Annotated in this window: 51 protein-coding genes, 3 tRNA genes, 2 pseudogenes and 1 riboswitch (2 of these 57 cut by a window edge); of the genes and pseudogenes, 26 read left to right on the forward strand and 30 right to left on the reverse strand. The window is 61.7% G+C overall.

The genetic code is table 11. The features are described from left to right. Positions 1-487 carry the 3' portion of a universal stress protein gene (locus tag ACZ9IU_RS04280; protein WP_038540055.1) on the forward strand. The gene continues 344 nt to the left of window position 1, outside the view, so 487 of the gene's 831 nt are visible here — the last part of the coding sequence; its start codon lies beyond the left edge, outside the window; its stop codon occupies positions 485-487. Positions 488-830: 343 nt separating this feature from the next. On the opposite strand, the gene ACZ9IU_RS04285 is transcribed toward ACZ9IU_RS04280, so the two are convergent. The 4 genes from ACZ9IU_RS04285 to ACZ9IU_RS04300 form a co-directional block, all read right to left on the reverse strand. Beyond that, entirely contained in the window at positions 831-1,580 is a 750-nt protein-coding gene (locus ACZ9IU_RS04285; RefSeq protein WP_038540060.1) for a GntR family transcriptional regulator, read from the reverse strand. Between the two features lie 146 nt (positions 1,581-1,726). Beyond that, entirely contained in the window at positions 1,727-2,857 is a 1,131-nt protein-coding gene (locus ACZ9IU_RS04290; RefSeq protein ID WP_038540063.1) for a sugar phosphate isomerase/epimerase family protein, read from the reverse strand. Positions 2,858-2,939: 82 nt separating this feature from the next. Further along, entirely contained in the window at positions 2,940-3,812 is an 873-nt protein-coding gene (locus ACZ9IU_RS04295) for an amino acid ABC transporter permease (RefSeq protein ID WP_038540066.1), read from the reverse strand. 4 nt (positions 3,813-3,816) lie between these two features. After that, entirely contained in the window at positions 3,817-4,749 is a 933-nt protein-coding gene (locus tag ACZ9IU_RS04300; RefSeq protein ID WP_038540069.1) for an ABC transporter substrate-binding protein, read from the reverse strand. A gap of 628 nt (positions 4,750-5,377) precedes the next feature. Between ACZ9IU_RS04300 and ACZ9IU_RS04305 the strand changes: the two genes are divergently transcribed. From ACZ9IU_RS04305 to ACZ9IU_RS04330, 6 genes are read left to right on the forward strand one after another with little or no spacing between them, the layout of a single operon-like run. Further along, on the forward strand, positions 5,378-6,490 hold the full coding sequence (locus ACZ9IU_RS04305; protein ID WP_437179041.1) for an ABC transporter ATP-binding protein: 1,113 nt from the start codon (positions 5,378-5,380) through the stop codon (positions 6,488-6,490). Positions 6,491-6,541: 51 nt separating this feature from the next. Continuing rightward, on the forward strand, positions 6,542-7,582 hold the full coding sequence (locus tag ACZ9IU_RS04310; RefSeq protein ID WP_038540072.1) for an extracellular solute-binding protein: 1,041 nt from the start codon (positions 6,542-6,544) through the stop codon (positions 7,580-7,582). A 9-nt stretch (positions 7,583-7,591) separates the two neighbouring features. Continuing rightward, positions 7,592-8,419, forward strand: coding sequence for an ABC transporter permease (locus ACZ9IU_RS04315; RefSeq protein WP_038548749.1), 828 nt, complete (start codon positions 7,592-7,594; stop codon positions 8,417-8,419). Then, entirely contained in the window at positions 8,412-9,233 is an 822-nt protein-coding gene (locus ACZ9IU_RS04320) for an ABC transporter permease (RefSeq protein ID WP_038540075.1), read from the forward strand. Before ACZ9IU_RS04315 ends, ACZ9IU_RS04320 begins: the two co-directional genes overlap by 8 nt. A gap of 32 nt (positions 9,234-9,265) precedes the next feature. Beyond that, positions 9,266-10,690, forward strand: a complete 1,425-nt coding sequence (locus ACZ9IU_RS04325) for a M24 family metallopeptidase (protein ID WP_038540077.1) — start codon at positions 9,266-9,268, stop codon at positions 10,688-10,690. 3 nt (positions 10,691-10,693) lie between these two features. Beyond that, a complete protein-coding gene (locus ACZ9IU_RS04330) occupies positions 10,694-11,356 on the forward strand; it encodes a flavin reductase family protein (protein ID WP_038540079.1) in 663 nt (220 codons plus the stop codon). A gap of 216 nt (positions 11,357-11,572) precedes the next feature. Here the strand turns inward: ACZ9IU_RS04330 and ACZ9IU_RS04335 are convergent. Then, positions 11,573-11,646, reverse strand: a tRNA-Gln gene (locus tag ACZ9IU_RS04335). A 275-nt stretch (positions 11,647-11,921) separates the two neighbouring features. Between ACZ9IU_RS04335 and ACZ9IU_RS04340 the strand changes: the two genes are divergently transcribed. Beyond that, a complete protein-coding gene (locus tag ACZ9IU_RS04340; protein WP_051900030.1) occupies positions 11,922-13,517 on the forward strand; it encodes a Ppx/GppA phosphatase family protein in 1,596 nt (531 codons plus the stop codon). Then, positions 13,514-14,323, forward strand: a complete 810-nt coding sequence (locus ACZ9IU_RS04345; protein WP_038540082.1) for an RlmE family RNA methyltransferase — start codon at positions 13,514-13,516, stop codon at positions 14,321-14,323. The genes ACZ9IU_RS04340 and ACZ9IU_RS04345 overlap by 4 nt, the downstream gene beginning before the upstream one ends. Here the strand turns inward: ACZ9IU_RS04345 and ACZ9IU_RS04350 are convergent, their stop codons facing one another. Next, positions 14,324-15,727, reverse strand: a complete 1,404-nt coding sequence (locus tag ACZ9IU_RS04350; protein ID WP_038540084.1) for an MFS transporter — start codon at positions 15,725-15,727, stop codon at positions 14,324-14,326. Positions 15,728-15,922: 195 nt separating this feature from the next. Here ACZ9IU_RS04350 and ACZ9IU_RS04355 point away from each other — a divergent pair, with 195 nt between their 5' ends. From ACZ9IU_RS04355 to ACZ9IU_RS04375, 5 genes are all read left to right on the forward strand, one after another. Beyond that, positions 15,923-16,912, forward strand: coding sequence for an MBL fold metallo-hydrolase (locus tag ACZ9IU_RS04355; protein ID WP_038540087.1), 990 nt, complete (start codon positions 15,923-15,925; stop codon positions 16,910-16,912). 179 nt (positions 16,913-17,091) lie between these two features. Beyond that, complete coding sequence (guaB, locus tag ACZ9IU_RS04360) at positions 17,092-18,594, forward strand: IMP dehydrogenase (protein ID WP_038540090.1); 1,503 nt, start codon at positions 17,092-17,094, stop codon at positions 18,592-18,594. 175 nt (positions 18,595-18,769) lie between these two features. After that, a complete protein-coding gene (locus tag ACZ9IU_RS04365) occupies positions 18,770-19,132 on the forward strand; it encodes a hypothetical protein (protein ID WP_038540094.1) in 363 nt (120 codons plus the stop codon). 103 nt (positions 19,133-19,235) lie between these two features. Further along, positions 19,236-19,655 carry an MAPEG family protein gene (locus tag ACZ9IU_RS04370; protein ID WP_038540097.1) on the forward strand — a complete coding sequence of 140 codons (420 nt, stop codon included), beginning with the start codon at positions 19,236-19,238 and terminating at the stop codon, positions 19,653-19,655. A 251-nt stretch (positions 19,656-19,906) separates the two neighbouring features. Further along, positions 19,907-20,791 (forward strand): dienelactone hydrolase family protein, encoded by an 885-nt coding sequence (locus ACZ9IU_RS04375; protein ID WP_038540100.1) that lies wholly within the window; start codon positions 19,907-19,909, stop codon positions 20,789-20,791. A 113-nt stretch (positions 20,792-20,904) separates the two neighbouring features. On the opposite strand, the gene ACZ9IU_RS04380 is transcribed toward ACZ9IU_RS04375, so the two are convergent. Beyond that, positions 20,905-21,339, reverse strand: coding sequence for a 6,7-dimethyl-8-ribityllumazine synthase (locus ACZ9IU_RS04380; protein WP_038540104.1), 435 nt, complete (start codon positions 21,337-21,339; stop codon positions 20,905-20,907). A gap of 79 nt (positions 21,340-21,418) precedes the next feature. Continuing rightward, positions 21,419-21,562, reverse strand: a riboswitch (FMN riboswitch). Positions 21,563-21,610: 48 nt separating this feature from the next. After that, positions 21,611-22,561: a LysR substrate-binding domain-containing protein gene (locus tag ACZ9IU_RS04385; protein ID WP_038540107.1), complete on the reverse strand. Its 951-nt coding sequence runs from the start codon at positions 22,559-22,561 to the stop codon at positions 21,611-21,613. Positions 22,562-22,756: 195 nt separating this feature from the next. On the opposite strand from ACZ9IU_RS04385, the gene ACZ9IU_RS04390 reads away from it, so the two are divergent. After that, positions 22,757-23,056 carry a YjiS-like domain-containing protein gene (locus ACZ9IU_RS04390; RefSeq protein WP_038540110.1) on the forward strand — a complete coding sequence of 100 codons (300 nt, stop codon included), beginning with the start codon at positions 22,757-22,759 and terminating at the stop codon, positions 23,054-23,056. An 81-nt stretch (positions 23,057-23,137) separates the two neighbouring features. Here the strand turns inward: ACZ9IU_RS04390 and ACZ9IU_RS04395 are convergent, their stop codons facing one another. From ACZ9IU_RS04395 to ACZ9IU_RS04420, 6 genes are all read right to left on the reverse strand, one after another. Next, the gene (locus tag ACZ9IU_RS04395) at positions 23,138-24,043 is read right to left on the reverse strand and encodes a DUF937 domain-containing protein (RefSeq protein WP_038540113.1); all 906 of its coding nucleotides are present in this window, start codon (positions 24,041-24,043) and stop codon (positions 23,138-23,140) included. A gap of 91 nt (positions 24,044-24,134) precedes the next feature. Then, positions 24,135-25,508 (reverse strand): glutamate--cysteine ligase, encoded by a 1,374-nt coding sequence (locus ACZ9IU_RS04400; protein ID WP_038540118.1) that lies wholly within the window; start codon positions 25,506-25,508, stop codon positions 24,135-24,137. A 127-nt stretch (positions 25,509-25,635) separates the two neighbouring features. Then, a complete protein-coding gene (locus tag ACZ9IU_RS04405) occupies positions 25,636-26,373 on the reverse strand; it encodes a 16S rRNA (uracil(1498)-N(3))-methyltransferase (protein ID WP_038540121.1) in 738 nt (245 codons plus the stop codon). Between the two features lie 14 nt (positions 26,374-26,387). Continuing rightward, positions 26,388-27,893 carry an inorganic phosphate transporter gene (locus ACZ9IU_RS04410; protein WP_038540124.1) on the reverse strand — a complete coding sequence of 502 codons (1,506 nt, stop codon included), beginning with the start codon at positions 27,891-27,893 and terminating at the stop codon, positions 26,388-26,390. Between the two features lie 143 nt (positions 27,894-28,036). Then, a complete protein-coding gene (locus ACZ9IU_RS04415) occupies positions 28,037-28,543 on the reverse strand; it encodes an NUDIX hydrolase (RefSeq protein WP_157885071.1) in 507 nt (168 codons plus the stop codon). Between the two features lie 213 nt (positions 28,544-28,756). Next, positions 28,757-29,530 carry a FadR/GntR family transcriptional regulator gene (locus tag ACZ9IU_RS04420; RefSeq protein WP_051899648.1) on the reverse strand — a complete coding sequence of 258 codons (774 nt, stop codon included), beginning with the start codon at positions 29,528-29,530 and terminating at the stop codon, positions 28,757-28,759. Between the two features lie 99 nt (positions 29,531-29,629). Between ACZ9IU_RS04420 and ACZ9IU_RS04425 the strand changes: the two genes are divergently transcribed. The 3 genes from ACZ9IU_RS04425 to glcF all read left to right on the forward strand — a co-directional run bounded on the left by ACZ9IU_RS04425 (position 29,630) and on the right by glcF (position 33,797). Next, complete coding sequence (locus ACZ9IU_RS04425) at positions 29,630-31,069, forward strand: FAD-linked oxidase C-terminal domain-containing protein (RefSeq protein ID WP_038540133.1); 1,440 nt, start codon at positions 29,630-29,632, stop codon at positions 31,067-31,069. Further along, complete coding sequence (locus ACZ9IU_RS04430) at positions 31,066-32,262, forward strand: FAD-binding protein (RefSeq protein ID WP_038540135.1); 1,197 nt, start codon at positions 31,066-31,068, stop codon at positions 32,260-32,262. The genes ACZ9IU_RS04425 and ACZ9IU_RS04430 overlap by 4 nt, the downstream gene beginning before the upstream one ends. A 230-nt stretch (positions 32,263-32,492) precedes the next feature. Continuing rightward, positions 32,493-33,797 (forward strand): glycolate oxidase subunit GlcF, encoded by a 1,305-nt coding sequence (gene glcF, locus ACZ9IU_RS04435; protein WP_038540139.1) that lies wholly within the window; start codon positions 32,493-32,495, stop codon positions 33,795-33,797. A gap of 59 nt (positions 33,798-33,856) precedes the next feature. Here the strand turns inward: glcF and ACZ9IU_RS04440 are convergent, their stop codons facing one another. From ACZ9IU_RS04440 to ACZ9IU_RS04450, 3 genes are all read right to left on the reverse strand, one after another. Continuing rightward, positions 33,857-34,576 (reverse strand): outer membrane protein, encoded by a 720-nt coding sequence (locus ACZ9IU_RS04440; RefSeq protein ID WP_038540142.1) that lies wholly within the window; start codon positions 34,574-34,576, stop codon positions 33,857-33,859. Between the two features lie 181 nt (positions 34,577-34,757). Further along, positions 34,758-35,450, reverse strand: coding sequence for a L,D-transpeptidase (locus ACZ9IU_RS04445; RefSeq protein WP_038540144.1), 693 nt, complete (start codon positions 35,448-35,450; stop codon positions 34,758-34,760). Between the two features lie 148 nt (positions 35,451-35,598). Then, the gene (locus ACZ9IU_RS04450; RefSeq protein WP_157885217.1) at positions 35,599-36,375 is read right to left on the reverse strand and encodes a L,D-transpeptidase; all 777 of its coding nucleotides are present in this window, start codon (positions 36,373-36,375) and stop codon (positions 35,599-35,601) included. Between the two features lie 240 nt (positions 36,376-36,615). Between ACZ9IU_RS04450 and ACZ9IU_RS04455 the strand changes: the two genes are divergently transcribed. Then, positions 36,616-37,245, forward strand: coding sequence for a DNA-3-methyladenine glycosylase I (locus ACZ9IU_RS04455; protein WP_038540148.1), 630 nt, complete (start codon positions 36,616-36,618; stop codon positions 37,243-37,245). On the opposite strand, the gene ACZ9IU_RS04460 is transcribed toward ACZ9IU_RS04455, so the two are convergent. From ACZ9IU_RS04460 to ACZ9IU_RS04480, 5 genes are all read right to left on the reverse strand, one after another. Then, the gene (locus ACZ9IU_RS04460) at positions 37,232-37,936 is read right to left on the reverse strand and encodes an HAD family hydrolase (RefSeq protein WP_038548757.1); all 705 of its coding nucleotides are present in this window, start codon (positions 37,934-37,936) and stop codon (positions 37,232-37,234) included. The two genes, ACZ9IU_RS04455 and ACZ9IU_RS04460, sit on opposite strands and share 14 nt — an antisense overlap. A gap of 87 nt (positions 37,937-38,023) precedes the next feature. Further along, positions 38,024-38,395: a CopM family metallochaperone gene (copM, locus tag ACZ9IU_RS04465; RefSeq protein ID WP_038540150.1), complete on the reverse strand. Its 372-nt coding sequence runs from the start codon at positions 38,393-38,395 to the stop codon at positions 38,024-38,026. Positions 38,396-38,452: 57 nt separating this feature from the next. Further along, positions 38,453-38,818, reverse strand: a complete 366-nt coding sequence (locus tag ACZ9IU_RS04470) for a hypothetical protein (protein WP_038540154.1) — start codon at positions 38,816-38,818, stop codon at positions 38,453-38,455. Positions 38,819-38,864: 46 nt separating this feature from the next. Continuing rightward, a complete protein-coding gene (locus ACZ9IU_RS04475; RefSeq protein ID WP_038540158.1) occupies positions 38,865-39,617 on the reverse strand; it encodes a hypothetical protein in 753 nt (250 codons plus the stop codon). Positions 39,618-39,694: 77 nt separating this feature from the next. Then, the gene (locus tag ACZ9IU_RS04480) at positions 39,695-39,886 is read right to left on the reverse strand and encodes a DNA-binding protein (RefSeq protein WP_157885072.1); all 192 of its coding nucleotides are present in this window, start codon (positions 39,884-39,886) and stop codon (positions 39,695-39,697) included. Positions 39,887-40,030: 144 nt separating this feature from the next. Between ACZ9IU_RS04480 and hisS the strand changes: the two genes are divergently transcribed. The 4 genes from hisS (at position 40,031) to ACZ9IU_RS04500 (ending at position 43,994) form a co-directional block, all read left to right on the forward strand. Next, positions 40,031-41,551, forward strand: coding sequence for a histidine--tRNA ligase (gene hisS / locus ACZ9IU_RS04485; protein ID WP_038540162.1), 1,521 nt, complete (start codon positions 40,031-40,033; stop codon positions 41,549-41,551). Positions 41,552-41,749: 198 nt separating this feature from the next. Beyond that, positions 41,750-42,871, forward strand: a complete 1,122-nt coding sequence (locus ACZ9IU_RS04490) for an ATP phosphoribosyltransferase regulatory subunit (protein WP_038540165.1) — start codon at positions 41,750-41,752, stop codon at positions 42,869-42,871. Beyond that, positions 42,868-43,566, forward strand: coding sequence for an ATP phosphoribosyltransferase (gene hisG, locus ACZ9IU_RS04495; protein ID WP_038540168.1), 699 nt, complete (start codon positions 42,868-42,870; stop codon positions 43,564-43,566). Before ACZ9IU_RS04490 ends, hisG begins: the two co-directional genes overlap by 4 nt. A 23-nt stretch (positions 43,567-43,589) precedes the next feature. Continuing rightward, positions 43,590-43,994 (forward strand): GFA family protein, encoded by a 405-nt coding sequence (locus tag ACZ9IU_RS04500; RefSeq protein ID WP_038540172.1) that lies wholly within the window; start codon positions 43,590-43,592, stop codon positions 43,992-43,994. A gap of 65 nt (positions 43,995-44,059) precedes the next feature. Here ACZ9IU_RS04500 and ACZ9IU_RS04505 read toward each other — a convergent pair. From ACZ9IU_RS04505 to ACZ9IU_RS04515, 3 genes and pseudogenes are all read right to left on the reverse strand, one after another. Continuing rightward, positions 44,060-44,510, reverse strand: a pseudogene (locus ACZ9IU_RS04505) (DoxX family protein). A 147-nt stretch (positions 44,511-44,657) separates the two neighbouring features. Further along, positions 44,658-46,199, reverse strand: coding sequence for a cation:proton antiporter (locus ACZ9IU_RS04510; protein ID WP_038540177.1), 1,542 nt, complete (start codon positions 46,197-46,199; stop codon positions 44,658-44,660). A 143-nt stretch (positions 46,200-46,342) separates the two neighbouring features. After that, positions 46,343-46,858, reverse strand: coding sequence for a disulfide bond formation protein B (locus tag ACZ9IU_RS04515; RefSeq protein ID WP_038540180.1), 516 nt, complete (start codon positions 46,856-46,858; stop codon positions 46,343-46,345). A gap of 289 nt (positions 46,859-47,147) precedes the next feature. On the opposite strand from ACZ9IU_RS04515, the gene ACZ9IU_RS04520 reads away from it, so the two are divergent. Next, positions 47,148-47,224 (forward strand) — tRNA-Arg (locus tag ACZ9IU_RS04520). A 416-nt stretch (positions 47,225-47,640) separates the two neighbouring features. Here the strand turns inward: ACZ9IU_RS04520 and ACZ9IU_RS04525 are convergent. Next, on the reverse strand, positions 47,641-48,468 hold the full coding sequence (locus ACZ9IU_RS04525) for a DUF3800 domain-containing protein (protein WP_244447470.1): 828 nt from the start codon (positions 48,466-48,468) through the stop codon (positions 47,641-47,643). 265 nt (positions 48,469-48,733) lie between these two features. After that, positions 48,734-48,818: transfer RNA gene (locus ACZ9IU_RS04530), tRNA-Leu, on the reverse strand. Positions 48,819-49,102: 284 nt separating this feature from the next. Here ACZ9IU_RS04530 and ACZ9IU_RS04535 point away from each other — a divergent pair. Continuing rightward, entirely contained in the window at positions 49,103-50,737 is a 1,635-nt protein-coding gene (locus tag ACZ9IU_RS04535; RefSeq protein WP_038540184.1) for an AMP-binding protein, read from the forward strand. 14 nt (positions 50,738-50,751) lie between these two features. Here ACZ9IU_RS04535 and ACZ9IU_RS04540 read toward each other — a convergent pair whose 3' ends face one another. The 3 genes and pseudogenes from ACZ9IU_RS04540 to secA all read right to left on the reverse strand — a co-directional run bounded on the left by ACZ9IU_RS04540 (position 50,752) and on the right by secA (position 56,337). Beyond that, positions 50,752-51,978, reverse strand: a complete 1,227-nt coding sequence (locus ACZ9IU_RS04540) for a GNAT family N-acetyltransferase (protein WP_244447508.1) — start codon at positions 51,976-51,978, stop codon at positions 50,752-50,754. Between the two features lie 53 nt (positions 51,979-52,031). Next, positions 52,032-53,453 carry a lipopolysaccharide biosynthesis protein gene (locus ACZ9IU_RS04545; protein ID WP_275452103.1) on the reverse strand — a complete coding sequence of 474 codons (1,422 nt, stop codon included), beginning with the start codon at positions 53,451-53,453 and terminating at the stop codon, positions 52,032-52,034. Positions 53,454-53,624: 171 nt separating this feature from the next. Next, positions 53,625-56,337, reverse strand: a pseudogene (gene secA, locus ACZ9IU_RS04550) (preprotein translocase subunit SecA). A gap of 255 nt (positions 56,338-56,592) precedes the next feature. Between secA and ACZ9IU_RS04555 the strand changes: the two are divergent. After that, a protein-coding gene (locus tag ACZ9IU_RS04555) for a peptidylprolyl isomerase (protein ID WP_051899649.1) crosses the window boundary here: on the forward strand, positions 56,593-56,702 show its 5' end (the start). The gene runs 760 nt beyond the window's last position; only the first 110 of its 870 coding nucleotides appear in the window; it begins with the start codon at positions 56,593-56,595; the stop codon falls past the right edge of the window.

A 56,702-nucleotide genomic window follows, 5' to 3' on the forward strand; every position in this document is an offset into this window, starting at 1 on the left:
CGTGCGCAGCGATAGCGTTCTCACCCGGAAAATCGTCGACGGCGGCGTGTTCGAAGCGGGCCGCCCCCTTCTTCTGGCGCCGAAGAACCTCAGGACGACCCTGAAGCCACGGCGGGTTCTGCTCGCCTGGAATTCCCGCACCGAGGCGGCTCGGGCCGCACGCGAGGCCCTGGAGATGATGACCTGGGCCGAGGAGGTGCATGTCGTGCTGGTCGATCCGGACAGCTCCTACTGGGTCAGCGGCGGCGAACCCGGCGCCGACGTCGCTGCCTATCTCGCCCGACACGGGATAAATGTCGTCGTCGAACAACTGGCAAGCGGCGGCCGGCCAGTGGAGGATGTGCTCGAACGGCACGCGCTGGAGATCAATGCAGACCTCATCGTCATGGGCGCCTACGGACATTCCCGCCTGCGGGAGCGGGTGTTCGGCGGTGTGACCGCTTCGATCCTGGAGAAAAGCAAGCTGCCGGTGCTGATTGCCCGGTAGGCCCGGGACGCGATTTGCCTGCCTCCCACCCATCGGCGGGGGCAGGATTATTTAGATCTGCATCTTGCGGGAAACGAGAAAGCGGACAGGCCCTGAGCGCGCCGACCGATACCAATCGCCGCCGGCGCCAGAAAAGCTATGGGAATTTTAAAGAGAAAATTGGTTGTATAGCCTGAATTCTCACATGATTTCAAATGATTAGTTGAAGAGCCGCGAAATTCCCTCTGTTTTCCTGTCGCGAGCGACCGTGGATACCACCTTTGCGCCCTGGCTATGGGCATCAGTCAACAGGACGGGAGAGCGGCAATAATTTCCGCTCGGACGGGTGTTGACGTCACCCGATTTAGGAAAAGTTCTCCAGCACAGCCATGAACGTATGCCGGTCACCCTGGCCCTCAGTGAGCCGCACACGGCCTTCGATGTCAGCAAGATGATGGTCCATCAACTGCTGCGCCTTCATTAGGTCCTTGGCTTTCAGCGCGGTCACGATCAGACGATGATGATCGGCGCCGCAGTCGTCCTGCTTCTCTTCCTCGTAGAGGGCCATAACGAGCGAGAGGCGGGCAACGATCTTCGACAGCATTTCGGTCATGACCGCGTTGCCGCCGAGTTCGGCAAGTACGATGTGAAACTTACCGGAAAGGACGGTCTTCGATTTCTCGTCGCCGTGATGATGGATCTGCTCTTCCTCGTCCGCCAGCTTTTCGAGAGCGTCCAGCTGCTCCGCTTCGGCGCGGTTCATGACCAGTTCGAGGATGACGTGCTCCAGCTTCCGGCGTGATTCGAAAAGAGCCCTGGCTTCTTCGATCCCAGGTTCTGCAACGAAAGTGCCGCGATTTTTCTTTCGCTCCAGAAGATGGTCGCTCTCCAGCACGCCGAGGGCTCCTCGGACGACCGTCCTGCTGACACCGAAATGTTCGGCGATCGCATCCTCCAGAATCTTGGTTCCCGGCTTCAGCGCGCCTTCACCGATTGCGGTGCCAAGCGTTGTCCGGATGCGCTCTGAAACATCGTCGTTGTTGGTCTCAGTGGTTTCCGCTGCGCTATGCGCTTTCGGTACTGCCTTGGCGCTTTGACGGCGCGTCCTTTTCATTTCCTGCTCCAAATGCCCTTACGGCCGCATTATTTTTTCCATGAGAATATTCCTGCGTATATGCCGATCTCGACAAAAAGCCAGACTTTCCCATGATTTTAAAGGGCATCGGCAGCGCATGCCGCCGATGCTGACGGACCGGTCGTTCAGGCCGCCTGGCGCTTTGTCGCCGGCGAAGAAAGGGAGATGCTGTTTTCGGTGCAAATCCTTTCGACATAGCGAGCCGAGTCCTTGATGAAGATCACAGCTTCCTTGTAGCCGTAGGACTGCTTCTCATAGGTGGGGTAGCCGTACTGGTTGGCTTCGTACGCTTCCCAATCGGGAATTTCACCAGAGGTGACGCACTTCTCATAGGCGTCCACCATGGCGATATAAGCATCCAGCTCTTCGGCGTTGAGATCCGGGTGGCCGGCGCGCCAGATCGGATCGTCGATCTGGATGCACTGGCGCGGATTGGCTTTCCGGGGCTTGTCTTCGACGGATGCGGCAACTTCCAGCGAAAAATTCAGATCTGGGTTCGCCTTCGAGAGGATGGGAAGGATCGAACCGAAATCGACGATGCCGCCGCCAACGGGCCGGGTCTGGAAATCGAAGCCACCGGGTGCCCGCCCGACATAGGCGTCCTTGATGTGGGTCTGGCGGACATAGGGCGCGACGCGTTTTGCGGCAAAGATCGGATATTCTGCGCGCTGCAGACCGTTGGCCGTGTCGAAGACCACGCCCATGCAATCCTCGCCGACCTTTTCGATCAGCCGAAGAATTTCGAAGGAGGTGATCTCGTCATGGGTCTCCATGTTGAGGTGAACGCCGTTGGCGCAGGCGACGGGCGCGAGCTTCAGCAGAACCTTTTCGATGGCGAGCAACTGCTCTTCCCAGGTGACGTCGGTGCGGAACCGGTCATTCGCCAACCTGCCACGATATTCGGATTTGAAATTGCCGGGCGATACCCAGAGTTCACGGCATCCGATAGCGGCGCCCGCTTCGATCATCCGGGTGAAGCCAAGAATGATGTCGCCGTCGCCGATTGCCCGGAACTCCGGCGCCTCGGCGCTGCAATAGGGATTGATCTTGCCGACGCCGCTTTCGAGATAAAGGCCGAGTTCATCGGCCTTCGCCCTGATGTCGCGCAGTTCGACTTTGTCCAGCGTCGGGCTCATATCGAGAACCGTGGTGAAGAAAAGACCGCCGAGACCGAGTTCCCTGACATGGTCGAGGCTTGCAAGCGGCCCGCGCTTTACAGCTTCGGGAAGTTTCTGTGCATCAATGCCGAGTTTCATGGTTTGCTCCTTGGGATTTCCTGATCGGATACGCTGCGCTGGCGATCCTTGCTTGGTTGGGTTGAACGATGCCGGCGACCTGTCAGGCCCGTTGCCGGGTCTCCTTTTGCGAGCCGCCAGACGGGCCTTTGGGCACGAGTTGCTGTTCCAGGAAATGCTGGCCGATCGAGGCGACTGTGGTGATCGCGAGATACCAGAGCGATGCAACGCACAGCAGTTCGATGACCAGAAAGTTGCGCGCATAGATCGCCTGCGCCTGGGTCAGCAGGTCCTGCATGCCGATGACGGAGACGATGGCACTGGCCTTCAGCATGCCGATGGCCTGGTTGCCGGTCGGTGGAACGACGAGGCGGACCGCCTGCGGCAGAACGACTGTCCGCAAGGTTTGCAGTGGCCTCAAGCCCAGAGACGATGCCGCTTCACGCTGTCCACGATCCACCGCCGTCAGGCCGCCGCGAATGATCTCGCTCATATTGGCGGCCTCGTGCAGACCGAGCGCCAGGAACCCGGCGACCGCGGGAGTGACCAGATCGTTGATCGATATCGTATAGGCGCCAAGACCAACCTCGGGGATAAAAAGTCCGATGTTGAACCAGAAGAAGATCTGGACGATCAGCGGCACGCCCCGAAACCACCAGACGAAGCCGACGGCCATCGTTTTCAGCACGATATTCTGGCTGGTGGCCATGATGGCCACGATGCAGCCGACGGCAATCCCGGCCACCATTGCTCCTGCCGTCAGTTGGAGCGTCAGGACGACGCCGCCCAGGATCATCGGATCGATCATGAAGCGAGGGATTTCGCTCCATTGAACGCTCTGGCTACGGCCGATGATCATCATAAGGAGGGCCAGCGCGAGGATCGCGCTGGTACCGGTTGTGATTTGCCCCCACCGTATCGGCTTGCCGACGGGAGGTGCCATGGCGATGCTGACGGCTTGAGCAAAAAGGGACATGGGCTCAATCCACCGGCATGCTGGCGGCGTCGTTGACCTTGACCGTCTTCACGGCGAGCGGACCAAGGCTCCATTTTTTCATGATGGCTTCATAGGCGCCGCTATCGACCATATGCTGAAGGCTTGCCACGACCGTGTTGCGAAGCTGTGGGTTGTCCTTCGATACCAGCATGCCGAGATATCCCACCGCGAGGCGGACATCCGGAAGAGCCTGCAGGCCGACGCCTCTGCCGGTCTGGTTTGTCGTGGTGTAGACGCTCGTGGCATAACCGTTGACGGTCGCATCGGCGCGGCCGGTGCGCACTGCCTGCAATACGTCAGGCATTTTCGGGATGGACATGATGTTGATCGGCGTGGCGCACTTGGCAGACGCGGCCTCCACCATGCGCCCCTGGAAAGTGCCGACCGGCACGGCGACCTTCTTGCCGCAGAGATCCGCCATGCTCTTGATGCCGAGCGGGTTGTCCTTGATGGTCATGATCGTGGTCGCGTCATACATGTAGTCGATGACATCGACCTGCTTTTCCAGTTCCGGATCATCGTTGATGCCGGAGACGGTCATGTCGAAACGCTTCGACAGGATAGCAGGAACGATCGCGGCCCCGGCACCAACGTCGGTCATCTGCACGTCGATGCCGAGAACAACGCCGAGGGCGGCGGCGATATCGGCATCGATGCCGATCAGCTTTCCATCCTCTGCGCGGAAGCTGATCGGCGGGGTGAGGTCGGTTGCGACCTTGAGGACCTTCGACGCCTTGATGGCAGGCGGCAGGCCGTCTGCCAGTTTTTGGTTGAAGGCCACGCCCGGCAACTTCGCCACGTCCGCCTCCGGCACCATCTTGACTGCCGGACCTTCGGCTGCCTGTGCCGACAGGGAGAGCAAGGCTGCGAATGTGCCGGCAAGTCCGCTTCTCAGAATTCCGTTGATGCTGTTCATGGGATCCCCTTTCGTTGTTTTGCCGTGTTTGAATTCTCGGGGATTTTGAAGCAATCGCCGTGCCAAGTTGACGGACCGATTCCTAAGTTATTGAGAATGAAGCCAGATATTTCTATCATCAATATTCGTATGTTTTTTCGAAACTAGCTTAGAAAGTTAATACGAATCTAAATGCATAAAATTTCATCGGCTCAACGTTGCTGTCATGGGAAAATGCCGCCTCAAGTCTAATTTAGCTCCAACTATAGGGATATTTTCCTAATATTGAAGACGAAAGCTCTGCGATGGGCGCGTTTCCGGTAAAAAGCGGCGTGAATTCTCCCCGTCGGCTACCAGGTCTCTGCTCAAGAACTAAACTATCGAGGCCAAATTATATGCAGCTGTACTGATTTATTCATATGCAAAAATCTGTGATAATAAACTTGCGAATTTAATCTCGTGAAAAATAACGTATTTAAAACATTACCTTGCTTCGATTCTTCAGGTGACAGTTTGGAACTGGCACGGTGCTTGCAATTCGATGGGCATGAACCAGACCCTGACCAGATTTTTTAGCCAACGACATATCCGCTTAGCTCCCGGTCGCTACTCGCGTCCCATCGTTGCGGCAGATCATGGGGGAATTTGCATGCCTCATATTGCGAACTCGATTGAAGGAAAGCAGCTCAGTGTCAAAGGCCTCACGCACAGTTATGGCGGACAGAATGCCGTCAGCGATGTGTCCTTTGAGGTCAACGCTGGAGAAATCGTCGCACTCCTCGGGCCAAGCGGCTGCGGCAAATCTACGGTGCTCCGGGCTATTGCAGGCTTGATCCACCCAAAGTCTGGCCGAATGGTGCTCGGTGGGGCGGACCTCGCCAACATATCTGCCCGAGCTCGCGGCATCGGCATGGTCTTCCAGAATTATGCGCTGTTCCCGCATCTGACCGTGGCCGAGAACATCGCCTATCCACTCGCCTGCCAGCAGGTTCCGCGCACCGAACGAAAGGCGCGCGTCGAGGAAATGTTGTCCCTCGTTCGTCTCAACGGTTACGGCAATCGGCTTCCACGCGAACTGTCGGGCGGCCAGCAGCAGCGTGTCGCGGTTGCCCGCGCCATAGCAGGACGCCCTTCGCTGCTTCTGCTCGACGAGCCGTTCGGCGCACTGGACCGGGCGCTTCGCTTCGACCTGCAGGTCGAACTTCTGCATCTTCAGAAAACGCTCGGGATCACAACGCTGATCGTCACCCACGACCAGGAAGAGGCCCAGAGCCTGGCAAACCGTCTTGTCTTGATGAGCAAGGGTAATGTCGAGCAGATCGATACGCCAATGGCCGTCTATGACCGGCCCAACACGCTGTTCGTCAACACCTTCATCGGGCAGGCCAATATTCTCCACGGAACGGTCGTGCGTCTGGATCCTGAAGCCACGTTGATCGGCTTGCCCGGCGACAAGGCTCTTCGCCTGCCGCGCCGCCTGAACTTTACCGTCGGATCGAAGGTCACCGTCACCTTCCGGCCCGAGGAGGTTCGGTTGATAGGCCAGCCCAGCGAAAATTCGCTTGCAGCACGCGTGACCGTATCCGTGCCGCTCGGTCCGACGCTGGTCCACGACCTCGTTCTCGACGACGGCACTAATCTGCGTGCGTCCGAGGTGCGCGGCCCTTCGACCTTCGTTCCCGAAACCGGGACGCAGATTTTTGCCGAGATCGACACCGCACGAGCCCATGTCTTTCCGGGCGAACCGGAAGTCTCCCAGTGAATGAAGCCAGTGAATGAAAGCCGTCAATCAACAACCAACAGAGGTGATAGCATGACCAACTTCAATATGACTCGTCGTAATTTTGGCCTGCTCGCTGCCGGTGCGACCGCAGCCGCAACCATGCCGTTTTCCGCCCGCGCCGCCGGCGGCAGTGTCGTCGCCGCAACCTTCCCCGGCAACTGGGAAGATGGCTACCGCACGGTCCTGACGCCGCTCGTCAGGCAAGCCGGTTTCGATCTGACGGTCGCCCCGGCACTGGCGCAGGACCAACTCGCCAAGGTGATGGCGAGCCCCGGCAACCCGCCTTACGACACGCTGCTGATGTCGCCCGGCCAGATGGCGACCGCCATCGACAACGACCTGATCCAGAAGATCGATCCGAGCAAGCTCAAGAACTGGAGCATGCTCGACCCGGCCTTCCAGGGCGAGTATGGCCCGACCGTGACAATCGAAGTCAACGGCATCGCCTACAATCCTGATCTCGTGCCTGCCCCTAAGGGCTATCGCGACCTGTTCGAAAACCCGGCCTACAAGGGCAAGGTATCCTGGACCGGCTTCGGCTCGAACACCGGCGTCATGGCCTACAGCCAGATCGCCAAGATCTTCGGGACCAGCACCACGGACATGGATGCCGTCTTCAAGCTGTTCAAGGACAATCCGGAGCAGATCAAGGGCGTCGTCGCCAGCACCAACCACCAGATGACGCTCTTCCAGCAGGGCGAGATCGCGGTCTTCATGTGCTCCACCGGCAATGTCGCCCGCCTGAAGAGCCTTGGCCTCAAGGCCGAGTTCGTCCAGCCGGAAACCGGCTCTCCCGCAGCCCCGGTCAACATCCACCTGACCAAGGGTTCGAAAAACGTCGAGGCCGCCTATGCCTACATGGATGCAGCCATCTCCAAGGCGGCACAGGACAAGCTGAAGATGCCGCCGCAGGAGATGTTCCCGACCAACAAGAACGTCTCCCTCACGCCGGGCATTGAGGCCTTCGTCAAGCGCGACCAGCTTGCCAACATGGTCTATCCGGACTGGGCTTCGATCAACAAGAACCGTGCGGAATGGATACGCAAGTTCGACGCCCTCGTTGCTGGTTGAGGTGAGATGATGAAGGCGAGCGGCTTCCCATACGTTATCCCGATGCTCCTGTTGTCGGTGGCGTTCTTTGCGACGCCGCTCGCCGTTCTCGTTGGGTTCAGTTTCATCGGCCCGGACGGACTGACACTCAACAATTACGGACGCTTCCTCGGCGATGCGTTCAATTATCGCGTGCTGATGAATACCGCAAAACTCGGTCTGCAAACCGTGGCGAGCACGACTCTTCTCGGGATTCCGATCGCGCTCCTGTACTGGCACAGCGGCAAGACGGCGCGTCAGGTCATTATCTTTCTGACGCTGATTCCCATGCTGACCAGCAACGTGGTGCGAACCTTTGCCTGGATCGTCATTCTCGGGCGGCAGGGGCCGATCAGCGAGACCTTCGTGGCTCTCGGTCTTGCAGGACAACCGTTCTCGCTGATGTCCACCGAACTCGGGCTGGTGCTGGCCATGTGCCAGATCGATCTGCCCCTTATCATCCTGCCGCTGATCGCGATCCTGTCGCGGACCCCCGTCCAATTCACGGAGGCCGCGCAGGTCTCCGGGGCCGGACCCTGGCGAATTTTCGTGACCGTACTTCTGCCGATGATGCTGCCGGGCCTGCTGGCCGGGTGGATACTCGTCTTCGCGAGTACCAGCAGTTCCTTCGTGACGCAGGCAGTCATCGGCGGTGCCCGCAATGTATATGTCCCACAATTGATCTATCGCGAGGTCGGCACGCTGTTCGACTGGTCCATGGCATCGGCTATTGCTGTCGTCTTGCTGCTCTCGACCGGAATTCTGCTGGTCGCAATGACCATGATTTCCCGTCACAGGAGGCTCGTTGGCCATGCATAACAAGCGTGAAAATCCTATCCCCGCTTTCCTCTATAAGGCATTTGTCTTCGGCTTCGGTGGCCTCAGCCTGATCTATCTGGTCGCCCCGATCATCATCGCGATCACCATGTCGTTTACGTCAGGACAGAGCCTGAAATACCCGCCGCAGGGCTTCTCGATCCGCTGGTACGAGGCCTTGTTCGACCCGATCCGTTCAGGAACCGAGCACATTGCGGCCGGAAACTCGTTGAAGATTGCCGCTCTCGCGGTTCTAGGATCCCTGCTGTTTGCGGTTCCCGCCACCATCGGCATGGCGCGGATGAAACGCAGCACCGTGAGTTCCATCGAACCTCTTCTGCTCGCGCCTCTCGTCCTGCCGAGCCTGGTCTACGGTCTCGCGGCACTGATCGTCGCCAACTTCGTCGGCTTCCAGCCTTCGCTCTGGCTGACAGTGACCGGCCATGTGGTCGTCTTCGGACCGCTGATGTACAGAGCCGCATCCGTCGTTGCCCAGGGCATCAATCCATCGCTGGCGGAGGCTTCGACGGTGATGGGGGCGAGGTGGTTCACGACGCTGCGACGGGTAATCTTGCCGCTCCTGTTGCCGGGCATTCTTGCCGGTGCGTTTCTCGTCTTCATCCAGTCGCTCGACAACGTGTCCGTCTCGCTCTTCCTCGCCGATGCCCGCACGACGGTGCTGCCGCTCAGAATGTTCGCTCTCATCGAAGAGTCGCTCGACGTCCGCGTTGCCGCGATGTCGGGAGTTCTGATCGCTCTCACGCTCGTGGTGCTGCTTGTCGCAAGACGGGTGCTGGCACCGCAGAAGCAGGCCTGACCTATTTTTTAGAATTCTGGAAGGAATACCCAATGAATATGCGTGCAACCAAGGCGGGCTCCTATCGTGTCGGATCGCTGCTCGCCGATTTCCAGCCGGACTTCGATTTTGCAGCACACTTGCCGCTGCCGGTCGAGGAATTCGAGGATCGCCTGCGCCGCATCCGCCGTCAGGCGGTCGAAGCGGGGCATGACGCGCTGATCGTCCACACCGGCGGTGTCGGCTGGTTTCACACGTCGAACCACTATCTCCGCTATATCTGCGACTGGATGCGCGAAGGCGTTCTGGTCATCCCGACAGACACCGACAAGCCGCTGACCCTTCTCTCCTTCTTCACCCAGTCCGTGCTCCTGCCGCCGGGGGGTGAACCGGTATTGGTCGAGGATATCTGGCAGATCGGCCCGATCGGCCGCGAATACGCCGACCGCCCGGGCGACTCGGTGGTCAAGACTGCCGAGAAATGCGCCGAACTGCTGGCCAGCCTCGGGCTGGCAAAGGCCCAGATCGGCCGGATCGGCGACCGTACCTCGCTGACATTCTGGGCGGCGCTCGACGAATTCATGCCAAAGAGCAAGTTCATCGCCGACAACGCCATTCTCGACCGGATGCAGAAGCTGCGTTCACCGCGCGAGATCGAGATGTTCCGGGCTGCCGCCCAACTGGTCAGCATCGCGACCCAGGCAGCCTATCACGTCGCCAGACCTGGCGTCACCGACCACGAGATCTATGCCGCCTTCACGCAGGCCCAGCTATCCTTCGGCGGTGAGACCGGCGACGGCTACCAGATCGGTGTCAACGAATTCGGCACCCATTGCGGCAAACCCTATGGCCATGTCGTGCGTCCGGGCGACCTGATCAATCTCTATGTCTCCAACATCACCTACCGCGGCTACACGGCCCAGACCGCCCGCATGATCGCAATCGGTGAGATTACCAAGCGGCAGGAGGAGGTGCTCGCCGCTTGCACGGAGGGCGTCAAGCGCGCCGAAAAACTGATCCGGCCGGGTGCGCTGATGCGCGACGTCAACAATGCCGCCTTCGAGCCGATGATCGAGCGTGGCATGTTGACCTCCCCGGAAGCCCGCACCATGCCCTATAACTGGGCGCCGATGGATGACGGCAGCGCGCGCCTTATCCCGCGTCAGTACGTCAAGAACATCGACTGGGAGGCCCAGGGCCGCAAGCTCATGCATGTCTATCCGGCGACGGAAGGCCCGCATAACCCCAATCTCGGCCATTCCGTCGGCATGGCTGGCAGCCAAAACAGTTTCAACATCTCCTCCCACAACTACGACCGGATGGAAGAAGGCATGGTGTTCGTGATGCACACACAGTGGCTGGAACCGCTCTCCGCCGGCTGCAATGTCGGCAACATGTACGTCGTCACCAAAGACGGGTTCGAGAACCTTTCCCGTCACACCCCGCTTGAAACCCATCGTATCGCTGCCGAGGCCTGACACATGACCGACCATACCCATTTCGATTTCGCCAAGCTCAATGAGCGGGAACGCTACAAGCTTCTGATCGGCACCGTGATCCCGCGCCCCATCGCCCTGGTGACGACGGTCAGCAAGGAGGGACGACCCAATGCGGGTCCGTTCAGCTTCTTCAACGTGCTGACCCATGATCCTGCCATCGTCGCCATCGGCGTCGAAAACTATTCGGACATGCGCTTCAAGGACACAGCGCGAAACATCCGCGAGACCGGAGAGTTCACAGTCCACATCTGCGACAACACGCTGGTCGACCAGATGGAGGTCTGCGCGATCAAGTTCGGCCCAGAGGTCGACGAGATGGAGGAGGCAGGCCTTGCGACCGTCCCCGGCCAGATGGTGCGCAGCCCGCGCATTCTTGCGGCACCGGCAGCGCTGGAATGCCGTCGCCACACGACCCTGCAGGTCGGCCCGGCGCGGGAAATCATCTTAGGCGAGGTGCTCGGCGTCTATGTACGCAGCGACGCTGTCAACCCGTCGAACCTGCATATCGACCAGCAGCTCATGGACGCGGTGGGTCGCATGGGTGGGCACACCTATGCCCGGACCCGCGACCAATTCGACATCAAGACACTGACCCCGCAGGAATGGGAAAGCAAGAAGGAGGGCTCGAAAGCGGCGGCGGAATAAGCGCGTTTATCCGCTTCCTCCGCGTGATCTGTGCCTTCTTATGGTCCGAACAATAAGGGCTGAGTAGAAGCCGGCGGCCGGGAGCGACGCCGCCGCGCGATTTCGCGCGTGGACATCACCTGTGGGCACCAGTTCTGGGCATCAGGTCGCCGATGACGCCAAACCGATATCCGGCACGACTGGAAAATCAAGGAATTAAGGGCTTTTAGGGAGAATTGGCTGGGGAACCTGGATTCGAACCAAGATTAACGGAGTCAGAGTCCGTCGTTCTACCGTTGAACTATTCCCCAGCAGGGCGCGCCGGTGAATGCCCGGGCCGGTGTGCGGCGCTTATAAACAAAAGCGGGCAGATTGCAAATACCGATTTCGAAAAAAATCGATGCCGTCGAAGCTTTCTCGCCGCCGCTGCGGAAAAGCTGGAAAGCTGCCCGCTGACACGTCCCTGACGTGAGCGGCAAAAAGCCGTTGGCGAAAACGTCGCTGCCTGTTATCTTCGCGCCAACGAAACAATCAGACGCCAGCGGCATACCTTCAAGAGGCTTTGCGCGGCGAGATGGACATAAAAGTGATGGACCCCGATAGCGGCGCAAAGCCGCCGGAAGGCGGGGCGTCGGCGGTACCGCGCGGAGAGGGTAAATCCTCAAGGCGTCGGAAGGCGAAGCGGAACGGCAAACGTCGTGACGCGGCGCCTGCAAGCCATTCGGATGCGGTCGATACGGCTGCTCCTGCCGGACGTCCCCATAACCAGGAACCCAACCCACAGGCGCGCAAGCGCAAGCGGCGGCGCGCGAAATCCGGCGGCGCTCAGCAGCCGGCACAGGGCGCGGGTGCGGCGCCCGTGACAGAGCAGGGTCAGGTCCGTGTCGAGGGCGGGCAACAGCCGCATTCGGCAAAATCGCCGCCGCGCAATCGGCGCAAGAAGAACAGAGGCGGCCGCGGCCTTCAGGGCCGGCCGCTGACGCCCGCAAAGGCGGTGCCGGGTGTGGCCAAGACCCCTGCGCCCGCCGGTTCGGGTCAGGGTTCATCCAAGGATGCCCGCGGCAGGGCCGGAAATGAAAGCCAGGGCACGGATTCCCGCGGCGAAAAATTCTCCTATGTCAACGATCTCTATGCGGCGCTCGACCTCGGCACCAACAATTGCCGCCTGCTGATCGCCCAGCCGACAAGGCCGGGCCAGTTCCGCGTCGTCGATGCGTTTTCGCGGATCGTTCGCCTGGGCGAGGGGCTCGGCACCAGCCGCCGGCTGTCGCAGGATGCCATGGACCGTGCCGTCGAAGCCCTGCGCATCTGCGCCACAAAGCTTGCCAACCGGCCGATCCGCCGCATGCGGCTGATCGCCACCGAGGCCTGCCGGGCCGCCGAAAACGGCGAGGAGTTTCTGGCGCGTGTGATCTCGGAAACTGGGCTGGAACTCGAAATCATCGATCGGGAGACCGAGGCACGGCTTGCAGTCTCGGGCTGCTCGTCCCTGGTCGGCCGCGAAGCGCGCTCCGTCGTTCTCTTCGATATCGGCGGGGGTTCGTCGGAAATAGCCGTCATCCGCATCGATGACAGCCGTTCGAGCCGGCTTGCCAATCATATCACCCACTGGACCTCGCTTCCGGTCGGCGTCGTGACGCTGTCGGAACGGCATGGCGGGCGCGACGTGACGCCGGAGGTTTTTGACGCCATGGTGACGGAAGTCGAAGGCATGCTGGCCGGTTTCGATTGCCCGCCGCTTGCCGCCTTCCGCCGCCAGGGCGCCGAGGATTTCCACCTGATCGGCACCTCGGGCACGGTCACCACGCTTGCCGGCGTGCATCTCGACCTGCCGCGCTACGACCGCCGCAAGGTCGACGGCCTGTGGCTGTCGGATGCGGAAGTCTCCGCCATGCAGGCAAAACTGCTCTCCTGGGATTTTGCCGGCCGTGCTGCCAATCCCTGCATCGGTCCTGACCGGGCCGATCTGGTGCTGGCCGGTTGCGCCATTCTGGAAGCGATCCGCCGCCGCTGGCCGAGCCAGCGCATGCGGGTGGCCGACCGAGGCCTGCGCGAGGGCCTGTTGACGGACATGATGGCCGATGACGGCGTGTGGCGCCGAGTGCGGCCGCGCCGCCCAGGGGGTAACCAGGCGGGCAATCCGGGTGCCGGCGGACAGGATGAGGCTGGAGCAAGGCGATGACGAAACCACCCTCCAAATCCCCCGGTAGCGGCAATCGCACCGGCCGCAAGCTCGGCCAGAAGGTCAAGAAGGGCAAGCTCAAGGCGTCGTCGCGGCGCTGGCTCGAGCGTCATATCAACGACCCTTATGTCCAGCGCGCCAAGCTCGAAGGATATCGCGCCCGCGCGGCCTTCAAGCTTCTGGAGATCGACGAGAAGCACCAGATCCTCAAAGGCGCCCGCCGGATTATCGATCTGGGTGCTGCGCCGGGAAGCTGGTCGCAGATCGCCGCCAATGTCACCGGTTCGACCGATGATGATATCCGCGTCGCAGCGATCGATTTTCTGGAAATGGCGCCGCTCGCCGGCGTCAAGATCCTGCAGCTCGACTTTCTCGATCCGGAAGCGCCGCGCCTGTTGATGGAAGCGATCGGCGGCACACCGGACCTGGTCATTTCGGACATGGCGGCGCCGACCACCGGCCACCAGAAGACCGATCACCTGCGCACCATGCATCTGTGCGAGGTGGCGGCGCATTTCGCCGTCGAGGTGCTCGGCGAGGGTGGCCATTTCCTCGCCAAGACCTTCCAGGGCGGCACCGAACGCGACCTGCTCAACATGCTGAAGCAGAATTTCAAGCAGGTCATCCACGTGAAGCCGGGTGCGTCGCGCCAGGAATCGGTCGAGATGTTCCTGCTCGCCAAGCATTTCAAGGGCCGCAAGGCCGGCGAGACTGTCCCGGAGTCCGAGATGGAGGAGACCGGGATGGAGGATGCGGACATCGAATACGCCGAGGCCGAAGACGCCGACCTGGACGATCGGGCCTGATTATTCGCCGGCTTCCGGCTGGATCCTGCCGGCCCGGTGGCCGGAGACGGCGGAGCCCGTCGCCGGGTCCAGCCTCAGCAGCGGCAGGACGGCGAGCAGCGAAAGAGCCGCCACCAGGAAGAATGCCAGGTGGAAGTCCGAGAGCTGCAGATGCGTGCCGGTGACCGCCGCCGACGCTTCTAGGATGAAGGCCGCAAAGGCGACGCCGAGCGCCATGCTGATCTGCTGCAGGACGGAGGCGATCGAGGTCGCCTGGCTCGCCTGCTCGTCTCTGATCTCGGAATAGCTGAGTGCGTTCGAGCCGGTGAAGAAGAACGAACGGCAGACGCCCGACATCAGCAGGAAGGCGATGATCAGCGCGTGCGACGTCTCCGGCGTGAAAAAACCGTTTGCCGCCGTGGTCGCCGCCCCGAGTAGGCCCGAAACGATCAGCGTCATCTTGAAGCCGGTCATTGCAAAGACGCGGCGGGCTGCGAACTTCACGATCAGCGCGCCGAGCGCGCCCGCAAATGTGATGAGGCCTGACTGGAACGGGTTGAGGCCGAAACCGAGCTGCAGCATCAGCGGCATCAGGAATGGAATGGCGCCGGTCGAGATGCGGAACAGCGTGCCGCTGCTGCTCGCGGCCCGAAACGCGTCGTCCTTGAAGAGCCTGAGGTTGAGGATCGGGGCGGGGTGGCTGCGCGCATGGACGACATAGGCGACGCCGGCCGCAAGCCCGAGCGCCGTCGCGGTGATGCCGATGGCCGGCGGCAATGCCGGAAGGCCGATGACCGAAAGCCCGAAGACCGTGCCGGCGGCGGTAACCGAAGTGAGAAAAAATCCTCGCCAGTCGATCGAAGGCGGATTGGTGGCCTCTATTTCCGGCAGGAAGATCGTCGAGAGATAGATGCCGAGCACACCGACCGGCACGTTGATCAGGAAGATCCAGTGCCAGGTGAAATAGGTGGTGATGAAACCGCCGATCGGCGGCCCGGTGAGGGGCCCGACCAGCGCCGGAATGGTGAGCAGCGCCATGGCCGAGACGAGCTCGCTGCGCTTCGTGGTGCGCAGGAGAACCAGGCGTGCAACCGGCGTCATCATCGCCCCGCCCATGCCCTGCAGGAAGCGCGACAGCACGAACTGGAAGAGATCGGACGAGAACGCGCAGCAGATCGAGCCGACGACAAAAACCATGATCGCGACACGGAAGATCCGCTTGGCGCCGAAGCGGTCCGCCATCCAGCCGCTGATCGGGATGAACATGGCGAGCGCCACCATGTAGGAAGTCAGAGCCAGTTTGAGCGTGATCGGGCCGACATTCAGGTCCGCGGCAATCGCCGGAAGTGCCGTTGCAATGACGGTGGAGTCCATCTGCTCCATGAAAAGGGCGACGGCGAGAATGAGGGGAACGATGCGGTTCATGAGGGGGCCTGCGACGGGCGGGGATTAAGGGCAGTCCATAGACCTGTTGATCCGGTCTGCCAATTGGAGAATCTCACCATTTCACGTTTTGGGTCACGTCTGCGTGAGATCGGATTTTCTCATCCCGAGCCGCGGTTATGTTCCCTGCGTATCGGACCCAGGGGTCTGGCGGCAATTCCAGGAGGCAGTTAAATCATGGCGAATTCAGGTATCGGACGGCGCACCCTCATCGGCACGGCCGGTCTGGGCATCCTCGCCGCTCCGGCAATCATCAATGCTGAGGTTTTTGCCCAGGAGAAGCAGCAGTTGGCAATCGATCGCGTCATCCCGCCGGACATTCATAAATTCAAGCTCGGCGGATTTCAGGTTCTGGTGGTGAAGGACGGCGCTCGTCCTTCCGGCGCTCCCGGTGAAACCTTCGGCCTCAATCAGCCAGCCGAAGCGCTTGCAACGCTGCTGAGCCAGAATTTTCTGCCCACGGACCAGTTCGTCAACAGCTTCTCCCCGACGCTCATTGATACCGGCAGCGACGTCATCCTGTTCGATACGGGTCTCGGCAAGGCGGCTCATGCCCAGGGGGCTGGACGCCTGGTCGAGGGGCTTGCCGCCGCCGGCTACATGCCGGAGGATATCTCGATCATCGTCATCACCCACATGCATGGCGACCACATCGGCGGCATCATGGAAGACGGCAGGCCTGCCTTCCCGAAGGCGCGTTATGTCGCAGGCCAGGTGGAATACGACTTCTGGACCGATAGCGCCCGCGCCGGCACGCCGGCAGAGGGCAATCAGAAGAGCGTGCTCGCCAACGTAAAGCCACTTGCCGAAAGGATGGCCTTCCTGAAAGACGGCGGAGAGGTGACGTCCGGCATTACCGCGATGCTCGCGCCGGGCCATACGCCGGGTATGCTGATCTTCAATATCGAGTCGCAGGGCAAGCGTCTGGTTTTGACCGCCGATACGGCCAACCACTACGTCCTGTCGCTGCAGCGGCCCGAATGGGAAGTGCGTTTCGACATGGACAAGGCGCAGGGAGCGGCCACCCGCAAGAAAGTCTTCGACATGATCGCCACGGAAAAGGTCGCCTTCCTTGGTTATCACATGCCGTTCCCGGCGGTCGGTTTCGTCGAAAAGCAGGGGACCGGCTACCGTTTCGTGCCGAAGAGTTACCAGTTCGACATCTGATTGTGCTGGAAAGCGATCAAAACCCGGGAGAAACACCTCTCGGGTTTTTGCTATTCCCTTCTTGTCATGAACGTGTTACCAGCCCTCGCCAACTTCCAAGCAATTGTTGCCGGAGCGTCGGGACGTATAGAGTCGTTCCTGAGCGCATCCCGCATTTTCTAGATCGAAGGAATTTGGCAATGGCACGCATCATTGAAACCGCAACCGGCGCAGATGCGCTTACCTTCGACGACGTGCTCCTGCAGCCCGGCCATTCCGAAGTCATGCCGGGCCAGACCAATATCGCCACCACCATCGCCCAGGACATCGAACTCAACCTGCCGATCATCTCCTCGGCCATGGATACGGTGACGGAAAGCCGGCTGGCTATCGCCATGGCGCAGGCCGGCGGCATCGGCGTCATCCACCGCAATCTGACCCCGATCGAACAGGCCGAGCAGGTCCGCCAGGTCAAGAAGTTCGAAAGCGGCATGGTCGTCAATCCGGTGACGATAGGCCCGGACGCGACGCTGGCCGACGCGCTGTCGCTGATGAAGTCCTACAGCATTTCCGGCATTCCGGTGGTCGAAAACGGCGGCGGCCACGTTCCGGGCCGGCTGGTCGGCATTCTCACCAACCGCGACGTGCGGTTCGCCTCCGATCCGGCTCAGAAGATCTACGAGCTGATGACCCGTGAGAACCTGATCACGGTCAAGGAAAGCAGCGTCGACCAGACCGAGGCCAAGCGTCTGCTGCACAAGCACCGCATCGAGAAGCTGCTTGTGGTGGATGGCGAAGGCCGTTGCGTCGGTCTCATCACCGTCAAGGACATCGAAAAGTCGCAGCTCAACCCAAATGCCTCCAAGGATGCGCAAGGGCGCCTTCGGGCCGCAGCCGCGATCAGCGTCGGCGACGATGGTTTCGAGCGCGCCGAACGTCTCATCGAGGCCGGCGTCGATCTTCTGGTCGTCGATACGGCCCATGGCCATTCGCAGCGCGTGCTTGACGCCGTTACCAACGTCAAGCGCATCTCCAACCACGTACGCGTCATGGCCGGCAATGTCGCGACCTCCGACGGCACCAAGGCGCTGATCGATGCCGGCGCGGATGCCGTCAAGGTCGGCATCGGCCCGGGCTCGATCTGCACCACCCGTATCGTCGCCGGCGTCGGCGTTCCGCAGCTCGCGGCGATCATGTCGGCCGTCGAAGCGGCACGGGCGCAGAACATCCCGGTCATCGCCGATGGCGGCATCAAGTTCTCGGGCGACCTTGCCAAGGCGATCGCCGCCGGTGCGTCCGCCGTGATGATCGGCTCGCTGCTGGCCGGCACCGACGAAAGCCCGGGCGAAGTTTATCTCTACCAGGGCCGCTCGTTCAAAGCCTATCGCGGCATGGGCTCGGTGGGTGCCATGGCCCGCGGTTCCGCCGACCGTTACTTCCAGGCGGAAGTGCGCGACACGCTGAAACTCGTTCCCGAAGGCATCGAAGGCCAGGTCCCCTACAAGGGCCCGGTCTCGGGCGTGCTGCACCAGCTCGGCGGCGGCCTGAAGGCGGCCATGGGTTATGTCGGCGGCGCCAATCTCAAGGAATTCCAGGAGCGCGCCACTTTCGTGCGTATCTCCGGCGCGGGCCTGCGCGAAAGCCATGCGCATGACGTGACGATCACCCGCGAGAGCCCCAACTATCCGGGCTCCGGGGCCTGACATCCGTCGGGGGAAAGGGGTTATTGCCCCTTCCCCCCGGTGTTTCAAGAAAGTCAGTTGGATGCCGGTCGCGATGCCCTGTCGCGATGGCCCGGGCGCTTATTTCTTTCGTGATTCCCTGCTAGATAACGAACGTTGGTGATTGTGCCGACGGGAGAATTTTTCGGGGGTAAACATGAAGAAGTTTCTGGCTTGCGCGCTCCTCTTGGGCGCAGCATTCGTGACGCCTGCGCAGGCGCAAACCGTTCGCGCAGGTACGTATAAGGTCGAGGGCACGAACCTCGATGGCTCCGCCTACAAGGGAACCGCAAAAATCGCGCTGACCAGCGAAACGACCTGCTCGATCGAGTGGAAGACCGGTTCCTCCACGTCCAGCGGGATCTGCATGCTCTATGGCGATTCCTTCGCCGCCGGTTACGTGCTCGGCAAGGCGGTCGGCCTCGTCGTCTACAAGGTCAATGACGACGGATCGCTGGAAGGCGCCTGGACCATTTCCGGCAAGGATGGTTCCGGCACCGAGAACCTGACCCCGCAATGACCCGCAGCTATGGATGAGATTACATGGCGCCGGTCAACCGGCGCCATTTGCGTACAGGAGAGCCCGCGTTATCTGGTTCCCCCGATGAAAATGAGGAGAACCGATGCTTTCCACTGATGCGACGCTTTGGCCAATGATCGCGCATGCCGCGCTGGTCTTCTTTCTCTACTGGCTGCTGTCGAGGAAGCGGTATCTGGCCGTCAAGGCAGGCAGTGTCGAAGCCGGTGAATTCCGTGAGAACCATAGGGAGCCACCGGAAAGCCTGGCCGTCCACAACAACCTCAAGAATCAGTTCGAACTGCCGGTCCTGTTCTACGCCGCCTGCCTCGTGCTGTACGTCTCGACCGCAGACAATGGCGGCACGGTCGCGCTCGCCTGGATCTTCGTCCTGTCCCGATATGCGCATTCCTACGTCCACCTCACCAGCAACCGGCTGCGTTATCGCCGCCCGATCTTCATGGCCGGCTTTTTTGCGGTGATGGCGATGTGGGTCTGGCTCGCGGTCTGGCTGGCTCTGAACTAGGACGCTTTAGCCTGGCTAGCGTTCGCCATGTTTATCGAGACAGGCGGGCGAGGCGAGAATGAACGGCCGCATCGCTGCGATCTGCCGAGCCAGCGGATGAGCCCGTCACAATCCCGGCTGGCTCATCCGCTCAAAACGAGCTCACGAACAAGTGTAATATCCAACACTTGGATCACTCAGTGTTTCATCTGCAAGTGAAAGCTCCTCGTTGTAGATTTCTTCGTCATACAGTCCGCTACGGAGGAAGAGGCATGGACAACGAGACCCCGAAGATCACCCAGGCGATGATCGACGCCTATGACGAATACACGCACCTGACTTTGGACCGCCGTCGCTTCATGGAGAAGCTGACTCAGCTTGCGGGCTCCGGTGCAGCTGCCGCGGCGATTGCGCCCCTGATCGGCGCCAGTTCTGCCAAGGCCGATATCATTGCCGCCAATGACGACCGGCTGACCACGGAGGATGTTACATATCCGGGCGCCAGCGGCGCGACGATGAAGGGTTATCTCGTAAAACCCAAGAATGCCTCCGGCACGCGCGGCGGCGTCCTCGTCATCCACGAGAACCGCGGGCTCAACGCCCATATCAAGGACGTTGCCCGCCGCATGGCGTTGGAGGGTTTCAATGCGCTCGCAGTCGACTTCCTGGCGCCCCAGGGCGGTACGCCGGCGGATGAAGAACAGGCCCGGCAGATGTTCTCCTCGCTGAAGCCCGACGACGTTTCGGCCAACGGCGAGGCAAGCCGCGCCTATCTCGCCGGCATCAGCGGTGCGAACGGCAAGGTCGGTGCGATCGGCTTCTGCTGGGGTGGCGGTGCGGTCAACAATCTGGCCGTGAAGTCACCCAGCCTCAGCGCCGGCGTCGCCTATTACGGTGCCCAACCGAAGGCTGAGGACGTGCCCGCCATCAAGGCGCCGCTGATGCTGCATTACGGCGGGCTCGACGAGCGCATCAATGCCGGCATCCCGGCCTTCAGGGCAGCGCTCGAAAAGAACGGCAAGACCTTCGAGATCTTCGTCTATGACGGCGCCAACCACGCCTTCAACAACGATACGTCGTCCGCCCGCTACGACAAGGCGGCCGCCGATCTTGCCTGGAGCCGCTCGGTGGCGTTCTTCAAGAAGAATCTGGCCTGATCCGGTCGCAGGTCCGCAAGCCGGCGGTGCTCGCGCCTGGGCGTTGCAATAAACGTTGCAATAAATAGGGAAGCCGGGGTCCAGCCCCGGCTTTTGTTTTTGGCGCCTATGCGTCAGGCGGCGATGCGTTGCCGCGTATCGACGATCATCTGGGCCGCCTGAGCGGCCTCGCGTCCCTTCTCGACGAAATGCGCGCTGAATATCGATTTGTGGTGCGCGGTTTCCTGGAAATGATGTGGCGTCAGCGACACCGACAGGACCGGTACTCCCGTATCGAGGCCGGCGCGCATCAATCCATCGACCACCGCCGAAGCCACGAAATCGTGCCGATAGATGCCGCCGTCGACGACCAGCGCTGCGGCCACGACCGCGGCATATCTTCCGGTCGCCGCCAGATCGCGCGACATGAGCGGTAGCTCGAAGGCGCCGGGCACGTCGAAGATATCGACGTTTTCGCTCGGCATGAGCTCGAGGAAGCCTTCGAGAGCCTTATCGACAATCTCGGAATGCCAGTTTGCTTTGACGAAAGCGAAGCGGGTGTGTGTCATGGAATCTCCTTCAGGTTACGACACGGCACCCAAGGCGATCACGCACGTCCGTAGCACCCGCGGGATGCGGGTGCTGCACGTCCGTTCTCTTTCATCCGGACTGTGACCGTCGGCTCAGGCATCGCACCTGATCTGCTGACCCTTCCATCGGAAGGCGCTCGCGGGCTCACGGCTCGCGCCGCCTACCGCCGGTGGGGAGTTTCGCCCCGCCCTGAGAACAGGGCGATTTAGCGCGACCGGTGAGGGGAAGGCAAGGCCGAACTCGTGACCCTTACCACCCCGGCATCACCTGTACGGCCCGGGCCCGCGGCATGCGCTGGAACGTTTTGGCCTCTCCGTCGAGATCGTCCGGAATGACCGCCGGCGAGATGTTGTCGAGACAGGCGGTGATGTGGTCGGTGATGGCATTCATCAGCGATGGCGAAAGCCCCGGCCGTTTCATGATGCCGATCTGCACCGGCGGCAGCGGCGGGAAGCCGTCGGCTGCGGCCAGCACCTTCATGCCGGTCCTGAGCGCCGATTCAGGCAGCACCGAGACAGCCATGCCGGCAAGCACCGCGGCTGCGACGACGGTCGAAGACCAGCTCGTGAACAGGACCTGGTATTCGCGTCCGTCCGCATCGAGCGCCGAACAGGCGAGTTGCCGCCACAGGCAATCGCGGCGACCGACCGCGAGCGGCACCGGCGCGTCATCCTTCAGCGGATGGTTGGCTGATCCGACCCAGCAGAGCGGCTCGGTGCGGACCACGTCGGAAATCCGCTGGCGCGGATTATGGGTGACGAGCGCAATGTCGAGTTCACCACGCGCCATCTTTTCGGCAAGGCTGACCGAGGGCTCACAGACGATATAGAGTTCGACATTCGGATGCGTCTTGGCAAAACGGCCGATGATCTCGGGCATGTAGCGGTCGGCATAGTCGTCCGGTGTGCCGATGCGGAGCGTGCCTTCGAGACGGTTGTCGTCGAAGGCAGCGATCGCCTCGTTATTGAGGCGAATGATGCGCCGCGCATAGTTCAGGAGCTTCTCACCCTCGGCCGTCAGCCGGTTGCCGCGGCCGTCCTTGGCAAACAGCTGCTTGCCGATCCGTTCCTCGAGCCGACGCATCTGCATCGAAACTGCAGACTGGGTCTTGAACACTCGATCGGCAGCCTTGGTGAAACTGCCGGTGTCGACGATGGAAATAAAGGTATGCAGCTGGTCGATATCAAGCGGAGCGGACATGAGAGTGACCCATCAGAGAGGTTGATGCTAATCATTAGAAACATTCGTTGGACTGATCAATAGGTTTTCCGCGATAAGGGGATCGCAAATCAAAATCGAAGGGTGCTTCTTCCCTGAGCGCCCAACCTGGACAGCCCTTCCGTCGGACCTCCACGGAAGGGATGGCCTTTCTCGTGCCTGCGAAAGGATAGACCAATGAGCACGACCGACTGCGGAACTGAACTCGATCTGGTTCACGAGGAGCGCGGCACGCAAGGCCGTCTGGCTGTCGTGATGCTGCGAACGAAATCCGTGTGGCGTGCCTTTCGCAATCGTTTGGCGAGCAATCGCCTTCATGATCTCGACGACCGCCAGCTCAACGATATCGGCATCACACGGCATGATGTGGTGATGGCGCTCAATCAGTCCGGCGTGCTGGACGATCCGTCTCTGCTCCTGTCGCGCTCCGCTCGTGAGCGTGCGCGGCATCGCTTTGCAAGACCGGCCAATCGCTGATCTTGCCTGACCTTTTCCCCGCAGGGTGATAGCCAATAGCCCTGCTGCTTGCCCGGCCGGTCGATCCGTGCCGGGCTTTTTTTATTTGGAAGGCTTTGGAGCGACAGGCGTCGCCGCCGGCTCGGCATTGGCGCCTGTGCCATTGCGCAGATAGGTGTCGAAGATCGCTTCCATGTTCTTCTGGTAGCTCTTCTGCACTTCAAGCCCGCTGTCGAACATGTTGTTCAGCACGTCGCGATAGGGATTGGCCTCGGCCGCGGGTGCGTCCTTGGGCTTTTCCGGTGTAGGTGCGGCCGTGCTGCTCGGGCTCGCGAAGGCGCCGCCCATCATGTCCTGGAAAGCCTTGGCAAACGGATTGTCAGCAAACGGGTTGCCGGTTGAAGGCTGCGGCTGCTCCGGCTTGTCGAGCCCCCACATGGAACGCATCGCCTGGGCGAAGGGATTATCGAAGGGATTGGCGGCTGGCTGCGGCTTCGCCTTGGGCTGCAGGCCCATGCTCTCCAGCCACTGCTGCTGCATCTGTCCCATCGGGGAGGCGGCGAACGCTTCGTTGGCGCCGGTCAACTGCCCGCTCATCTGCTTGAACAGCCCACCCATCAGCGTGTCGGCCATGGCCGGCATCATCTTCTTGAAGACTTCCTGGCCGATCCCTGTGAGCTGCTCGGCCTGGGCCGCGATCGCGCGGGAGACTTCCTTGGAGCCGAACAGCTTTTCGAGTACGGCATTGCCGTCCATCGTGCCCTGCGGCGTGAAGGCCTTGGTCAGGTCCTCGAAATATTTCGCATAGGCGCCGGACACCATGCTGCTCATCAGCGAGGTGAGGTCGTAAGGATTGGCGCTGGTGCGCTTGAACCCGGAGGAAAAGGCGGGCATCAGCGCCGCCATTGCCTGGGTAGCCTGTTCCTGAGCCAGGTTGAACTGCTTGGCGATCGCCTCCATGCCTGCGCCGTCCTGAGCTCTGAGCATCATGTCGAACAGTGGCAGCATGGAGAGAATCCTTTCCGGTTCGGGTGATGCACCACTATATCCGGAAAGTGCTGAACGGAAACCGGTTTTTAGAACCGATCTCAATCTCGCATCAGTATTGGTATTCCTCGAACACCGGCTCGACCGAACCGTTCCAGCGGCCGTGGTAGAGAGACAGCATGTCGTCTGCCATGGTCGTCTTCTTGGCAAGCACTTCGTCAAGCGGTTGCAGGAAGATGCTTTCGTCCTGGCCTTCGCCGTTCAGCCGCGCCCGCGCCTTCAAACCCGCCTTGGAGATCGCCACCGCCTCGCGGGCGACGTCGAGCACCGACTTGCCCTTGATTTCAGCCCTCAGGCCCTTCGCCGGCACGGCATCGCGCATGGCGATGACGTCCTCGACCGTCCAGTCGGCCGTCAGCGTCTCGGCATCGGCAAGGGCGGTGTCGTCATAAAGCAGACCGACCCAGAAGGCCGGCAGAGCACAGATCCGCCGCCACGGGCCGCCGTCGGCGCCGCGCATTTCGAGGAAGCGCTTTAGGCGGACATCGGGGAAGAGGGTGGAAAGGTGGTTGGTCCAGTCGCCCATGGTGGGTTCCCAGTCCTTGACCTCTTGCCTCAGGGCGCCGTTCATGAACTGGCGGAAGGTGACATGCGTGCAGTCGTGGTATTTTCCGTCGCGGACGATAAAATACATCGGCGCGTCTAGCGCCCATTCTACATAGTCGGCAAAGCCGAAATCTGGCCTGAACACGAAGGGCAGCACGCCGGAGCGCCGGTTGTCGGTATCGCGCCAGATATCGCCGCGCCAGGAGACCAGTCCGTTCGGCTTGCCTTCGGTGAACGGGGAGGACGCAAACAGCGCGGTGGCGATCGACTGCAGCTTCATCGACACGCGCATCTTGGCGGCCATGTCCTCTTCCGAGGAGAAGTCGAGGTTCACCTGGATCGTGCAGGTGCGGTACATCATGTCGAGGCCCTTGGAACCGACCTTCGGCATGTAGCGCGTCATGATGTCGTAGCGGGATTTCGGCATGCGCGGGGTTTCCGCGAGCGTCCATTTCGGGCTGCCGCCGATGCCGAGAAAACGGATGCCCATCGGTTCGGCGATCTCGCGCAGAACCGCGAGATGCTGGTTGGATTCCCGACAGGTCTGGTGGATGCTCTCGACCGGTGCGCCGGAAAGCTCGAACTGGCCGCCGGGCTCGATGGAAATCGCCCCCATGCCGGACTGCTCGCCGAGCCCGATGATGTTCTCGCCGTCCATGATCGGCTCCCAGCCGAGCTTCTTTTCCATGCCTTTCAGCAGCGCGGAAATGCTGGCGTCGCCGAAATAGGGAACCGGGCTGTTGTCCGCCCGGAAAAAGGCGAATTTTTCATGCTCCGTGCCGATGCGGAAATCTTGCTTCGGCCGAGCTCCCTTCGCCAGGTAGGCGGAAAGCTCGGACACCGAGGTCAGCGGTGTCTGGTCGGTCGTATCGCGGGCCATGAAAATTACCTTGCTCGGAATGCCTGATCTAGACGGATAGCCGGCTGATTGGACCGGATTGATGTGCGCTGCAAGTGAATTTCTTTCAAGATAGATTCAGAATTTCAAGGCCGTCATGTCAAGCGGGTCACCGCCAGTCGCCGACCGCTGCCTGGATGACTGCGAGCGCCGCGACCGCGGCCGTATCCGCCCTTAATATCCGGGGCCCGAGCGGTATCGCGGTGACGAAGGAAAGCGAACGCAGCCTTTCCCTTTCCTCGTCCGAAAATCCGCCTTCCGGCCCGACCAGCAGCGCCAGCTTTGTCTCTTTGATTGCCGTAAGGATCGGCAGCGGGTTCTGGCCCTCGTCGCCTTCGTCGCAGAAGATGATGCGCCGATCGTGGCGCCAGCTGTCGAGCAGGTCGCCGAGCTTCTTTGGCGGCGCGACCTCCGGCACCGACAAAATGCCGCACTGCTCGGCGGCCTCCACCACATTCGCCTGAAGCCGGTCCATGCTGGTGATCTTGCCCTGCACATGCTGGGTCATCACCGGCTGGATGAACCCCGCACCCATCTCGACCGCCTTCTGCACCAGATAGTCGAGGCGGCCGACTTTGAGCGGCGCAAAAAGATAATGCAGGTCGGAGGCCGGCGGCTGCGGCCGGGTTTCCTCGATTGCTTCCAGCACGATCTTCTTTCGGGTCGGATAGGTGATCCTGGCCTTCCATTCGCCGTCGCGGCCGTTGAAGAGCAGGATCGCTGTCCCTTCCTCCATCCTCAGCACGTTGGCGAGATAATTGAACTGCTCCGAGGACACCTCATGACGGGCACCGGTCCCGAGCGGCGCCTCGATGAACAGCCTCTGCATCCGGAAATTGGCGCGCATGGAAACCTCGAAGCCTAGACGAACAGCGCGAACATAGCGGTGGCGATCAGCGCCGCAAGGGCGGCGGCCGCCGGAAGCGTGATCGTCCAGGCGGCTATGATGCTGAGAAAATGCGAGCGCCGCACCAGGTAACGCCGTTTCAGCTCGTCGTCATTGCGCTCGAAGGGCTCGGTGGTATCGAGGTCCTTGCCGGCCCGCACCCGCATGTATTCGAAGCGGCGGCGCGAATGCCGGGTGTACCATTCGCGGAAGAAACCGACGCCGAACACCGCACCGACAGCAATGTGGGTAGAGGAGACCGGCAGCCCGATCCAGGATGCGACGATCACGGTCAATGCCGTCGACAGCGAGACGCAATAGGCGCGCATCGGATTGAGCTTGGTGATTTCGGCGCCGACCAGCCGAACCAGCTTCGGGCCGTAAAGCAACAGGCCGAGCGAGATGCCGAGGCCGCCGATGATCAGTTCCCAGAGCGGAATGTGCACGCCGGCCGAAATGCCCCTTTGCGCTGCCGAAACGATGGCGGCAAGCGGACCGATGGCGTTCGAAACGTCGTTGGCACCGTGCGCGAACGAGAGCAGCGCCGCAGAAAGGATGAGCGGAATGCGAAAGAGCGTGCGAAGCGACTGGTTGCGGTTTTCGAGCCCTTCGGCCTGCCGGGCGATCACCGGGATCAGCAGGCGCCAGGCGGTGAGGCCCGTCAACAGGGCGATCAGCGTCGCGACCGGCGTCGAGACGTCCACCAGTTCTCCCAGCCCGAGCAGCGCCAGATAGCCTGCAAAGGCGCCGGTCATCACGCCGATCAGCACCGGCACCCATTTCTTCGCCGCGGCGATCTTGTCCTCGCGGTAGATGATGGTTTCCTTGACGAAGAACAGGAAGGTGGCGGCGATGACAGCGCCGAGAAGCGGGGAAAAGACCCAGCTTGCGGTGATGCCAGCGATCGTTCCCCAGTTCACTGCGGAAACTCCGGCGGCCGCGATCCCGGCCCCCATGACGCCGCCGACGATCGAATGGGTGGTGGAAATCGGCGCGCCGAGCCATGTCGCGACGTTGATCAGCACCGCTGCCGAGAGGAGTGCCGCCATCATCGCCCATATCAGCACGTCGGGGCTGGTGATCATGCCGCCCTGCATGATGCCGTTGGCGATCGTGTTGGCGACGCCCCGGCCGGCGATCACGGCACCTGCCACTTCGAAGACGGCCGCAAGTCCGAGACCGAAGGCCATGGTCATGGCACGGGCGCCGACGGCCGCGCCGATATTGTTGGTGACGTCGTTGGCGCCGATGTTCATCGCCATATAGGCGGCAAGGCCGGAGGCGGCGATGACGACGACGGCGCCGGGTTTGCCCGTCACGTAGGCGGCTGCAAAGATGGCGACGAGGATGATGAACAGCAGCGCCGTTCCCGGTGCGGCAAGCCCGCGCGACATCTGTCGGGCGGCTTCCTCCACGGAGGAGAATTTCTCCAAATCCTTGTCGAGCGTCGGCTTCGCCAGGCGCGGCCTTCTTTGGCCCATATCTCCATCCTTGGGTGAAAAGTGAGGCGCGAGAACGGAACTTGCCTGCCGTCTCCGCCTCGGGGAAGAAATCAATACCTATCGCTTAATAGCGAGCGCAGGCGAAGGCAATATTGCCGAATTGGGAAGATGCTTCAAAGCACCTAACTTGCAGCCTTGATTGCAAGCTGCGGAACGCGCGGCTGCATTCGTTCGGCGAACTGCAGGAAGAGAATCTTCAGTTCCGGTTCATTGACGCGCATCGCCGCCTCTTCACAGGAAACCCATTCCAGCGTTCGAGAGCCTTTTTCCGGATAGCTTTTCAGGCATTCTTCCACTTCGAGCGCGTGGACCTGCACCCGCACAGGGATCTTCAGGCCGTTATCGAGGGTCTTGCGATAGTGATAGAAACCGAGCGGTTCCTTTTCCACCTTGCCCTTGACGCCAACCTCTTCGAACGCTTCGCGTTCGGCGACCTGGTGAGCCTTCTTGTCGGTCATCGGCCAGCCCTTGGGCACGACCCAGCGACCGGTATCGCGGCTTGTCGCAACAAGAACCTCGAGTTGTCCCGGCTTCTTTTTTATCCGGTAGCAAAGCGCAGCATATTGCTGCCGCGGCGGCCGCTGCAGCATCAACCTGAGATTGCTCGTAACCCGATCCATCAAGCCCAATTTCTGTTTCGTCCTCCAGAGGATGATATTTTACTAATATAATGCTTGCGCGAGGATTAACGACCCCTGGCAGCTTTTTTGAGAAGAATCACGGTGGATAACAACCATGGACGCGATAACCATTGTGAGGCCACTTGGTTTCACGTCAATAGAAATTTGCACAGGTGTTCAATTGTAACTGTGCATGACGTCCGGCAATCCGCAGCAGCCGCCTCAAATTTTGGTCTGCATCATCCTGAGTTGTGCGACCCGGCTCCATTCGCCGGTACGTTCGGCCTCGTTGGTGACCTTGGAGATGAAGTCGATATGGTCTTCCGCAGCCCTTCGGGCTTTGGCAGGATCACCGTCCAGTATCGCCTGGCCGATCGCCTCATGCTGCGTCATCACCGCATCATGGGCGCTGCCGACATTGAAGATGATGCGGCGGTTGTAAAAGATCCCGTCGCTGAGCAGCCGGTAGCAGGCGCGGAGGGTATGCATGAGAATGATGTTATGCGCCGCATCGCCGATGGCATTGTGGAATTCGACGTCGGATGTCAGCTCGTCCTCGAAACGCCCGTCCCGATGCGCACTGCGCATCGTCTCCAGGATGCGCTCGATGAGTTGCTTGTCGGTGTCCGTCGCGCGTTCGGCAGCAAGTTCCGCCGTCATGCCTTCGAGCTGGCGACGATATTCCAGATAGTCGTGAACCGCGCGCTGATGCCGGCGGATCAGGGCGACCAGCGGCGGCGAGAAAATCTGGCCGACGATATCGGCCACGTAAGTGCCGCCGCCATGCTGGCTGGTGAGCAGCCCGCGCGCCTCAAGCTCCTTCAGCGCCTCCCGCAGGATCGGTCGGGAAACGTCGAACCTCTGCGCCAGTTCGCGTTCGCCCGGCAGGCGGTCGCCGTCGCGCAGCACACCGTTGAGGATCAGGCTCTCGATCTGCAGGATGACCTCGTCCGCAGTTCGACCATGCGGCACCGGCGCGAAAAGCTCATGCGTCAACTTTACCGTCTCCAAATCGGGTGATGCCAGCCGGGCGTTCGGGCTTCTTGTATCACTGGTAAAAAAAGTATACCAGTTGAATGTCTTTAGGAGGAGCCCGTGGCCGATACGATCAGTTTTCTGAAGCCTCGCGAGGCGGTGCTGTCGCGCCGGGCGGCGATCATTGCCGACCTGACCGAGCTTCTGCCCCCCGAGTGCCTGGTCCATGAGGCACGCGAACTGGTGCCGTTCGAGACCGACGCCTTCGTCTCCTACCGCCGCCTGCCGCTTGCCGTCGCCCTGCCGAAGACCACGGCGCAGGTGGCCGCGGTGATGAAATACTGTCATCGTTATGGCATTCCGGTCGTGCCGCGCGGGGCCGGCACCTCGCTTTCCGGCGGCGCCATCCCGCAGGAGGATGCAGTCGTGCTCGGCCTGTCCAAGATGGCTCGTATCCTGGAAGTCGACTACGCCAACCGCACCGCCACCGTGCAGGCCGGGGTCACCAACCTCAACATTTCAGAAGCGGTCGGCATCGACGGGTTTTTCTATGCGCCGGACCCGAGCTCGCAGCTCGCCTGCACCATCGGCGGCAATATCGGCATGAATTCCGGCGGCGCCCACTGTCTGAAATACGGCGTCACCACCAATAATCTGCTCGGCGTGAAGATGGTGCTGGTCGACGGCACGGTGATCGAACTCGGTGGCAAACATCTGGATGCCGCGGGTTACGACCTGCTCGGCCTCGTCTGCGGTTCGGAAGGCCAGCTCGGCATCGTCACCGAGGCGGTAGTGCGGCTGATCGCCAAGCCGGAAGGCGCCCGTCCGGTCCTGTTCGGCTTCGATACGTCCGAACACGCAGGTGCCTGCGTTGCCGATATCATCGGTTCCGGCATCATTCCGGTCGCCATCGAATTCATGGACAAGCCGGCGATCGAGATCTGCGAAGCCTTCGCCCATGCCGGTTATCCGCTCGACGTGGAAGCGCTGCTGATCGTCGAAGTCGAAGGTTCGGAAGCCGAAATGGATGCGATGCTGAAGGCGATCGTCGAGATCGCTGGACGCCACGGCGTCAAGACGGTGCGCGAAAGCCAGTCGGCAACCGAGGCGGCGCTGATCTGGAAAGGCCGCAAGTCTGCCTTCGGCGCCACCGGCCGCATCGCCGATTACATATGCATGGACGGCACGGTGCCGCTCGGCAAGCTCTCCTATGTGCTCAACAAGACCTCCGAAATCGTCGACCGCTTTGGGCTCAGGGTCGCCAACGTTTTCCATGCCGGCGACGGCAATATGCATCCGCTGATCCTGTTCAATGCCAACGACCCCGAGGATGCGGCCAAGGCCGAGGAGGCCGGCAACGAAATCCTGAAGCTCTGCGTCGATGCCGGCGGCTGCCTCACCGGCGAACACGGCGTCGGCATCGAGAAACGCGACCTGATGCGCCATCAGTATTCGGAGGCTGATCTCAACCAGCAGATGGCGGTGCGCTACGCGTTCGACGAAGGCTGGATACTCAACCCGTCGAAGGTCTTTCCGCTGGATGGACGGCCCGCAGCATGACGCTGATCCCGAATTCCGAGGCGGACGCCGCCTATATCATCCGCAATGCCGCCGGCGACGGCAAGAAGCTCGCCCTTTGCGGCGGCAATACCCGCGCCGGTTTCGGCAACGCCGCCGAGCCTGCCGAAATGATGAACTCGACCGGCCTTTCCGGCATCGTCGACTATGAGCCGGCGGAAATGGTGATGACGGTCAAGACAGGTACGCCGGTCGCCGAGATCGAGGCGGTGCTTGCCGCCAACCGGCAGATGATGGCCTTCGAGCCGATGGACCACCGCGGCATCATGGGCACGCTCGGCGAACCGACGATCGGCGGCGTATTTGCGGCCAATGTCTCCGGCCCGCGCCGTTTCGTCTCGGGTGCTGCCCGCGACAGCCTGCTTGGCATCCGTTTCATCAATGGCCGGGGCGAAGCGATCCGCGCCGGCGGACGGGTGATGAAGAACGTCACCGGCCTCGATCTCGTCAAACTGCTCGCCGGCTCGCACGGCACGCTCGGTTTTCTGACCGAGGTGACTTTTCGGGTGTTGCCGGTGCCGCAGACGGTGGAGACCATCGTCATCTCCGGCCTCGACGACGCGGCCGCCGCAAAGGCGATGGCGGCGGCGATGGCGCTGCCGGTCGAAGTATCGGGCGCCGCCCACCTGCCTCAGACCGTCCGGTTCCGTTTCCTCGGCGGTGGATTGCCGGAAGGCGAAGCGACTGTCCTGCGGCTTGAAGGCCTTGGCGCGTCGGTTTCCGTGCGTGCCGAAAAACTCGCTGCCGTCATGGAGGCCTTCGGTCCGGTCTCGCGGCTCGGCCTGGAGCAGAGCCAAACGCTCTGGCGCCAGATCCGCGATGTCTATCCCTATTCGGATGGAACCCTGAAACCCGTCTGGCACGTCTCGATCGCCCCATCTGCGGGCCACCAGCTCGTCGCCGCCCTCCGGCTAGAAACCGGCGTCGATGCCTTTTACGACTGGCAGGGCGGGTTGGTCTGGATGCGCATGGAAGCCGATCCGGAAGCCGAACTGGTGCGCCGCTATATCCGTGCTCTCGGCGGCGGGCATGCGACGCTGCTGCGGGCGTCGGATGCGGCGCGCGCGGGGACGCAGGCTTTTGAGCCACAGCCGGACGCGGTGGCGGCACTTTCTGCCCGCGTCAAACAGAAACTCGACCCGGCGGGCATTTTTTGCCCGGGGAAGATGGGGTGATGAATATGTCTTCGGTCGTGCCCAGGCGCCCCCCTCCGGCCTGCCGGCCATCTCCCCCACAAGGGGGGAGATCGACTCGGAGGAACGTTGCGCCCATCTCGACGGTAGCCGATAAAGTGATGTCCGCGCGTCTTGCCGATCTCCCCCCTTGTGGGGGAGATGGCCGGCAGGCCAGAGGGGGGCTGGCAGAACGCGGAGCGATCGGCGGAAATGCGAGGGATATCCATTAAATGCAAACCAACTTCACCCTCGCTCAGCTTGCCGATCCGCATGTGGCCGAATCCGAGCAGATCCTTCGCCGTTGTGTGCATTGCGGTTTCTGCACTGCCACCTGTCCCACCTATGTGACACTCGGCAACGAACTCGACAGCCCGCGCGGCCGTATCTACCTGATCAAGGACATGCTGGAAAACGGCAGGCCGGCGGATGAGGAAGTGGTTACCCATATCGACCGTTGTCTCTCCTGCCTTGCCTGCGTCACCACCTGTCCGTCCGGCGTCGACTACATGCATCTGGTCGATCATGCGCGCATCCATATCGAGAACACCTACCGGCGCCCGCTGGTCGACCGGTTGATCCGCAACCTGCTTGCCGCGGTGCTGCCCTATCCCGCCCGCTTCCGCACGGCGCTCGGCCTTGCAAGGCTCGGCCGACCCTTCGCCCCGCTCCTGAAGCGGGTTCCGGCGCTAAGGCCGTTGGGAGCAATGCTGGATCTCGCGCCGAAATCCGCCGCCAAGGTTTCCGATTCCGCAAACCCCGGCACTCGTGCGCCTGAGGCAGAAAGGCGCGGCCGCGTAGCGATCCTGTCAGGTTGCGCCCAGCCTGTACTTGATCCGGGTATCAACGACGCCACGCTGCGGCTTCTCGCCCGGTTCGGTGTCGAAGTCGTGGTGCCGGAGGGCGAGGGCTGCTGTGGCGCGCTCGTTCACCACATGGGCCGTGAAGAGCAGGCGCTCGATTTTGCCCGCCGCAATGTCGATGTCTGGACGCGCGAAATCGACAAAGGCGGGCTCGACGCGATCATCATCACCGCGTCCGGCTGCGGCACGACGATCAAGGACTACGGCCACATGCTTCGCCTTGATCCGGCCTATGCGGACAAGGCGGCAAAGGTTTCGAGCCTTGCCAGGGACATTACCGAATATCTGTCGACGCTCGACCTGCCAAGGCTGGAGCCGAAGCGGCTCAATGTCGCCTATCACTCCGCCTGTTCGATGCAGCATGGCCAGAAGATCACCATGGCGCCCAAGGCCCTCCTGAAGGCGGCGGGCTTTACCGTCCGCGACCCGGGGGAGGGGCATCTCTGCTGCGGTTCGGCCGGCACCTACAATATCCTGCAGCCGGAAATCTCGGAGCAGTTGAAGGCCCGCAAGGTCAGGAATATCGAGGCCACCAAGGCGGACGTGATCGCCACCGGCAATATCGGCTGCATCACCCAGATCGCCTCCGGCACCACGATCCCGATCCTGCACACGGTGGAGCTTCTGGACTGGGCCTATGGCGGACCGAAGCCGGAAGAGATCCCGGCCAGATAAAAAGGCCCAACAAAAAAGCCGGCGAAATCGCCGGCTTTTTTCGTCAAAGGCCCGAAGCCTTAGAACTTGTAGGAGACGCCAAGGTTGATGGCGTGCGTCAGGATGTTGGTCTTCAGCGAAGCGCCGCTGTCGATATCCACATCCACGAACGAGTAGTTGCCCTTGTATTCGGCAAACATCGACCACTTTTCGGTCAGCTGGTACTTCACGCCGGCCTGGGCCTGGATCGTCGCGCCGCCGAACTGATATTCGAACGTGCGGCCGGAAGCGCGGGTCACTTCGACGTGCGGCACGTTGATACCGACACCGGCGCCGACATAAGGCGTCCACCGGCTGCCCTCGATCGGGAACTTGTAGAGCGCGTTGACCGTCAGGAGGTTGAGGCCGTCGGTAAATTCGAAGACGCTCCAGCCGCCGGCCTTGGCCATCGTTTCGTCGTCGGCATAAACCTTGGCGTGGGTGTAATCGAGCGAAACGCCCCAGTTCGAGAGGGCACCGCCGTCGAACCAGTAGGTGCCGCGGACACCCCAGTAGGGGGGCATCTGGAAGGGATTGGTATCCCAGCCGGCTGCGAAATCCGGTCCGTCGGACACGTCCACATGGGAATGCGGCGCGAATTCGTAGCCGCCGTAAACGGAGACTTCAAATCCTCCGGTGCTGACGGGGGCGACATAGGCGGGATTGGCCGGGGTCAGGTCGGCCGCTTGAGCCGGAGCAATATAAGCAAGACCAGCGGTGAGAAGCGTGGATGCGAAGGCGAGAGAAAGAATTTTGCGCATGAATCAGCCTGCAGGGAGGGACGTTGGCTCTTTGATGACTCAATGTTTAGCGGCGGATGCATCGCCGGTCTGTGCTTTTTTTGCACCAGTCGCCGACGAAGCTAAGCCAGTTATGGTTAACGAAACCTAAACCCATGAAAAAGAGCGGCTTTCGCCGCTCTCCGGATCTTTGCTTGGTGGTTCAACCGCCGAAAATAGTGGCGAAAATGTCGATCCCGCGATCTTCGAAATCGACTTTCCCCTGCCGGTTGCCGGGGCCGATGACGATCACCTTGGTGCCGATGTCGGCGCGCGAATAAAGATGCTCGACATCCTTGTTCATCATGCGGATGCAGCCGGACGACATGTTGAGGCCGATCGTCCAGGGCTGGTTGGTGCCGTGGATGCGGAAGATCGTGTCGCGGCCGCCCTTGTAGAGATACATGGCGCGGGCGCCGAGCGGGTTGTCGATCCCGCCTTCCTGCACGGCCGGCAGAATACGGCCGGCGCGACGTTCACGAACGCGCATCTCGGCCGGCGGTGTCCAGGAGGGCCACTCTGCCTTGCGGCCGACATTGACGACGCCCGACCAGCCGAACCCTTCGCGCCCGACGCCGATGCCGTAGCGGGTCGCCCGGTTGGGGCCTTCGATATAATAGAGGAACTTGTTGTTGGTATCGATGATGATCGTGCCGGGCTTTTCGGTCGAAGAGAAGCGCACCATGCGGCGCTTGAATTCTTCCGGCACTTCCCGCGGCATTGCGACCAGCGTCACGTCGCTTGCCGGGCGTTCGGTAAACGGCACTGCCGGGCTGATTGCGCTCGCATGCCCGGCGGTAAAGAAGATCACGCCAGCCATCCCCATGGCCATAGCAAGGGTCTTGCCTGTCCTCATTCCCAAATCCTCTCCGATGTGTTTGAGCGGCAAAAACTAGCCGACTCGGGCACCAAAGCAAGCAGGGACAGGTCTAATAAAGAACATGTGATGGCAAAAAGGCGGCGGGACTGTGTCTCCGCCGCCTCACCTTCGGCAATTGCCGGCATTACATGACGATGACCTTGGTGCCGATATTCACCCGTTCGTAAAGATCCGTCACATCTTCGTTGCGCATGCGGATGCAGCCGGAAGAGACCGCGCTGCCGATCGTCCAGGGGGCGTTGGTGCCGTGGATGCGGTAGAGCGTCGAGCCGAGATACATGGCGCGGGCGCCGAGCGGGTTTTCCGGGCCGCCGTCCATGCGGGCCGGCAGATAGTGACCCTTGACGGCTTCGCGCTGGATCATTTCGGATGGCGGCGTCCAGTCCGGCCATTCGGACTTGCGGGTCACCCGGTGCTCGCCGGCCCATTCGAAGCCCGGTTTGCCGACGCCGACGCCGTAACGGCGAGCCTGGCCATTGCCCGTGACCAGGTAGAGGAAGCGGTTATTGGTATCGATGACGATCGTGCCGGCCTTTTCCTTGCTGTCGTAGGCGACCGTCTGCGGCAGGAACTGCGGTTCGATCTGACCGCGGATCGGCTGCGGCCGCATCGCCACCGGCTGGGCCGGCGAGCGGTCGAAGATGCCGCGGCGAACCATCGGCTGCTGCTCGCGCTGCTGGTAGGCTTCACGTTGTTGGTAGACCGGGCGCGGCTGGGCAGCCTGGCGCGGATAGACGACCGGGCGGCCGTTCGGGCCTGCAAGCTGCATCACCCATGGGGCGGCGAGATCGGGGCTGACGACCACGGGCGGGCGCTCGCGATAGCGGTCCTGGGCAAGCGTGGCGGAACTGGAAAAGGCGGCGGCAAGGCCGAAGGCCAGGAAAAGGATTTTCTTCATGATCGGATCCACACGTTACAAATCACCGACCGGACGCCCCTCAAACACTGGATAATTTGGCGTCGGTGTTGACGAACATGGTGACCGCGAGGTGAAAGCGAATGGTAAACGGGTGGAACATTCAAAGCCGGCCGGCCTATAAACCTTTTGGCAGGGTTACCGCCCGGTTTTGAAACATGGTTGACCAATGTTAAAGCCGGCACAAAACCGGTTAACCAAAAGGTTTGCAGCAAGGGAGCAGGAATGGAAAAGGCGGGAATCATCGTCGGCGAAGACGGCAAGGGGCGTTGCGCCTGGCATGGCGGTCTCGAAGACTACCGGCACTATCACGACGAGGAATGGGGCCGGCCGGTGACGGACGATATCCGCCTGTTCGAGAAGATCTGCCTCGAAGGGTTCCAGTCCGGCCTGTCCTGGCTGACGATCTTGAGGAAACGCGAGAATTTCCGCGCCGCCTTTGCCGGTTTCGATTTCGAAAAAATCGCCCAGTTCGGCGAGGAAGACATCGCCCGTTGCCTCGCCGATGCCGGCATCATCCGCCATCGCGGCAAGATCGTCTCGACCATCAACAATGCCGCCCGCGCCATCGAACTGAAGCGCGAGTTCGGTTCGCTCGCCAAATTCTTCTGGAGCTTCGAGCCTGGCCCGCATCTGCGTCCGGCGGTGATGGACCTCGCCACGCTCCGGGCCAATCCCACCACGCCGGTTTCCGTGCAACTGTCGAAGGCCCTGAAGAAGCGCGGCTGGACCTTCGTCGGTCCGACCACCGTCTACGCCTTCATGCAGGCCATGGGCATGGTCAACGACCATCTCGAAGGCTGTTTCTGCCAGCGCGAGGTCGATGAACTGAGATTGAAATTCAGGCGGCCGTGATTTTCTGGAGGATCGAGGGCAGCTCGCCGAGATGTTCGATCTGGTGGAAGCGCGGCGCTGTGGTCGGCGCGTCCACGTGCTCCAGGATCCAGGTCAGCGCATGCGGCACGAACACGCCGTAGCTTCCCGCCGCAATCGCCGGCACGATATCGGATTTGAGCGAATTGCCGACCATCATCGCCCGTTCCGGCCCGTCCGCCACTTTCGAAAAGATGCGGCGATAGGTGGTGGCGTTTTTCTCGCTGACGATCTCGACCGCATCGAAGAAATCGCCGAGGCCGGATTGCGCGAGCTTGCGCTCCTGGTCGAACAGGTCCCCCTTGGTGATCAGCACCAGCAGATATTCGCCGTTCAAGGTCTCCAGCGTCTCTTCCACATGCGGCAGGGTTTCGACCGGATGGCGCAAAAGGTCGCGGCCGATATCGAGGATCTCGCTGATCGTCCTGGTCGGCACCTTGCCGTTGGTAATTTCGATCGCCGTCTCGATCATCGACAGGGTGAACCCTTTGATGCCGAAGCCGTAATGGGAAAGATTGCGCTTTTCCGCTTCGAGCAACCGCTCGGCAATCTGCGCACCTTCGGCGAACTCGCCGAGCAGCCGGGCGAAGTGTTCCTCCGTCAGCCGGTAATACTGTTCGTTCTGCCAGAGCGTGTCGTCGGCATCGAAGCCGATGGCGGTAATCGGGCGCATGGATCTGCCTCCACCCGCTGATATGGCGAAAAAGAAAGCGCCGGGCAAGACGAAAGCCTGCCCGGCGCCGATCTGCATGAGGACTTGTTACTTGCCGTGCGCCTTCAACCAGGATTGCATATCGGCGATTTCAGCCTCCTGCGCCTTGATGACGGCTTGCGCCAGCTTGCGGATTTCCGGATCCTTGCCGTGTGCAAGTTCGACCTTGGCCATGTCGATTGCGCCCCGGTGATGTGGGATCATGCTGCGCACGAAATCCGCATCCGTATCGCCGGAATACCGGATCGCCATATCCTTGTGCATCCTGGCATTCGCATCTTGGAATGCCTTGGTGGAGGGGCTGCCGCCGGTCGGCGTGCCCATCTTGGAGTGGTCCATTCCCTTCATCTCCTGCGCGGCGAGCGAGCCGGTCATGAGAGTGGAGAGGACAGCGGTCATGAGAATGATTTTCGCAGACATAGGGTTTCCTTTTCCGTGTCCGACAGAATTTTGATGATGAGGTGAACCGACATTCCGTCAGCCTCGGGGAGGCGGCGTCAGCGGCGCCGTTGCCGGAGAGGCGAGCGCCTGTTCGATGGCCGGCGAAGGGTAGGCATGGGCGAACCGGCCATCGCCGCCGATCGCCAGTTCCGGCAGCAGCGTCAGGCAGGCGGCGCATAACGGCGTCACGCAGGTCTTGCCGCCATGCGGGCAGGGTGGCTGCGATGACCCATGGGAATGCCCGGCCTTCGCCGTCTCGGTCGCCTTGCCATGGTCGTGATGTTGCGAATGATCCTGCACGGCCGCTGGGCTCGCCACGGGCATGTAAGGCATGCCGACGGCCGGCATGGCCCCGTAAAGGAGCCAGGCAAAGAACATCAAAATGGCGGCGGAACGTGACATGGTTCGGAATCTACGGTCATCCTTGCGGAAATCAACCGCGCGGACATCACAAGGCGATGACATCGTGCACCGCCTGATACACCTTGCTGAGTTCGCCATAAGGCGCGACCGGCCAGGTCCAGGCCCGTTTCGCAGCCGGCGCCGGCACGCCGCAGAACAGGTCGGCCTCTTCCAGCACCTGGCCTGCCCGATCGGCGACGCGATAGGCGGTGTCGGTGATCAGAGCCGTTTTGCAGGGCAGTGCGGCAAGGCCATCGAGATGCGCCCGGACCAGTCGCTGCAAGATTTCCTCACGCGCGGGAGTGTTTTCGGCCTCCAGCCGGCGTTTCGATCCCACCCCGATCTGCGACAGGATATTGGCCGAGACGACGAGATCGAGATACGGCACCTGCCGCAGGAACGACAGCGGCTCCGGAATTTTGGCTGTGACCGCATCGTCGAAGCCGGAGAGGTCGCGCGAAATCAGCCGGACATTCCGAAACCGCTTCCCCTTCAGCCGCATCCGCACGCTCGCCAGATGCACGAGGTCGACCAGCACCACCGTATCGAACTTTGCCGCCAGATCGTCGATCGGCACGTCGCGCAGCAGGCCCGAACCCAGCACGACGCAGGTCCGCCGCTGCTTCATCCCGGCCATCGTTTCGCGAATAAAGGCTTTGCAGTTTTCCTCATGCGCCGCCCAATCCTTCGCACACCGTCCGGCCCGCGACCACAGGCTGACGGACGACCGGATGAAGGGACGGAATTGCTTCGGCGTGACCAGGGAGGTCGCGGCGTATTGGAGAGCTTCGGTGAGCATGAATTAGCGATAGACCTTGCTGCGGTGGCCGGCTTTCAATTCTCTAATCCAAGCTCGCGTTCAAGCTGTTCCATCGTTTAGGTACTGGAATTACCATTTCGAATTTCTTCCATCGCACGATCTGCTGCAGCAATGTCATGCAGATCTTCCAGATGACGATGCAGGACTTGCGCGACATAGGCATCGGTATCGAAGCCATGGATATCCGCATAGCGGCTGAGCAAACCATACATTGCCTCGGGGATTTCAATGGCGACGCGTTTGCTCATGACCTTTGCCCCTTCAGTGGTATAATATATAACATCGCGCCCGCGTCTTCACCAGCCGCCGCCCTTGCCGCTCCGGCCTCTATCCTCTAAGAAACCGCACACAAATCCGGCCTCTCCGGGGCCTTTGGCAATGGAATTCCGATCATGAACGACAAGAGCAAAAAACCGCAGAAACTGAAAGCCCGCCTGCCGCGCGGCTTCGTCGATCGTTCCGCTGCCGATATCCACGCCACCAACGAGATGACCGCGAAGATCCGCGAGGTCTACGAGCGCTACGGTTTCGACCCGGTCGAGACGCCGCTGTTCGAATACACAGATGCGCTTGGAAAATTCCTGCCCGACAGCGACCGCCCGAACGAGGGCGTATTCTCGCTGCAGGACGACGACGACCAGTGGATGAGCCTGCGCTACGACCTGACCGCGCCGCTCGCCCGCCATGTCGCGGAGAATTTCAACGAGATCCAGCTGCCGTTCCGCACCTATCGCGCCGGTTATGTCTTCCGCAACGAGAAGCCGGGCCCGGGCCGTTTCCGCCAGTTCATGCAGTTCGACGCCGATACGGTCGGCGCGCCGGGCGTCCAGGCGGATGCCGAAATGTGCATGATGATGGCCGATACGATGGAAGCGCTCGGATTGAATGGCCAGTATGCGATCCGCGTCAACAATCGCAAGCTTCTAGATGGGGTGCTTGAAATCATTGGGCTAGGTGGCGAAGAGAACGCTGAAAAGCGGCTTATTGTGCTGCGAGCGATGGATAAGCTCGATAAATTTGGGATCGACGGCGTTCGTCTTCTCTTGGGCGGGGGCCGTAAAGACGAAAGCGGCGATTTCACAAAAGGCGCTGGTCTAAACAAGCCGCAGATTGACCGCGTCGTGGAGCTTCTTGAGGCTACCAAACTGTCTGCCGAAGAAACTCTGGATGCCATTGCTGCCGTCGTGGGCGAGAATGAAACAGCCAAACAGGGTTTCGAAGAGTTGCGGACTATCGCTCATTTAGTCATCGCAGCCGGATATACTGATCGGGTGTTTATCTCGCCCTCCGTCGTCCGCGGCCTCGAATATTACACCGGGCCGGTCTTCGAAGCCGAACTCACCTTCGACGTCACCAACGAAAAAGGCGAAAAAGTCGTCTTCGGTTCCGTCGGCGGCGGGGGACGATACGATGGCCTCGTGTCGCGCTTCATGGGCCAGCCCGTTCCGGCGACCGGTTTCTCGATCGGCGTCTCGCGCCTGATGACGGCGCTGAAGAACCTCGGCAAGCTTGGTCAGGACGAGGTGATCGCCCCGGTTCTGGTGACCGTCATGGATGGCGACGTCGAGAGCATGGGCCGGTACCAGCGCTTCACCCAGGCGCTGCGCAACGAAGGCATCCGCGCCGAAATGTACCAGGGCAACTGGAAGAAGTTCGGCAACCAGCTGAAATATGCCGACCGCCGCGGCTGCCCGATCGCGATCATCCAGGGCGGCGACGAGCGGGCGCAGGGCGTCGTGCAGTTGAAGGACCTGATCGAGGGCAAGCGCCTGTCCGGCGAGATCGAGGACAATGCCACCTGGCGCGAGGCGCGCGTGGCACAGGAAACCGTTCCCGAGGCGGATCTGGTCGCCAAGGTGAAGGAGATTCTCGCCGCTCAGGCGGAGGATCGGAAAAGGGCGGGCAATGCGTGAGCTCTACCCCCCTCTGTCCTGCCGGACATCTCCCCCACAAGGGGGGAGATCGGCTGGGCTACTGCTCACCACTTCCTATCTAACGTCGCGTCCTTCGCAGCGCTCCTTCGGGGGCGTCGGTCATGCCGCTTGTGATCTCCCCCCTTGTGGGGGAGATGCCCGGCAGGGCAGAGGGGGGTATTCCTGGGGAGCGACCCCATGCCCCTGATCGACATGCCCGATTTCTCCGCCGACCTCCTCGCCGAATTCGCCGCACGCCGCACCGAGCGGGTCAACACGCCGGTCATTCAGCCGGCCGAACCCTTCCTCGACATGGCCGGCGAGGATCTGCGCCGTCGGATTTTCCTCACCGAAAGCGAGACCGGCGCCAATCTCTGCCTGCGGCCGGAATTCACCATTCCGGTCTGCCTGCGCCACATCGAAACCGCAACCGGCACCCCGAAACGCTATTCCTATCTTGGCGAGGTTTTCCGCCAGCGCCGCGAGGGTTCCCACGAATTTTATCAGGCCGGCATCGAGGATCTCGGGAATAAGGATATCGCCAGTTCCGACGCCCGCGCGATTGGCGATGCGACCGGCATCCTGAAAGCGCTGCTGCCCGGCAGCAAGCTCGCGCTCACACTCGGCGACCAGGCGGTGTTCGAGGCGGTGGTCAAGGCGCTCGGCCTGCCGTTCGGCTGGCAGCGGCGACTGATCCACGCGTTCGGCGACATGGCCCATCTCGAAGCGCTGCTGGAGCGGCTCGCCAAGCCCCAGCCGGTCACCGGCCTTGATCCGCAGATCGCCGAACTGATCGCTTCGGACAACGAGGCGGATCTCGTCGCCCGCATCGACCGCACCATGCAGGAAACCGGTTATTCCACCAATGCCAGCCGTTCGCCGACCGAGATCGCAAAAAGGCTCAAGGAAAAGCTGGAACTGGCGGAAACCCGGCTGGACGGCACCGCGCTGCTGCTGCTGCGCGAGTTCCTGACGCTGCAATTGCCGCTCGCCGAAGCGCCCGCCGCCTTGGCCGGCTTTGCCGATGCCGCCGGGCTGAAGCTCGGCGCGGCGGTTTCCCGCTTCGACGCCCGGCTGGCGGCGCTCGCCAATGCCGGTGCCGATCTCTCGGCCATGACCTACCGCGCCGCCTTCGGCCGGCCGCTCGATTATTATACCGGGCTCGTCTTCGAGGTGACCGAGGCGGGGTCGTCGGCGGTGCTCGCAGGCGGCGGCCGTTTCGATCGGCTGCTGACCCTGCTCGGCGCCAGGGAACATATCCCGGCGGTCGGTTTCTCGCTTTGGCTGGACCGGATTGAAGCTGCGAGGGCACTGAGATGAGCGCGATCACCATCGCTCTGCCCTCCAAGGGCCGTATCAAGGAAGAGACCGCCGAGGTCTTCGAGCGCGCCGGGCTTGCCATTTCCGCGGTGGGCAACGACCGTTCCTATCGCGGCCGCATCGAGGGCATGGAAGGCGTCGAGGTCGCCTATCTCTCGGCCTCCGAGATTGCCCGCGAGCTTGCAAGCGGCGCCGTCGATTTCGGCGTCACCGGCGAAGACCTGGTGCGCGAAGGCATGGCCGGTGCTGACGGTCGCGTCGAATTCTGCGCCCGCCTCGGCTTCGGCCACGCCGATGTGGTGGTCGCGGTGCCGGAAATCTGGCTCGACGTCGAAACCATGGCCGACCTCGGCGACGTGGCAGCGGATTTTCGCGCCCGCCATGGCCGGCGGCTGGCCATTGCCACCAAATATTGGCGGCTCACCCAGCAGTTCTTTTCGAGCCAGCACGGCATCCAGCTCTACCGCATCGTCGAAAGCCTCGGCGCCACCGAAGGCGCGCCGGCCGCCGGCCAGGCGGACATCATCGTCGATATCACCTCGACGGGATCGACGCTCAGGGCCAATCACCTGAAGATCCTGTCGGATGGCGTGATCCTGAAGTCGGAAGCCTGCCTGGTCAGGGCCCGCAAGCCGGCTCACGAAGAGGATCCGAGGATAGCCAGGATCGTCGAGGCAGTCCGCGCCGTGCTCTGAGTTTTTGAAGGGGAGGAAGGACGATGCATGTAACCGGTCGATGCCATTGCGGCTATGTCACCTATGAGGCGGAACTCGATCCGAAGCGGGTCGGTATCTGCCATTGCACCGATTGCCAGCTGCTCAGCGGCTCGCCGTTTCGTGTCACCGCCGTCGTCCCGGAAAGCGATCTGAAACTCACCGGGCACGAGCCAAAACTCTACCGCAAGGTGGCCGAGAGCGGCCGCGTCCGCCAGCAGTATTTCTGCCCCGAATGCGGCTCGCCCCTTTTCGTCAATGGCGAAGGTGAGGCGGCCAGGATCTGGGGCATTCGCTGGGGCAGCATCGATCAGCGGGCGGAGTTGAAGCCGCAACGGCAGATGTGGTGCCGCTCTGCCGTTTCCTGGCTGCCCGAAATGAGCGAACTGCCAGCCGTCCAGACCGATTGAGCTCAAAAAAATACCCGCCGGACTTCTCATCCGGCGGGCAGTCTTGGGCAGGGAATTTCGAAAGCTTAGGCAGCGATTGCGACAGAACCACGGCGGGCGTCGACAGAAAATGCACCGGCGCCAATGGCGGCGAGAGCCAGGAACCCACCGGCAATCGTCAGGTTCTTCATCATCATCAGGCTGTTAAACACCGTCAGCAGGCCGTTGGCGGCCTCCGGGAAACCCGGGACGTTGATGGCGCCCGAATGGAAGACGAATGCGGTGAAAGCCGAAAAGAGCGCAAGCAGGATTGCTGCGATACGGGTCTGGAAGCCGGTCAGAACGGCAAGCGCCGGTGATCAGTTCGAAGAGGCCTGCGACATAGGCGAGCAGCGTGGCGGCGGGAAGGCCGGCGCCGGTGATCATGCCGGCGGTGCCGGCGGGATCGACGAGCTTCTGGAAACCGGACATGACGAACATGCCGGCCAGAAGAACGCGGCCGACGAGAAGCAGGGAATTGGTGGCTGTGGTGGACATTTTGTGATCTCCGGATCGGTGTCTCTGGTTGGACACGCGGGTTGAATTCTCTGGGACCGTATGTGCCCCATCCCGCCCATATCCGGAAGATGAACAATGATTGACAGTTCGTTCGATAAAAGGAGACGATATTGACTGGCGGGTGGATCAGCTTTCCTCGATCCGGCGCGCATCTTCCGGCAGGACCGAAAGCTCGCGCCAGTCGATCTCTTCGAGCAGCAGATTGTATTCGTCGACATTGACCTTGTGCACGGAGCGAAGCTTTTCCAGCTCTTCCCGCTGTGCGGCAATCGCCTTCAAGGCCAGCCGCCGGTAGGTCTCGAGAGAGTTGGCGTCCTCGATCCGGGAGGCGGCCAGCTGCTCGATGCGGAATTTGGAGCGCAGCAATTCGGCTTCCGTTTCGGTCGCACCGTCGAGCCTGGAAAGGCCGGCGAGCGCGATCTTGCCGCGGATGACGGCGAGTTCGCCATGCCCCTCGGCGCGTCGGTCGAGGCCGAGCCAGCGGATGATCGGGGTAAGCGTCAATCCCTGGACGACGAGGGTCGCAAGCACCACCGAAAAAGCGGTCAGCACCACCACGTCGCGCTGCGGAAAGTCCACCGGCAGGGCGAAGGCGGTCGCAAGCGTCACGAGGCCGCGCATGCCGCACCAGCCGGCCAGCAGTGCCTGGGTCGTCGTCGCGGGTTCCGGCCTGCCGCGGCTGCGCTCATGCCAGGCGGTGAGCCGATTGTAGCCGACGCAGACCGCAAACCGCACGACGATGACGATCATGATCGTCAGCAGCGAAAAGCGGGCCGCATCCCAGAGGTGATCCGCCGGCATTCCGCCGACGATGTCGCGAACCTGCATGCCCATCAGCAGGAAGGCCATGACGTTGAGAACGAACACGACGGCGGTCCAGACCGCGTAGGATTGCACCCGCATGCGCGCCGAGGAGCGGGCTTCGCTGCTTCTCGCGAGCGTCATTGCGAAGGCGACGATGGCAAGCACCGCCGACAGGCCGAGCCGTTCGGCGAGGATCCACAGAAGGAAGGTCTGGACGAACTGCAGGAGGATGCCGCCGAGCGTACCGGCGACGAACCGCATGAGATGCCGGACCACCCAGGCGGCCAGGACCCCGAGCAGCAGGCCGCCGGGCACCGCGACGGCAAGATGCAGCGCCACGCCCGCATCGAGACTGCCGGCCGATTGCACGGAGAGCGCCGCGTCGAAGATCAGCAGCGCAGCCGCATCGTTGAACAGGCTTTCGCCGCGAAGGACCGTATCGGTGGTGCGCGGGATCGACATCGACGACAGCACCGCCGTCGCGGCGGCGGCATCGGGCGGGGCGACAATCGCGCCGAGCACCAGCGCCGCTGCGATCGGCAATCCAGCCACCGTCCAGCCGACGAAGGCGACGGCAACCGCGGTGACGCATACGCCGCCGATCGCAAACACCAGCAGCGGCAGCCAGAACCGGCGGGCAATCCCGATCGGAAAATCGAACGCCGCATCGAGCAGCGCCGGCGCGATGAACAGCGCGAGCGCCGTTTCCGGGTCGAGCGAGATATACGGCGTGCCCGGCACCAGCGCGACCGCGGCGCCCGCCAGCGCCAGCATGGACGGGTAGGGCACGGAAAGCCGGCGCGAAATCTGCAGAAGCACGATCGCGACAAGCAGCAGGACGAGCAGGCTCTCGAAGAAGTTCATGCGGCGATCTTAGAGACCGTCGAAGCCTTTGTCAGCGGCAGGCTTGCGCAATTTGTTCCAGACACCCGCGCGACACCGGCCTTGTGCCGGAAACGGAAGGGGCCCGGTCCAGCCAGGCCCCGGATTGTTCCGCATCAGGTTGTTCAGGCCGCCTTTTTGGCGCCGACGAATGCGATGGCCGCCAGGATGACGCTGGCAATCACGTTCCAGCCGGCAAACGAGAGGCCGAGCACGCGAAGGGCTGCCTGCGTGCAGGACGGCCCGTGAACCGTGTTCAGGTCCGACAGCAGGCTGCCGGCATTGGTGGTGACGCCGGCCCCGCCGCCGCAGCTTGCCGGACCGTCCCAGAAGGCCCATTCGACGCCGGAATGATAGACGCCCATGCCGGCGCCGACCAGCATCATCACGCCGATGACGACCAGCAGCGCGCGGGTGACCCAGGCGGGCAGGCCGATCATCGAGACGACGATCGCCAGAATGCTGACCGGAATACCGTAATAATAGGGATTGCGCTGCAGCAGGCAGAGCGCGCAAGGGATATAGCCGCCGATATACTGGAAAGCCAGCGCCCCGCCGACCGTCGCCGCCATGCCGAGCGTCAGGACGATGGCGTAGCCGATGCCGACGCGGGAACGGGGTGTGGAAGCTGTCAGCGCCATGCGCCTCTCCTAAAATGGTTTCGACCGGCGGGGGTGCCATGGCTTCACTTAGAGCAGATGCGGCGGCGCGGTAAGACAAATTATCTTGAATTGAAGACCGGGCTTTCCGGGGACAAGGCAACGGCCAGTGCCGGGACCATGGGATAAGGCTCGCCGGAAGCCGCGGGTGCCACAAATAGAACGCCGCCACCAGATGATTTGCATCCGCCGCAAATTGGCGATTGATGCCGGCAACATCCTGAGTTAAGAACCACCATCGGACGGAGACGAGTCATCGTCTTTCAGGTTAGCACCCGTAGCTCAGCTGGATAGAGTGTTGGATTCCGATTCCAAAGGTCACAGGTTCGAATCCTGTCGGGTGCGCCATCTTCCCCACAAGTGAGCCCAGTTCAATCGCTACCCAGAGTGATTGCGCTCTTTAGGTTAATCCCTGCGAGCGCTGATGTGGGCCATCTGTTCCGGTACTTTTTTCCAAGCAACCAACGCGTTGTTTTGGGCCCCATTTGGTGCTGCCCATAAGGTCGTCCCTACGGCACGTTGCTGTGGTGGAAGCGCCGTAGGGATTGTCCCTGTCTTAACAGTAGCCGTATCGCAACGATTGAAAGGCCTGGCAACATGTTGGAGTCGCACAAGGTATCGGTCCGTTTGCATGCTGGGGCGACCGATGGGACGCAGCCGACATAAGAATCTTGCAAACGGCATGAAAGTGCGATAGATACATGTTATGGCATTGCCACGGGGTTAGGCTATACGCCGACCGCCATAGGGGACCTTCGGGTCCCTTATGTGTTTTTGGGCGGCACCCACTCTTGATACGATCCATCATAGCAAGAATATTTGACGGCTATAGTCGGATCGTCGCTTTTGAAATCAATGATCTGTTCTGACGCCAAAAGCCTTTCATAGGCTCTGTCGGGTCGTTTTGTTGGCTGATTGCACAAAGGATGCAGTACCAGATCGGCCAGTTGCAGCATCGGATTGTTTTTTCCATCAGGCCAGATGGTCATAAGCGTTTCTGCAAGCTCACTTTGCGGGAGAGGTGCGTGCACCGCTGATGTTTGGGAATCAAACTCGGTCCCCGTTGCAAGCAGCCCTTGGAAATAGCTCTCGATCAGCCGATCTTCAGCTTTACCAGTACGTTCATAGACCAATGACATCCGGTGGCCGATCAATCTTGCGTATTTTGCTGCCCGCTCGACAGAAATGTCGAATGCAGTACGGGACATCTGCCACCTGGAGGCTACCGGGTGCTTTTCTAGATAGCGGTCGCGATAACCAAGCCTGCAGATGACGCAGCCATGGGCCGTAATTCGGGGATCCGAGATAAGACCGTCCAGTTCCGAGAAAAACCGTTCTCTGGCGGCATCATCAGTTTTCAGAAAACCGAATTTCCCTTTACGACCCCTGATTTTATTCCCATGCAACTCCGGAACATCCCATCGCTCACAGAAGGCCAACACTGTTTCCGACAGCTCTCCAACGCTCTCGGACGGAACAATGATACCGCCCAGACCGAAACTGAATTCATTGAGCGGAAGAGGCTGCTCTACACCTGGCTTGCACATAGTCCGTGTGCCGAAGTCGTCCATAAAAAAGATCAGGTGATCCACTTGTCGTCCCGAGACTATTTCATCCAACCAATAGTGACACTGTTTACACTTCAGCTATTTCCACAACCTTACGAACTAGCGCGGACGACTGCCTTAAGAGATGCATAACCTGGCGAACGGGAAAGCAGTTGACCAAAGAACCTGTCTCACCGAGTCGGTGTGCTTCCTGGAAAATTAGGCCTTGTACCGCTTAAATTTAAAACGAACCCACGCACGCAATCACTGCGCCGGAAACCCGCAATCACATTAGAGCTTCCAGGAGATGTGGTGCCCCGTGCCGGAATCGAACCAGCACTCCTTTCGGAACCTGATTTTGAGTCAGGCGCGTCTACCAATTCCGCCAACGGGGCACTTGGGTAGCGGTATGCGCTCTATCACGGGCCCGCACCGGCATGCAAGGGTGAAGTGAGGTTGCAATCCCGCATGCCTCGCAGCTGCGAAATTGTCCCGGATCAAGGCCGCTCGATGTCGTTTTTCCCGATCCTCGGCGGCAGATCGCCGTCTTTGGCGCCTCCCGGAACATGCGTGCCGCCTGGGCCTCCGGAGGCCGCCATGTCAGGTCCCCTCCCGTGTCCCCCTTGTATTTTAAGCATCCCGGATGTTAGCTGGTGCAGCAAAAATAGAAGCGCTGCCCATGAAACTGCCTGCCCGAACGTCCTATGAAGACCTTTTTGACGATTTCGCCTGGGAGATCCCCCAGCGATTCAACATGGGGGAGGTGGTCAGCGATGCCTGGGCGAAAGAATTTCCGGAGCGCATCTGTCTCCAGCATTTCAGCCCGGATGGCGCTCATCGGGCTCTGACCTATGGCGAGCTGTCGGGGCGATCCGCCTCGCTTGCGAACGCCTTTGTCGCGCTCGGCCTCAAGCCCGGCGACCGCGTCGCACTTCTTCTGCCGCAGAGTTTCGAGACGGTGATCGCGCATGTGGCGATCTACAAGATGGGCGGCATCGCCCTGCCGCTGGCGCTTCTGTTCGGGGCCGAGGCTCTGGAATATCGGCTGAAGGCATCGGGTGCTGCGGCGATCGTCACCAATCCCTTCGGCCTGTCGCGGCTGGCAGCCTTAAGCGAAAAGCTGTCGGAGCTGCGGCATGTGATCGTCACCGGCGAGCCGCCGGCCGGCGAAGGCCTGCTGGCGCTCGACGCGCTGATCGCCGCCCATCCCCCGCTGTTTAAGGTCGTCGACAGCGGGCCGAACGATCCTGCGCTGATGATCTTCACCTCCGGCACGACCGGCCCGCCGAAGGCGGCGCTGCACGGCCATCGGGTGCTGGCCGGCCATATTCCGGGTTTCCAGCTGGCGCATGAATTTGCGCCGCAGCAAGGGGACCGGATCTGGACGCCGTCGGACTGGGCCTGGGCGGGCGGCCTGCTCAACGTGCTGATGCCGGCGCTGATGCTCGGCATTCCGGTCGTCTCCTCGCCGGCCCAGAAATTTGATGCCGACATGGCTTTTCGCATCATGGCCGAGATGGATGTGCGCAACGCCTTCATTCCGCCGACGGCGCTGCGGCTCCTGAAATCCGTCGAAAAGCCGCTCGAAAAATACGATCTCAAGCTGCGGACGATCGCGTCGGCCGGCGAGGCGCTCGGACGCGAGACCTATGACTGGGCGAAGGCGGCGCTGGGGCTGACGGTCAACGAGTTCTATGGCCAGACCGAATGTAATTTCGTGTTGTCCTCAGCTGCCAATCTCGGCGTTTCGCGCGGCGGAGCGATCGGGCGGCCGGTGCCCGGCCATCATGTGGCGGTGGTCGACGGCAGGGGCATCGAGCTTCCGGCCGGCAAGATGGGGCAGATCGCCATCCGCCGTCCGGATCCGGTGATGTTTCTCGGTTACTGGAACGACGAGGCGGCGACGGAAGCGAAGTTCGTCGGCGACTGGCTGATTACCGGCGATCTCGGCCGGAAGGACCGCGACGGTTATGTGGAATTCGTCGGGCGGGACGACGACGTCATCACCTCCTCCGGTTACCGCATCGGGCCGAGCGAGATCGAGGACTGTCTGACAGGCCATCCGGCGGTGCGGCTGGCGGCCGTGGTCGGCAAGCCGGACCCGATCCGCACCGAGATCGTCAAGGCCTATATAGCGCTGGCACCCGGCTATCGCCCGAGCGACGAACTGGCTCTGGAGATCCGTGACTGGGTGAAGACGCGGCTGTCGATGCATGAATATCCGCGCGAGGTCGCCTTCGTCGACGACATCCCGCTGACGACCAGCGGCAAGGTCATCCGCCGGCTGCTGCGCGACAAGGCGGCCGCCGAGTGATCGCTACGGGCTGATCATTCCGAACGGCCGGCGAGCGACATGATCTTCTCGCGCAACATGCGGGCCATGTTGCGGGTGTTGCGGTAGAGGTGAAGCTGGGCTGCCACCTGGCGCACGTCGCGGTCGCCGTTCTGGCGCAGGCCGATCACCAGCGTGCCCATTTCCTCGCGCTCTTCCCAGAAACGGCTCATGATCGGATGGTCCGGAACCGCGCAACTGTCGGTGCGCATGATGTTGGCGTCGTCGAGATGCCATTCGGTCAGCTTCACCATCAGGAGCTTACCGGGCGAGAAATGGGAGAAACTCTCGTCATACGCGGTTTTCCACGTATAGGCCTCGCCGGCCATGATGAAGACGATGAGCGAAGCGATCGCGCGGCCGTCGAAATCGATGGTGTGGATGCGGACGGCGTCGATTTCCGCCAGGTTGGTGATCGCCTCGCGGGCGAAGGCGGCGCGGTAGCGGTCGTTGATCAGGGCCGAGCGCTTGCGGCCCTTCCAGCCCTTGGCTTCGAGCGCCAGGAATTCCTCCATCCGCAACCGGATCTCTTCCGGCTGGCGGGCGACCGAATAGCTGAGCGAGCCCTTGTTGCCGAGATTGCGCCAGAGGCGGCGCATTTCGCGGTAGTGGTGCGACGAGATCGAGTGCTTGAGATAGGCCTCGCCATCGAGCAGGCTTTCGAGCATCGGTCGGAGATGAGGATCGGTAACGGCAACCGGCAGGTTGCGGCCGATCGCGACCGCCTTGGCGAGCTGCGCGAACGGCCCGGAAAGCCTGACGTCCGGCATCACCAGCACGGAGGGCAGGCGGGCTTCGCGCATGCTCAGCGCCTCGAAAAGGTTGTCGATCGTCTCGGCTGAATCTTCCGCGTCGACGAGCGGTGTGCCGACCGGCCCGAAGGGATTGGCCCAGGCGCGGATGATCGAGGCGCCGACGGAAAAGCCCGGCTTTTCGACCGTGAACGGCATCAGCAGCCGCATCCGACTGCGCGCACCGATCTCGTCGCGGATCAACGCCAGGCGCACCTGCTTGTCCTCGACCCGCGGCATGGCGGGGGCCAGCAGCCGGGCCGAAAAGAAGATGTTCGGCTCCAGCGCGCGGTTGGAGAGGAATTCGAGCTCTTCCTGCAGGTCGTAACCGAAGGCGGCGGGATAGAGGCAGAGTTCGCGGCCGGGCCGGCCGACCTGGAGATGGGTATCGGCATCCGGCCGCTCGGCGCGGAACGCCTGGACCATGCTCATCCGGCCGCCGCCATTGCCTTCGAATTCGCTGCTGAACGGAGGTTGCGCCATGATCAGGAAGCCTTTGAAGGAGCAGAGGGCGTCGGATCGGCAAAGGCGAAGAGCACGATGCCGAGCGTGCGCCGGACTGCGATATGCAACAGGATCGCCTCGATCATCATCGCCGACGCCGTGGCCATGGCCGCACCCGTCAGGCCGAAGCGGGGGATCAGCGCGATATTGAGGCCGATGCTCGCCAAAAGCGTCACGCCGTAGAGCAACACGCAGAGTTTCTGGCGGCCGGCCATGCTGAGCAGGACCTCGCCGGGCCCCACCATCGACTTGGCAAGGATACCGCAAAACAGGATCGCCATCAGCCAGTAACCGGCCGTAAACGCGCTGCCGAACAGCGACAGAAGCAGCTCGCCGGAAGCGAGCGCCATAAGCCCGACGGCAAGCGACGGCCAGAAACTCCAGCGCGCGGTCTGGCCGGCAAAGGCGGCCAGCGCCGTCATGTCCTCCTCCGCCATGATCGCGGAAAAGCGGGGGCCGGCGGCAGCCTTGATCGAGAAATAGACGAATTGCACCAGTACGATCGTCTTCGCGGCGGCATAATAGATGCCGACCTGGTCTGGCGGCAGGTAAAGGCCGACAACGACGACGTCCGCATTGGTCAGCAGGAAGCCGATGCCGTCGACCAGGAAGAGCGGCAGCGAATATCGGAACCAGGCGCCCATCTCGAACCGTATCGGACCGGTCCCGTAGAGCCGGCGCAGGCGCAGCGTCAGGCGCAGCAGCTGCGAGAGCGTCGTGACATAGGTTGCCGCAAGGGCTGCCTGCATGGCGGTGACGGCCGTGTGGTCAGCGCCGAACCAGAGTGCGGCCAGCATGAACACGAGGATCAGGGTTGGGCGGATCAGGTAGGTGGGGCTCAGCGCCGTCACCGTCCAGCCGTTCGAGCGCGCGGTGCCGTCGAGCACGTCGCCGAGCGCGATCATCGGTATGGTGAAGAAGGCGAGCGATACCGGCACGAGGTAATAGGCCTCGACCGTGTGGCCGTAGACATGCAGGAACAGGAAGCCGAGGCCGGCCACCGCACTTGCCGAGATCAGCGCCACCAGGCGGACGGCAAGATTGAGCCCCCGCACCGTCGCCACCTCGTCGCGTGCCTTGTGCTGGTGCAGGAAGCGGATGACGGACGTGTGGAAACCGAGGCAGGAGAGATTGCCGGCGAGCACGACCAGAACCCAGACGAAAGCGAAGATGCCGTATTCGAACTCTCCCATCAGCCGGGCGAGCACGATTTGCGACACGAAGGCGATGGCGGCGCTGAAGACGCGGATCACGAAGGCAATCAGGGCACGGCGCTGGGCGCGGGCCGTCTCGTCGTCATCGGTGAGGATCGATTCGAGCTTGCGGGTCAGCGGAGCGAGCCGGGTCCTCAGACCAGGCGGAAGCAATCTTTCCGCTGTTTCGATAACCGCCATGATGGGCACGCAATACTCGTAACGACGACGGGAACAATGGGCAAAAGTGTTGCCACAGCAGGGTTAAGAAAGGGTTCGCCCGGGCGTCAAAGGATTGACGATTGCGCGGGCCCTACCGCGGAAACGACAACGCCGCCCGGCAGGGGGCGGCGTTGAAAGGATGGGGTTTTCGCAGAAGCTTCAGGCCTGTTCGAAGGCACCGTGGCAATGCTTGTATTTCTTGCCGGATCCGCAGGGGCAGGCCTCGTTGCGGCCGATCTTGCCCCAGGTGGAGGGATCTTCCGGACGGCGGTCGGCCGGTGCGGCGATGAAGTTCTCGCTGTCGAAGCCGGTGACCTGGTTGAGGCCGGTCGTCGGATCGACATGCTGTTCGTCATAGATCGCCGGCGGCTGTGGGGGCTCGGGGTTCTGCACCAGCTCGACGCGCATCAGCTGGGCGGTGACCGCCTCGCGCAGGTTGGCAAGCAGCGCCTGGAACAGCTCGAAGGCTTCCGCCTTGTATTCCTGCAGCGGATCACGCTGGGCGTAGCCGCGGAAGCCGATGACCGAGCGCAGGTGGTCGAGATTGACGATATGCTCGCGCCACAGGTGGTCGAGCGTCTGGAGCAGCACGGAACGCTCCACGTAGGTCATGATATCCGCGCCGAAACGCTCCTTGCGCTCGGCCGCTGCCTTGTCGGCAGCCTCGGTGATGCGTTCGCGGATATCGGTCTCGCCGATGCCGTCTTCCTTGACCCAGTCTTCGATCGGCAGGTCGAGGTTCAGCATCCGGCCGACGTCTTCGCGAAGGCCCGCGGCATTCCACTGTTCGGCATAGGCGCGTTCGGGAATGTGCTTGGCGACCAGAACCTCGATCACCTCGCTGCGCATGTCCTCGACGGTCTCGGATACGTCTTCCGAATCCATCATCTCGATGCGCTGTTCGAAGATCACCTTGCGCTGGTCGTTGGTGACGTCGTCGTATTTCAGAAGGTTCTTGCGGATGTCGAAGTTGCGGGCTTCGACCTTCTTCTGGGCGCGTTCGAGCGCCTTGTTGATCCACGGATGGACGATTGCTTCGCCTTCCTTGAGGCCGAGCTTCTGCAGCATGCTGTCCATGCGGTCGGAACCGAAGATGCGCATCAGGTCGTCCTGGAGGGACAGGTAGAACTTCGAACGGCCCGGGTCGCCCTGACGGCCGGAGCGGCCGCGCAGCTGGTTGTCGATGCGGCGGCTTTCGTGGCGCTCGGTGGCGATCACGTAGAGGCCGCCGGCAGCAAGCGCCTTTTCCTTGAGCTGCTTGACCTCTTCGCGGCTTGCCGCTTCCAGTGCATCGCGCTCCGGACCCGGCTCCATGCCTTCGAGCTCGCGTTCGAGGCGCATGTCGATATTGCCGCCGAGCTGAATATCGGTACCGCGGCCGGCCATGTTGGTGGCGATCGTGACGGCGCCCGGCACACCGGCCTGCGACACGATATAGGCTTCCTGCTCGTGGTAACGGGCGTTCAGGACCTGGAAATTGTTGAAGCCCGACTGGCGCAGCATGGTCGCCAGCAGTTCGGACTTTTCGATCGACGTGGTGCCGACCAGGACCGGCTGGCCGCGTTCATGGGCTTGTTTGATCTCTTCGATGATCGCCTTGAACTTTTCGTCGAAGGTCCGGTAGACCTCGTCGTCCTCGTCGATACGCTGGATCGGCAGGTTGGTCGGCACTTCGACCACTTCGAGCTTGTAGATGTTGCCGAACTCTTCCGCTTCCGTCTGGGCCGTACCGGTCATGCCGGCGAGCTTTCCGTACATGCGGAAATAGTTCTGGAAGGTGATCGAAGAGAGCGTCTGGTTCTCCGGCTGGATCTGCACCTTTTCCTTGGCTTCGAGCGCCTGGTGCTGGCCTTCCGAATAACGGCGGCCGGGCATCATGCGGCCCGTGAATTCGTCGATGATGACGATCTCGTCGTTGCGGACGATATAGTCCTTGTCGCGGGTGAAGAGCTTGTGGGCCTTCAGCGCGTTGTTGATGTGGTGGACGATCGCGACGTTCTCGACGTCGTAGAGGGATTCGCCCTTCAGCAGGCCCGCCTGACGCAGCAGGTTCTCGAGCTTTTCGGTGCCGACCTCGGAGAAGTTGGCGGAGCGCTGCTTTTCGTCGATCTCGTAGTCATCAGGCGTCAGTGCGGGGATGAAGGCGTCGATCGTGTTGTAGAGTTCCGAACGGTCGTCGAGCGGGCCGGAGATGATCAGCGGCGTGCGCGCCTCGTCGACCAGGATCGAGTCCACTTCGTCGACGATCGCGTAATTGTGGCCGCGCTGGACCATCTGGCTACGCTCGTACTTCATGTTATCGCGCAGATAATCGAAGCCCAGTTCGTTATTGGTGGCGTAGGTGATGTCGCAGGCATAAATTGGCGTGGCGCTCTTCGTCGCTGAGGCCATGGACGATGACGCCCGTGGTCAAGCCCAGGAAGCCGTAGAGCTTGCCCATCGTATGGGCGTCGCGCTGGGCGAGGTAGTCGTTGACGGTGACCACATGGACGCCCTTGCCGGCAAGCGCGTTCAGGTAGACCGCCAGCGTCGCCACCAGCGTCTTGCCTTCGCCGGTCTTCATCTCGGCAATCGCGCCGTCGTGAAGGATCATGCCACCGGTCAGCTGCACGTCGAACGGGCGCATGCCGAGCACCCGGCGGGAAGCCTCGCGCACGACCGCAAAGGCCGGAACCAGGATGTCGTCGAGCGTCTTGCCCTCGGAGAGCAGTTTCCTGAACTCGACCGTCTGGGCCGCAAGCTGTTCATCGGAGAGAGCCTTGGTCTTCTCCTCGATAGCATTGATGGCGTCGACAGTCGGCTGGTAGCCGCGCACGCGACGATCGTTTGCCGAACCGAACAATTTGCGGGCGATGCCGCCAAGGCTGACCATACGAATGGTCCTTTCTGAAATCTGTCCCATGGGGGCGCGGGACCGGTCGAACCATCGGTTTCTGATACCGATAAAATGACCTGTCACGCCCGGAAACTCTGCTGGACGCGAAGTTGCGTGACAGATAAGAGGGGGGTCGAATGATGTCAACGGTGGCGGCCGATACAGAATGGCCACAATCCGGTGTTTGTGAAGGTTTTCTGGCCGGAATCAGACGTTCTGAAACCGGTATCCTTAATCGAAAGGTCTTTATCGATGTTGCGCCACAAGTTTCTCATGACGGCCGCGCTGGCCGCCGCGATCCTCTGCCAGGCTCCCGCCTTTGCGGCGGAGGATCCGGTCGTTGCCAAGGTCGGCGACCTCGA

The sequence above is a fragment of the Mesorhizobium sp. USDA 4132 genome (assembly GCF_056279545.1).

Coding starts and splice junctions, on each gene's coding strand:
- ACZ9IU_RS04345 (WP_038540082.1), top strand. CDS start 13,514: ATGACGAAACCACCCTCCAAATCCCCCGGTAGCGGCAATCGCACCGGC.
- ACZ9IU_RS04310 (WP_038540072.1), top strand. CDS start 6,542: ATGACCAACTTCAATATGACTCGTCGTAATTTTGGCCTGCTCGCTGCC.
- ACZ9IU_RS04285 (WP_038540060.1), bottom strand. CDS start 1,580: ATGAAAAGGACGCGCCGTCAAAGCGCCAAGGCAGTACCGAAAGCGCAT.
- ACZ9IU_RS04440 (WP_038540142.1), bottom strand. CDS start 34,576: ATGCGCAAAATTCTTTCTCTCGCCTTCGCATCCACGCTTCTCACCGCT.
- ACZ9IU_RS04350 (WP_038540084.1), bottom strand. CDS start 15,727: ATGAACCGCATCGTTCCCCTCATTCTCGCCGTCGCCCTTTTCATGGAG.
- ACZ9IU_RS04325 (WP_038540077.1), top strand. CDS start 9,266: ATGAATATGCGTGCAACCAAGGCGGGCTCCTATCGTGTCGGATCGCTG.
- ACZ9IU_RS04375 (WP_038540100.1), top strand. CDS start 19,907: ATGGACAACGAGACCCCGAAGATCACCCAGGCGATGATCGACGCCTAT.
- ACZ9IU_RS04290 (WP_038540063.1), bottom strand. CDS start 2,857: ATGAAACTCGGCATTGATGCACAGAAACTTCCCGAAGCTGTAAAGCGC.
- ACZ9IU_RS04320 (WP_038540075.1), top strand. CDS start 8,412: ATGCATAACAAGCGTGAAAATCCTATCCCCGCTTTCCTCTATAAGGCA.
- ACZ9IU_RS04430 (WP_038540135.1), top strand. CDS start 31,066: ATGACGCTGATCCCGAATTCCGAGGCGGACGCCGCCTATATCATCCGC.
- ACZ9IU_RS04365 (WP_038540094.1), top strand. CDS start 18,770: ATGAAGAAGTTTCTGGCTTGCGCGCTCCTCTTGGGCGCAGCATTCGTG.
- ACZ9IU_RS04400 (WP_038540118.1), bottom strand. CDS start 25,508: ATGGCCCGCGATACGACCGACCAGACACCGCTGACCTCGGTGTCCGAG.
- glcF (WP_038540139.1), top strand. CDS start 32,493: ATGCAAACCAACTTCACCCTCGCTCAGCTTGCCGATCCGCATGTGGCC.
- ACZ9IU_RS04300 (WP_038540069.1), bottom strand. CDS start 4,749: ATGAACAGCATCAACGGAATTCTGAGAAGCGGACTTGCCGGCACATTC.
- ACZ9IU_RS04500 (WP_038540172.1), top strand. CDS start 43,590: ATGCATGTAACCGGTCGATGCCATTGCGGCTATGTCACCTATGAGGCG.
- ACZ9IU_RS04380 (WP_038540104.1), bottom strand. CDS start 21,339: ATGACACACACCCGCTTCGCTTTCGTCAAAGCAAACTGGCATTCCGAG.
- ACZ9IU_RS04395 (WP_038540113.1), bottom strand. CDS start 24,043: ATGCTGCCACTGTTCGACATGATGCTCAGAGCTCAGGACGGCGCAGGC.
- ACZ9IU_RS04305 (WP_437179041.1), top strand. CDS start 5,378: ATGCCTCATATTGCGAACTCGATTGAAGGAAAGCAGCTCAGTGTCAAA.
- ACZ9IU_RS04540 (WP_244447508.1), bottom strand. CDS start 51,978: ATGAGCATGGTCCAGGCGTTCCGCGCCGAGCGGCCGGATGCCGATACC.
- ACZ9IU_RS04315 (WP_038548749.1), top strand. CDS start 7,592: ATGAAGGCGAGCGGCTTCCCATACGTTATCCCGATGCTCCTGTTGTCG.
- ACZ9IU_RS04510 (WP_038540177.1), bottom strand. CDS start 46,199: ATGAACTTCTTCGAGAGCCTGCTCGTCCTGCTGCTTGTCGCGATCGTG.
- ACZ9IU_RS04535 (WP_038540184.1), top strand. CDS start 49,103: ATGAAACTGCCTGCCCGAACGTCCTATGAAGACCTTTTTGACGATTTC.
- hisS (WP_038540162.1), top strand. CDS start 40,031: ATGAACGACAAGAGCAAAAAACCGCAGAAACTGAAAGCCCGCCTGCCG.
- ACZ9IU_RS04295 (WP_038540066.1), bottom strand. CDS start 3,812: ATGTCCCTTTTTGCTCAAGCCGTCAGCATCGCCATGGCACCTCCCGTC.
- ACZ9IU_RS04475 (WP_038540158.1), bottom strand. CDS start 39,617: ATGCTCACCGAAGCTCTCCAATACGCCGCGACCTCCCTGGTCACGCCG.
- ACZ9IU_RS04445 (WP_038540144.1), bottom strand. CDS start 35,450: ATGAGGACAGGCAAGACCCTTGCTATGGCCATGGGGATGGCTGGCGTG.
- ACZ9IU_RS04480 (WP_157885072.1), bottom strand. CDS start 39,886: ATGAGCAAACGCGTCGCCATTGAAATCCCCGAGGCAATGTATGGTTTG.
- ACZ9IU_RS04455 (WP_038540148.1), top strand. CDS start 36,616: ATGGAAAAGGCGGGAATCATCGTCGGCGAAGACGGCAAGGGGCGTTGC.
- ACZ9IU_RS04515 (WP_038540180.1), bottom strand. CDS start 46,858: ATGGCGCTGACAGCTTCCACACCCCGTTCCCGCGTCGGCATCGGCTAC.
- guaB (WP_038540090.1), top strand. CDS start 17,092: ATGGCACGCATCATTGAAACCGCAACCGGCGCAGATGCGCTTACCTTC.
- ACZ9IU_RS04355 (WP_038540087.1), top strand. CDS start 15,923: ATGGCGAATTCAGGTATCGGACGGCGCACCCTCATCGGCACGGCCGGT.
- ACZ9IU_RS04405 (WP_038540121.1), bottom strand. CDS start 26,373: ATGCGCGCCAATTTCCGGATGCAGAGGCTGTTCATCGAGGCGCCGCTC.
- ACZ9IU_RS04330 (WP_038540079.1), top strand. CDS start 10,694: ATGACCGACCATACCCATTTCGATTTCGCCAAGCTCAATGAGCGGGAA.
- ACZ9IU_RS04460 (WP_038548757.1), bottom strand. CDS start 37,936: ATGCGCCCGATTACCGCCATCGGCTTCGATGCCGACGACACGCTCTGG.
- hisG (WP_038540168.1), top strand. CDS start 42,868: ATGAGCGCGATCACCATCGCTCTGCCCTCCAAGGGCCGTATCAAGGAA.
- ACZ9IU_RS04470 (WP_038540154.1), bottom strand. CDS start 38,818: ATGTCACGTTCCGCCGCCATTTTGATGTTCTTTGCCTGGCTCCTTTAC.
- ACZ9IU_RS04385 (WP_038540107.1), bottom strand. CDS start 22,561: ATGTCCGCTCCGCTTGATATCGACCAGCTGCATACCTTTATTTCCATC.
- copM (WP_038540150.1), bottom strand. CDS start 38,395: ATGTCTGCGAAAATCATTCTCATGACCGCTGTCCTCTCCACTCTCATG.
- ACZ9IU_RS04490 (WP_038540165.1), top strand. CDS start 41,750: ATGCCCCTGATCGACATGCCCGATTTCTCCGCCGACCTCCTCGCCGAA.
- ACZ9IU_RS04410 (WP_038540124.1), bottom strand. CDS start 27,893: ATGGGCCAAAGAAGGCCGCGCCTGGCGAAGCCGACGCTCGACAAGGAT.
- ACZ9IU_RS04390 (WP_038540110.1), top strand. CDS start 22,757: ATGAGCACGACCGACTGCGGAACTGAACTCGATCTGGTTCACGAGGAG.
- ACZ9IU_RS04370 (WP_038540097.1), top strand. CDS start 19,236: ATGCTTTCCACTGATGCGACGCTTTGGCCAATGATCGCGCATGCCGCG.